The following is a 55991-nucleotide window of genomic DNA, read 5'->3' on the forward strand; positions in this document are numbered from 1 at the left end:
CCATTAACGATATAAACACATCGTTTAGTCGGCTGTTCGTGGCGATCTTCACAATGCATCCATTACCGGCCCGAACGATCGCCGCAGATCGGCCGTTCGGCTGCACGGTCACTGTGAGCGAGTGGGGTCTACTCCGATCGGAGACTTCGTTTGAAAGCAGTCAAAGCGGCCATTCGCCGACCACAGAGCCCGGTGCATGTGGATAACCGCAAAGGCCGAGAAAGAAGCGTTCGTCTTCTCCAACCGTACGGTCCGTTGCAGGACATAGCCAGCGTCTAAACGTTCTCGCACGGCAACGTTGCACTTGCGCTTGTCGAACGTTCCGCAAAGTGTCATTTTCCGGCCCTATTGCTATAACGGAACACTCGAGGTACCACGATGATCGATCACACCGGAATTGGAGTCGCGGACGTCCATCGTTCCGCCACGTTTTACGACGCCGCTTTGAGCGCGCTTGGCATGCGCCGCGTGATGCAAATGCCGGGCAACAGCGGGACCGATGGCATCGGCTACGGCCTCGATTACCCGGTTTTCTGGATTGACCGCTTTCACCCGCATGGCGTGAAACAGCACACTGCCTTTGTAGCGAGGAGTTGCGCCGAGGTAGACGCGTTCTACCAGGCAGCCCTGAAAGCCGGCGGCACCGATAACGGCGCACCCGGCTACCGTGACACCCAGCATGGCTATCCGCCTGGTTACTACGCTGCTTTCGTGCTCGATCCGGACGGCAACAACATCGAGGCTGTCTTTCGTGGTGGGTAGCGAGACAAGCACACGCCCCGGCGGCATTGCGTCATATATCGGTCTGCGGACCGCGTCGGGCAGTAGGCGGCCAGAACCAGTCGTTCGGTTTTGCCGTCATGTGGTCATTCCGGCGGCGGCTCCGAACCAATCTGCGGACCTTCGAACGCGGACCATACTCTCGTGAGATAGCTTGCCATCGAATGTTTCGCAGAGGTAATGCGTGCTGCACACGCTGGACATCGACGGTCAGCGCCTCACTCGACAGAGCCGACCTGAGGTGCTGGTCCTGATCGAGAGAATGCAGCAGGCGTCCGGTATCGAGTCGTTGCAATAAGGCGTCTGTAAATCTCTGCGTATCAGGGCGAACGGACGAATAGAATGGGCAATTTACGGTGGAGAGATTCTCTGCCTGCCCGGTCCCGTTTCGGATCACCTCGGTGTCCCCTTCCATCGCGTGCAACCGATTCACCTGCGTGCCTCAACCCACTGCATCCGCCACTGCGGCGCATCGAACGGCTCCGAAAAATACTGCGTTTCGCGCACGACCTTTCCGTCGGCAAACTCCATGATGCTGACGACGAGCGCAGTCTGCGTCTTGTAGTCGATCGTATATTCCGTCACCCAGAGATTGCCGCTTCCCTGAATTCGTCGCACGCCAAATCCCGAAGGCTTGTCCGGATGGTATCCGCGCAACGCCTGCAGGTTGCTTCGCCCGACGATTCGCTCGCCCGACTGCGGATACTCGCAGACCACGCCATCAGCGTAGATATCATGCTCCGCATCCAGATTACCTGCCGACGAAGCACGCCAGTGCGCATCGAGCACTTCACGCATTTGCCTGTCGTTCACGAATCGCCTCACGCGGTTGACGGCGGAATGAAACCCGGACTGCCCGTCTTCACGACTTCGTTGAACCGCTGTCGCGTCTCTATTGCGTTGATCTCATCGAAGGCTTCGGAAGGAAGCGCGGAAATGTCGAAATTCTCCCGTGCTCGCGCCGCCGTTTTTGGCGTCGTGAGCACCGCCGTGCCGCGCTGCACGGCCCACGCGAGCAGCACTTGCGCCGGCGTTCTTTCCAGACGCGCGGCAATACGCGCAATGACGGGATCTTCGAGCGGCCCCGGCCTGATTCCATGCCCGAGCGGCGCGAACGCAGTGAAGACGATGCCCCCGCTGGTTGCAGTATGCCAGCAACTCCGTTTCAGGCAGATACGGATGCGATTCGACCTGAATCGCCGCAGGCTTGATTTTCGCGGAGTCATACAGCGGCTGAAGCTCGCTCAGCGTGATGTCGGAGAGTCCGATCGCGCGGCATCGTCCACGGTCGACGAGTTCTTCCATCGCGTGCCACGTGTCGAGCAATGTCACGCCTTCGTCGTAAAACACATTTCCGTTTGCGTCACGCGGGTCCTGTTCGTCGCCCGCCTGAAACGCGAAGGGCGTGTGAACCAGATAAAGGTCCAGATAGTCGAGTCCCAGCCTTTCAAGACTCCCGTCGAGAGCGTGGCCGACGCGCTCGGGCCGGTGGTTCGAATTCCACAGTTTAGTCGTCACGAAGATCGCATCCCGCGCGATCCCACGCGCCGATAGTCCCGACTTCAGCGCAGCGCCTACCTCTCGCTCGTTGCGATAGCGCTCGGCGCAATCGAAGTGCCGGTAACCCGCTTCGATCGCGTCGCGCGTGGCACTGACCGTCGTCGCCGGATCGGCGATCAGCGTACCAAAACCGATGACGGGCATGTGTCCGCCGTCACGCAGCGCCACCGTCCCGCTGCGGAAATCATTCGACCCGATCATCGCGAACCCTCCACGCGCACTGCGCCCTCACATGCTAGGACGGTTTGCTCGCGGCGTCATGGCAAGTGCCCGCCCTTGCAATGTTCGTCACATTGAAAACGCAGCAAAACGACAAAACCGTCACATGTCCAGCTACACGGAGGCTTGCGAACTGCCCACAAATAAATGTCAACCGGGAGCCAACAGAGGCTGCCTGGGCGACGCGATTACACTCTGCCCGGGAACGCGGATGCGGATCAGCGTTGCGCCGTCGACTGTGTACTTTCGTTGTCTTGAGGCGTTGCTGGCTTACCATACGTCGATTCCCAGCCGCCCCCGAGCACCTTGCACAGTGTGACGAGGTTCGCATCAGCATCGGCGCCGCTCTGTTCAAGGTTGCTCTGTGCATCGAGCAGCTGCTTCTGGACATTCAGCACGTCCAGATAATCGAGCGCACCAGCTTTATACCGCTGCTGTGCAACCGAAAGCGCACGTAGATTCAGGCTCACGACCTCCTGAAGCTTGTTGTGCCGCTGTTGTTCCGCGTCGTAGGTAATGAGGGCATCGTCCACTTCGCGCCATGCATCGAGAACCGTCTTCTCGTAGACGATGGCGGCCTCCTGCTGTTGTGCCTCGCGCAATTGAAGCGTGCCTTTCAGGCGTCCGCCTTCGAAGATCGGCAGCGTGATCGATGGTCCCACGACGAACTGACCGGATGCCCAATTGGCGAGACTCGAAAGCTGAAGGCTCTGGAATCCGGCACTGCCATTCAACGTGATGCGCGGATAAAAGTCGGCCTTGGCCATGCCGATGGCCGCCGTGGCCGCATGGAGCTGCGCCTCGGCCCGGCGGATGTCGGGCCGGCGCTGTGCAAGTTCGGATGGGAAGCCGATTGGTACCTGCTCAGGCAGAGCGGGGACATCCTGCGGCGCATCGAGCGTCTTGGTCAATGCACCCGGTTCTTCGGCAAGCAACACCCCGATGGCGTTGATGGTCGTTTCCTTGCGCGATTCGAGCGTCGGAATGAGGCTTTCGATGGACGCGGCCTGTGCGGATGCATTCGCCACGTCGAGATCGGTTGTGACGCCTTCGCGCTTGCGCGTTTGTGTGAGTTTTGTCGTATTGTTTGCCAGTTCGAGATTCTGTCGCGCGATCTGCAACAAGGCTTGCGTATCGCGCAGCTGGATATAGTCGCGCGCAAGCTCGGCGCGCGCGGAGAGCAATACCGCATTGCGATCCTCATAAGAGGCATCGGTCAATGCCGAAGCCGCTTCGACACCACGCCGCACACGGCCCCAGATGTCGATTTCCCATGAAGCGTCGAAGCCGAACTGATAGAGGTTGTAGGCGGGCGAGCCTTTCGAGCCAGGCATCGCCGATACGCCCAGCGGCGCGCTGCCCGATGCAGATTGCGGATTCGAACTTGTCGGTGTCACGCCGAGCAACGAAAGAATGCCATTCTCGCTGCCGCGTTCGCGGTTATACGAGGCCGCGCCATCCAGCGTCGGATATTGCGCTGCACCGGCAACGCGCAGCCCGGCGCGGCTTTGCAGCAGGCGCGCAGAAGCCGCAGCGACATCGAGGTTGGCATCGGTCAACTGCTTTTCGAGCGCGTTCAACATCGGGTCGTTGAAAAGCGTCCACCAGTCCGGATTGAAACCGGATTCGACGGGTTTGCTCGGCGACTGCGCAGTCTGAGTGCGGTCGAATATATCCGGCGTGGCAGAGGTCGGCGGTTCGAAATTCGGCCCGACCAGACAGCCGCTCAACGCGAGCGAGAGCAATAACGTCAGCGCCAACGCCGACGCACGGATAAAAAATTCACGCGTGTTCATTTTGCGTCCACTCCTGCTATCGCCATATCGGCGCGCTTGCCGATTGCCACCTCTGCTTCTACCGACAACCCCACGCTGAGCTCGGACGCGGCTCGCTGGTTCGGATCGATCCTGATCTTGACGGGCACCCGCTGGACGATCTTCGTGAAGTTGCCCGTTGCGTTGTCCGGCGCGATCGGCGCGAAGCTCACGCCGGTGGCGGGGGCCAGACTGTCGATATGGCCTTTGATGACGACGCCGGGGAAACTGTCGACTTTGATGCTCACGCTCTCGCCGGGCCGCATGTACGGGATCTGGTTCTCCTGGAAGTTCGCGACGACATAAGCATCCGCGAGCGGCACGATTGCAAGGAGTGGTGCGCCGGGTGTCACGAATGCGCCGACACGCACGGACCGCCGGCCGATCTTTCCGTCGACGGGCGCGTGAATCTCGGTGTATGAGAGATTGAGCTTTGCCTGTTCGAGCACGGCTTCGGCATGCGCCAGCGCGCCCGCCGCCTTGTCGCGCTGCGTGCGCAACACATCGAGGTTCTGTGCGGTTGCGGACAAGGCCGCCTGATCGTGCGCCTGCTGCGCAAGCTGCTCGGCGAGCGCGCTGGCAGCGTGCTGCTGTTCCTGCGTCGTGCCGGCACCCGACTCCGAGAGATTCTGATAACGCGCTGCGTTTTCGCGCGCAAAGGCGATCGACGCTTCATCGGAACGCAGCGTGGCACGTGCCTGGTCGACGAGCGACGGCTGTCGCGCGATCTCGGCATCGTAGTTCGCAACGGCGGCTTTCGCTGCCGTTACGTCGGCCTGTGAGCTGAGCAATGCGGCCTGATAGTCGCGATCGTCGATCCGCACCACCAGCTGTCCGGCTTTCACCTGCTGGTTGTCGTCGACGAAGACCTCCGCGACCTGCCCAGCAACGCGCGGCGCAACCAGCGTGAAATCGGCGGCGACGTAGGCGTCGTTCGTGGATTCGGTGCCGGGGCTGACGAAGAGCTTCGTGCTGCCCCATGCGGCGACGCCGAGCACGACGACAGCTGCGGCAATGCGAACCATTCTGGGCGAGGGACGGGTGACGGATAACATGGCAACCATTAGCGAGGGGTAGGTGGCGTTGTGCTCCACGGCGGATAGATGCGTACCGGTAGCACAGGAATGAGAAGAAGCACGGTGATGGCGATGCAGGCCATCACGCGATAAAGGTCGGCAGAAGTGAGCACCACGGCCTGTTCATGGATGCGTTGCGCAAGCCCGCCATATCCGCGCGCCGCATCGAAGCTCTGAGTGGTGATCAACGCGTTGTTGCCGAGATGATCGACCAGCATGCTCGAATGAAAATGTTCGCGCGCGGTGCCGAGACCCTCGATCAGCGCGGTCGCCACGACGCCCGCGAAGCCTCTGAGCGAGTTGAACATCGCGGAAGCGAAGGGGCCATCGGCGGGCGGCAAGCCGGTGGTCACACCCATCAGGATCGCGAGTATCACCATCGGTTGCGCGACGATCTGCAATGATTGCAACCAGTAGAAGTTGTCGCGGATCCACTCCGACGTCATGAAGCTGCCAAGGAAGCAGGTGAGTCCGATCATCAGTAGTCCGAGCCCCATCACCCAGCGCGAATCCACACGGCGAAGATTCAGCAACGCAGCCGTCAGCGGCAGCGTAACGAGCAGCGGAAGGGCGACCAGCAGAGACAGAGGCGTCGTTTGAAGCGGCCGGTAATCGTGCACTCGTGCGAGAAATTGACCTGGAATCGCGGCCACACCAACGAGCAGCACAACGGCGCCGACAAGTGTCGAAAGACCGTGCGAAAAATTCCCGCGCGACAGCATCTGCAGCTTGAAAAACGGTACCGGGTGATACCACTCGTTGATCAGAAACAACGCGAACAACATGGCGCCGCCACCGAGCATCACGCAGATGAACGAGGAATTCAGCCAGTCGAGGCGATCGCCTTGCAGCAGAGCGGTTACCAGCATCGCGACGGCGGGGAAACCGGTCAACAGACCGAACCAGTCGAACGATCCGAATCGTTCGAGCTTGAGCGGGTCTTGTGGAAGGCCGAACTGGATTGCGATGCCGCTGATCACACCAAGCGGCACGATCTGCCAGAAGGCCATTTTCCAGCTCACGTACTCGGTCCACAGCGCGGCGAGCGGGGTTCCCACCGAAGGGCCGAAGGTCGCAGTGAGCGCATAGCCTGCGAGCCCATAGAGCTTGATCTTCGGTGGCAGATAACGCAGCGCCACGATGATCAGCATCGGAGGAATACATCCTCCGGCAATGCCCTGCAATACGCGCAGCAGATAGAACGCAGGCAGATTAGGCGACAGCGGACACAGAAAGCCGAACAGCATGGAGGCGATGAGCGCGCCGAGCGTGAAGCGCTTCAACGTGAACGTGATGCCGAACCACGGCGCGAAAACCATCGTTGCCACGTTGGTCGCTTCGAAAAGCGCGGTCAGCCAGCTGCCGTCGTCATGCCCGATCGATAGCGCGCCACGAATGTCGTTCATCGCTTGCGCAGTGACCTGCTCATTCAGTATCGCGAGTAGCGACGCGAGCAGCATCCCGATCAGACCGATGGCCAGGCGCAGCGAAAACGCTGGCTGCGCTTGCGCCTGTGGTGCTGGCGTATGTGCAGCAGGCGCGGGCGCTAACGGCGCGACCGGTTCAACCGTCGCGACCGCTTCAATCGTCAGGGAAACGACAGTCGTCTTCATAAAAGCACACTCGGCTAAAAGTCCTTAACAAGGCATCAAATCCGGGCAATGACGTATCTGCTTCACCCGGAATTTTGCGGCTTCCTTACCGCGTGATGATGTGATGGATTCTAGGAGCGACGCCGTCTTTCTTGAAGTCGACGGACGAATCGTTTCAGGCCAATTCATTCAGGAATCTGGCCATTGCCGGAACTTTTATGGTTTTGATTGCGCGCGTGGAAAAGGTCTTTTTACACGGGGTAAATCATCCAGATTTTGAAAAAGATTGTTGCTCGGCACGCGTCGTCATTCGACAAGCTCGTAGATAGAATCAATTCCAGCGACGGCGCTTTAGAGCGCCTGCCGGTCGAGTGAATTGAACTGTTATTGGATGGAGATGGCGATGAAATTCTCAGTGAATGAAGCGATCGGTTCTGACGACATATCCAGAATCGAACGTGCGATGAAGAGTGTCGATGTCGATGCGAAGGTCGATATCGATGTCGACGCGAATAGTGTTAGTGTCGATTCGTGGCTGATGCCGGAGGAGTTCTTCGTCGCGTTTCAGGACGAAGACTATAGCGTCAGGATTATCGAGGGATAGGTAGATAAATTCGGCCGGTTTCTTGCCATAGCAGTTGAAACCGGCCGCAGCTTTACGCCTTACGCTGTGCCGCGGCAAAGTATTGCGGCGCTTCCCGGCGATCGTACATGCCGTACTCGCGGATCACACGAATATGCCGCAGACGTGCACCCTCGGGTACCGTCATGCTCTGCGCGAACGCCTCAGCGGCAGCGAGGTCGCGCCACGTGACTGCGGCGATTACATCGCCCGGCGCCAACAACGCATCGAACACATCCCACGCGATCAGACCGGAAGCCGTCAGATCAAGACTGAGCGACTTCGCGACGGCTTCCGCGCCCGATTGCTTCATCCAGTCCGCCGGGCGTTGAGCGTCGATCAACATGACCGCCTTGCCGGCGCCCGTTTCAGTTTCGTCGAGGCGTTGTTCAGTCAACGCGTAGCCTGCGGGAACGTGGGTATCCGCAACCGTCTGGCCGATACGCAGCCGGTAGTCTGCAAACACGCGATCGCGGGCGGCCTGTTGAACCTTGAAGTGTTTCGATTCGACGCGCCAGCGAATCAGCGACTTTTCATCGCGCCAGCTGGAAAGTGACAGGAGCCAGCCGGCGCGCGTGAGACTTGCGTAGCGATTGTTATCGATGAAGCCATCGATTTTCTCCAGTTCTGGACGCAGCATTTTCGCCATGCCCAGATAGGCATCGAACTGCTCGGGAATCGGATTAACTTCAAGCATTGCGGAGAACATGACAGATCCTTTCGACAGATAAAGTGGGCGCTCCCACCTGGTGGGAATTTCATTGTCGAAGATGACGCCGAATTCTTGAAGCATGTGGGAATAAGGTCTTGGGCCATTCAGTATTCGAATTGCGCCACACCGCCAGCGGGTCGTATTGATTGAGTCAGTTGCAGGCCAGATGACATGTTTCATCGGCCAATCGAAAGAAAGTCGGAACGCAGCGCAAGAAGGACTCGTAGAATCGGACCACAGCAGAAGTCGCAAGTCAGGAATCGAGATGGACAAATATCGTGAGATGGAGGTGTTCGTCGCCATCGTTGATCGTGGCAGTTTTACGGCCGCGTCGGAGAAGCTCGGCATGTCGGCGCCTGCCGTTTCGCGGGCGCTGAACTCGCTGGAAGCGCGTGTCGGAGTACAACTGCTATCGCGTACGACACGCTCCATCCGTCCGACCGATGCCGGTATGTTTTATCTTGATGCCTGCCGCAATGCGCTGGGTACGATTGCCAACGCAGAGGCAAATATCTTCGCCGATCAAAGCAAGCCTGTCGGCACGTTGACGGTCTCTGCGCCGGTCCTGTTTGGTCAGCGCTTTATCGCGCCGCTGGTCAACGCCTATGCGAACCTATACCCGGACGTCAGCGTGAATGTCGTTTATATCGACAGGCCGACGCGGCTGATCGACGAAGGCGTCGATATAGCGATACGTATTGGCCTCCTTGGCGATTCTTCGATCTTCGCGGTTCCGCTCGGCTTCGTGCGCCGTCGAACCTATGCAGCGCCGAGTTATCTCGACGCATGGGGTGAACCTCTGCATCCGAAAGATCTCGCCGGGCATCATTGCGTGTCCTACACGGGCGTGAGCCATCCGCTGGAGTGGATGTACTACGAGAACGGTTCGAGACTGGCCGTGCGGGTGCGGCCGCGGATGACCGTCGATCTCGCGCCTGCTGCAGTGATGGCTGCGGTGGATCGCGTGGGTATCACACAACTGCTTTCGTATCAGGCGGCGCCTGAAGTGTTGAGCGGAAGTCTTCAGCCAGTATTGACGCCCTTCGAGCCGCAATCGATTCCCGTCAATCTGCTGCACGTCGAGCGGCGCGGCAAGAGCATCAAGGTGCGTTCTTTTGTCGAGTTCGTCACGGAGACGTTGCGCAGGAACGCGCAGCTTCAGTTTCCCAAAGCGCGGCAACATAAAGCGCCCGATAGGCGTCAACCAGTGCATCAAGACTGAAACTGCGATTCAGCCCGCTGGGATTCGGAAGCACCCAGACTTGTGCGCCACCGAATGCTGCTGTTTGAAGGCCCCATTGAATATTGCGTGATCCGGTTATTCCGGCTATCGCCATTTTGCCGAGGAACGCGATGTTGCGCGGCGCATGGCATTCGATCTTTTTCTCGAACCCGGCCGCTGCGTCTCTGATCTCTGATCGCGACAATTCATCAGCTCGCGCTGTCGGACGCGCGACCACTGCCGTTAGACCGCAGCCGTATTGCAGCAGCATGCGGTCATTGTCGGGAGATAGTTCATCGGGTGTAAAGCCTGCCAGATGAAGCACACGCCAGAACCGGTTGCCTCGGCCCGCGAAGTGATGGCCCGTCGCCGCGGCACGAAGACCGGGATTGATCCCGCAAAACACCACCGATAAACCGGCTTCCAGAATGTCAGGAAGACCTCGATGAGATTCAGAGGGACTGATCGGCTTCATTCGGTCAACGTGTCGAGAGTCAGTTGTGCTTCGCCTGCGTTGCCGCGAAACCGCAGACGATATTGTTTCGGGGTGACGTTGAGGCGTCGCGCAAACGTGGTCCGCATGTGCGTCGCGCTATGAAATCCGCAGTTGAATGCGACGGTCTTGAGTGGTGCGTCCGATTCTTCGAGTAGTTTTCGTGCTGTATCCACTCGCACCTGTTCGACGAACGCTGATGGCGTCACCTTCGCATACTTCGCGAACAGCCTCGAGAAGGTACGCCGGCTGACTGACACTGCGCCGGCAAGTTGTTCGATCGAAAGAACGTCGGTGATGTGGTCGACCACGTAGCGATGCACCTTGCCGATGATCGGATCATCATCCTTGCGCACGCCGATATAGGGACTGTACTGCGATTGGCCGCCTTCGCGCTGGATATAAACGACCAGTCGTTTCGCCACACGTACGGCGAGTTCGTGTCCCCAGTCTTCGGCAACAAGCGACAGGCACAGATCGATGCCCGCCGTCACGCCTGCCGACGTGAACAATCGGCCATCGCGAATGAAGATGCGGTCGGATTGCACGCAAACTTGCGGAAAGGCGTCGGCGAGGCGAGGGGCGTCTTCCCAGTGCGTGGTGACTTCCCTGTTATCGAGCAGTCCGGCATGCGCGAGCACAAATGCGCCATTGCACACGGATCCGAAGCGGGACGCGCCGTTTGTTTGACGTTTTAGCCATGCGAGAAATCCGGCTGGCGGCTGAAACTCGGGCAAGCGCGGACCGCCCGCGATCAGCAACAGGTCGTACTGCGTGTCGACGTCGTCGTAGGCGAAAGGCACGGCGAGTTGCATTCCGTTCGAGCAGGTGACCGTACCCCGCTGAAATCCGACGAGGGATACCTCGTAGCGCTGATGTTCAGCGAGCGACGCATTGGCCTCGGCAAACACATCCAGAGGACCCGCGACATCCAGGGCTTGCACACCATCAAAGATAACAATGGCGACTTTCATCTCATGACCTTGACCGATTGTAAGCAACAGTCCTCGACAATTCCGAGGGCGCGCAGCCGACCAGAATAGCGCAAGTACAGTACTGCAACTGTGGCATGGCGGGCAAATATCGGGCGCATTTGTGCCGGTATCGCCAGCCTCCGATATGGCTCATGCGATGACCCGAATCGCGCATCGATTGGCCCAGGAACGTGCTACCTGGTTGTTCCCGCTTGCCGGTCCACTCAATAGACTTTGTCATATGGACGCGCCTGGGATGAACCATGCGCCTCCGACCGAAAACGGAACCATTTTGACGAAGGCCGGCTATGGCACAAAACGCACTTGCTGCATCGATACCGCGGCTTGAACCTGAGAGCAACGATAAAACGATGTCCGGCGCAGACATCATCCTGCGCGTTCTGAGCGAGCAGGGCGTCGATACTATCTTCGGGTATAGCGGTGGCGCGAACCTGCCGACCTACGATGCCGTGTTTCGCTTCAATGAAATGCACGAAGCAAACCCGCAACGCCAGATCAGGCTGGTCGTGCCAGCCAACGAGCAGGCGGCGGGATTCATGGCCGCGGGTTATGCGCGAGCCAGCGGAAAAGTTGGCGTATTCACGGTGACGTCGGGGCCGGGCGCAACCAATGCACTCACGCCAATTGCCGATTGCAATGGCGATTCGATTCCCGTCGTGCTGATATGTGGCCAGGTGCCACGCGCGGCGATTGGCAGCGACGCGTTTCAGGAAGCGCCCGTCTTCAACATCATGTCGGCGTGTGCCAAGCAGGTGTTTCTCGTCACCGATCCGGAGAAGCTCGAAGAGACCTTACGCAGCGCGTTCGAGATCGCCCGCACAGGTCGCCCAGGTCCCGTGGTGGTCGATGTGCCAAAAGATATCCAGAACTGGAAAGGCTTCTACAAAGGACAAGGCACGCTGAAGTTTCGCGGCTATTCCGACCGGCTTCGAATGGTCGCGAAAGGCGCAAGCCTCGATGCGGGGAAGCGCAGTGCGTTCTTCAGTCTTCTTGAAGAGAGCCGGCGTCCGCTGCTCTATGTGGGCGGGGGTGTGATTGCATCAGGTGCAACGGCTGAACTGAGGCAGTTTTCCGAGCGCTACCGGATACCCATCGTCACGACACTGATGGGCCTCGGCGCGATACCCGCGACTCACGAGTTGCACCTTGGTTTGCTTGGCATGCACGGCACCGCATGTGCAAACTACGCCGTGCAGGATTGCGATTTTCTGATTGCGGTTGGTGCGCGTTTCGACGATCGTGTCGCGGGCGGCCGTCCCGAGCAATTTGCGCCGGGCGCGCGTTACGTTGCGCACATCGATATTGATGAAGCCGAGATCAACAAGGTTAAACGTGCGCATTGGTCGCATGTGAGCGACGCGAAAAGTGCGTTGCTGTCGCTTATGGAATATGGCCCCTGTGATCTGCCTCATTCCGGCTGGCTGGCTCATGTAATGAACCTGAAACACGCGCATGGGATGAACTACGACAGGGCGAGCCCAAAGATCCAGCCGCAATTCGTGATCGAAAAGCTCAGCGAACTGACAGGTGGGCGCGCGATCGTTTGTACAGGCGTCGGTCAGCATCAGATGTGGGCCGCGCAGTTTTTCGACTTCATCGAGCCTCGAAGCTTTCTCACATCAGGCAGCATGGGGACGATGGGCTTCGGGCTTCCAGCAGCAATCGGCGCCCAGATTGCACGGCCAGATTCCCTTGTGATCGATATCGATGGCGATGGCAGCATCCGTATGAACGTCGGCGAACTGGAGACGGCAACGACATATGGCGTCCCCGTCAAGGTGCTGTTGCTCAACAATCTCGGCGACGGAATGATCCGCCAATGGCAGCGCCTCTTCTACGAAGGGCGGCTGGTCGTCAGCGACAAGGCGCTGCATCGGAAGAACTTCGTGATGGCGGCAAAAGCGGACGGCTTCGAATTTGCACGTCGTGTCGATGCGAAAGACGAACTCGCGGGGCAATTGAAGGCGTTTCTGGAATTCGACGGACCTGCGTTTCTCGAAGTGATGATCGACGAGAACGCCGACGTGTTTCCGATGGTGGGACCGGGGCAGACCTACGCAGACATGATCACGGGACCGTTTATCCCTTCCCGTCCAGGCGGAAGCACGAAGCGGACTCAGGAAGCCGCGGATATGTTCTAGAGGATAAGTCACACGATGAACGACTTCGATGCGATGGTTCGCGCGCTGGCCCATCCGTTCCGGCGAAAGGTGCTGCAATGGCTGGCCGATCCTGCCAGCCATTTGTTCGACGCAGAGTACGCGCTATTGCGCGGGGTGTCGGCGGGAATGATTCACTCGAAAAGCGGACTGTCACAGTCCACGGTATCGGGGCACCTGTCGCAGCTGGAACGAGCGGGCCTCGTCAATGCGAAACGCGTCGGGCAGTGGGTTATTTTTTCGCGAAACGAAGCCGCGATTCGTGAGTTTGCCGGATGGCTGCACGACGACATCGCCCGCTCAGTGAGCGCGAGAACACTGGCTGGTCGCGAAGCAGACTTGAGTGCTCCTGGTGCTTGATCGCCGGGTCAGCCTTCCACGAGCACGTGAAGACGGGCGGTAAATAGGTGTTGCGGCGACTGCCACCGGTGGCACCGAGACATGGCATGATGACTTGAAAACGGATGACCCGCGATGGGGCGATAGTGCGTGTGCCGCTGGAACCGGGGTAGTGCAACATCAATCGCGAGTTCACGGTCAAACCATCTTGTTCCGCAGACGCTATGTCGTGTCGCGCGTTCATTGCAGGAGCGCTCGATAAGCGAACGATTCGCTGAAAAGTCGCGGGACAAGTGGTGACCTGATGTCCAGATGGCTGTTTTGCCTCGGTAAGCGGCCATAAAACTTGCTATGGCGCAATGTCTGTAACGGGTCGGTTTGGTGCGTTCGCGGTTGGACGGATTCGGCCAACTTGAGACATTCAACTAAGCCTTCACGCGGCCGCTCGAACGTCTCGTCCGCCTTTGACAACGGCCGTTCGCGGATGGAACGCGGTTCGCCGAATTTCTTGCCGAATGCGTGGCGTCGGGCGATTGCCGCATCGCCTTGGCCGGGAAGATGGCCTGCTTTCACAAGCACATTGGACGCTGCGTTCGCGACAGCGCAGAGGCCGCGATCCGGTGTGCATTCGATATGACGATGCGGGTGATCCGGATTCTTCTTCGCCACAGCAGCTTGCACGTAGGCGCATAAACGGCATGGCCGACGATACGGCCGATGGTCGCACGTAGTGGTGACTGGCGAACGGCGACGAACAGCGATTGTGGTCGATACGGTCCTCATCACATGAACTGCCCATGGGCATCCGACGGTTCGCAGCTGAGAGAGAACTGAAAATCGGGCTGCGCCATTATGATCAAGTTGGCGCATCAATTCCCTGCGGTTACACATGCTGACACCGCAGTTCTGTCTCCGCGTGAACAGACCATCCTCGTTATAGGTGGTCTAACAACGCTTTTATCGGTATCGGACGATAGCGATCTCCGCGCGCTCGATGGTCGACACGTAGACGTGTCGATTCGTACTGGTCGAGTCCCGATACGTGCGCGTGTCGTAGACGATAGCGGCATCGCCACCTGCTTGCCGGACTGCATCGACGATTTTTGATCTCATGCCATGCCCGCCGGGGAGCGGCAGCCAGTTGGTTACCGTCGTCTGCGTGACCACGTCGTACGGGCGCGTAGGTGTGCCGCGCATCCACACATCAATACCGTCGACAACTTCCGGTCCATGACCGGATGTGGAGACTGCATAGGGCCCGCTCGGCGAGCTGTCCATAGGTTGCGGCAACGAGCAACCGGCGATGAAGAGCATGAAGGAGCATGAGACAGCCCAGCGTGAGGATAGAGGAAAGCGCATGTGAGAGTTTCATTTCAGGACGCACACAAACAGGGTGCCAAAGTTATCCATTGCGTTTCGGTAGCTGCAGAACAACCTCAGACTCGCAATGGCGGGCAACGCGAAAGTGCGATGCTCAAGCTCATTCTGGACGCGCAGGAGCGCGACGGAAAGCACGACGCCGCCGCAAAAGCGGCCATGTTAATAGGCTCGACGGCCATGCATCGGGAGCACTCGCGACGGTGGCCAAAACTGGTGCCGTTCTGACCGTCAGCCGCATTTCCAACGCGTCATAATTTTTCTGACCGCTTCTGCTTCGCATGGAGCAAGCGGACGTTGGAACCGGCTGGAAATGGAAAGGAGTTTTGAATGGCATTAATCGAACTGCATGCGGATACGCTTGAATCGATCATCGCGCCGGACAGCATCGTGGTTATTGATTTCTGGGCACCGTGGTGCGGACCGTGCCGGCAGTTTGCGCCCGTATTCGAGGCCGTCGCCTCGGCGTTGGCGGACATCGACTTCGTCAAGGTCAACGCGGAAGAACGCTGGGATCTCGCAGCTTCGGCGGGTATCCGTTCCGTGCCGACGCTGATGATATTTCGCGAGGGCATTCTGGTCTATCGGCAGCCCGGCACGCTTTCGGCGCAGCAATTGACTTCGGTAATCGCGACGACGAGGTCACTGAACATGGACGAAGTCCGCGCCCATGCGGAGCATTCGCTCAGCCATCAGGAATAGTAGTTGGGAGACGGCGTGTGCCGCCGTCTCCTTTCGACTGCCATCAGTGAGGACGTGACGTCTACGTGACGTCTACGTGACGGCAATCGCCTGCCGCACGGTTTCGAGCAGCGCCGGCACCTCGCCGCGAAAGCGCTGACGATATTCGATCGGTGTCACGCCGAGACGCCGCACGAACGCGCGGCGCATGCCGTTCTGGTCGCTGAACCCGCATAGGTACGCCACTTTCTTAAGGGGCGTGTCACTCTCCTCGAGTATTCGCCTCGCAGCCTGCACACGCGCTATTTCGACGAAATCGCCCGGCGTCGTGCCCGTCTCGCGTTTGAACATCCGCGAAAAGTTTCTGACGCTCATGCCCGCACGCCCAGCGAGAACTTCGACGGAGAGTTCCGCCGACAGGTCGTTGAGAATCGATTCCTGAATATCGCGCAACGGGCTGCGTTCGGTGACCTGCGCCGCGAGATGCAGGCTGTATTGCGATTGTCCTCCCGGGCGTTTGACGAACATGACGAGTTCGCGTGCAACGCGCAACGCCACGCCACGGCCGTGATCTTCTTCCACCAGTGCAAGCGCGAGATCCATTCCAGCCGTTACGCCCGCAGACGTATACACCGGGCCATCCTTGACGAAGATATGGTCAGGTTCGACACGCACGTTCGGATAGTTCTGCGCGAGCCGCGCCGCTGAATTCCAGTGCGTGGTCGCGCGTCTGCCCGTGAGCAAGCCCGCGCGAGCGAGCACGAAGGCACCCGAGCACACCGAGCCGAGTCGGCGCACATAGCGCGACTGTCCGACGAGCCACGCAATCAACCCAGCATTCTCTTCATACTCGCTGATACGCGGGCTTCCTGCTACCAGCAGCGTGTCGATGTCGTGTGGCGCGTCGGCTATCGACGCATCGGGAAGAAACCGCATGCCGTTCGATGCGGTGATGGTTTCAAGCGTGGGCGCGACGGTGACCAGCCTGTAGGCATTCGAATCGCCGAGCTGACAATTCGCCTCGCTAAACACGTCCATTGGCCCGGCAAGATCGAGCATCTGAACGCCGGGAAACACCAAAAGAGCGATTCGCATCATGACTCCGGACGCTGATCGGTTGAAGCTTCCTGCATTGTAAGCGCGATGGCGTCGTCACCACGACGCATGGCAGGAAATGGACCGACTGTGGCCGTTATTTCATGTCAAGCGCTCGGGCCATGAGCCAGTAAGCCGCCCACCGACGCATGGCCTGACTTCATTCGAACTTGACCGTTTCTGACGGCTCCCGAAGGCGCATTTCGACCGTGTTCATTGGCAGAATGGGGCGGCCATGACTGGCAATTGAGTTTCCGTCTTTACTAGAGAGAGGTGCATAGGGTGGCTTGGTTTTGTGTGTTCCTGGCAGGTGTTTTTGAGATTCTCTTTGCCACGGGCCTGAAGTATTGCGCGGGGTTCACACGCTTTTGGCCCACGGTTGGCACTGCGTTGTCGCTGCTGGCCAGCATGACACTTCTGGCCGCTTCCGTCCGTAGTCTGCCCATCGGCAGCGCGTATGCGGTATGGACGGGTATTGGCGCAGCGGGTACTGCGATTCTCGGCGTCTATCTGTTCGGCGATTCCGCGTCGCCAGCCCGCATGATGTTTCTCGGGTGCATCGTCGTCGGTGTGATCGGTCTGAAGATGGCCTCGTAGTACTGACTGCACAGTGCCGCCTCGGCGGTTCGGTTTATTCTTTTTTTTTGCAGGTTCTAAATGCTTGATAAGGTTCTCGACGCAAAGCTCCAAACCTGGATGCAGCGCGTTCGAAGCGAACTCGATCTTCCGGTTCGCCTAACTCTCTGGAATGGTACCCACTACGACCTTGGATCGTTTGAGCGGCCTCGCGTGTCGCTGCGTATCAATGACGTCGGCGCTATCGGCGCGTTTCTCGACCCAAGCCTCGATACGCTCGGCGAAGCTTACGTTCGGGAGCAAATCGATATCGACGGCAATGTGATCGACATTGTGGATGTGGCTTACAAGCTGGCCTCGTTGTCGGCGCTATCAGCAGGGAGTGCCCGCTTTGCGGGCAAGCTGATGCGCAAGTTCGCGCACACAAAAAGCGAAGACAAGGCAGCGATTCAATACCACTATGACGTATCCAACGATTTCTATCGACTCTGGCTCGACAGCCGCATGGTCTACTCGTGCGGCTACTTCGAATACGGGCTGGAAACACTCGACGAAGCGCAAGAAAAGAAGATCGACCTGATACTGTCGAAAATAAGGCTGAGGCGCGGGCACACGTTGCTCGATATCGGTTGCGGGTGGGGCGCGCTGGTCATCAGGGCGGCGCAGCGCTTCCGTACCCATTGCGTGGGCATTACGCTGTCTGAACGACAGTACGATCTCGCACTCGAACGGGTTCGCGAGGCGCAGGTAGCGGATCGTGTCGAGATCCGTCTTCAGGACTACCGGGACGTGACGGGCAAATTCGACCGGATCACGAGTGTCGGCATGTTCGAGCATGTGGGGCGAGACAATCTCGAGGCGTACTTTGCCCGCATTCAGTCCTTGTTGACCGACAACGGCGTTGCAATGAATCACGGCATCACGTCGACTGATGCTGATAGCGATGATTCTCCGCTCGGCGGCGGCAGTTTTATCGACAAGTACGTGTTCCCGGCGGGAGAACTGCCGCATCTTTCACTGGCCGTCAAGGCAATGCAGTCAGGCGGACTCGAGCCGCTCGATGTCGAGAACCTCCGCCGACACTACGTGAGAACGCTGGAGCACTGGACCGGGCGTTTCGAGGCGCACGCGCAGCGCATCCGCGAAATGGTCGGCGAGACGAAGTACAGGATCTGGCGCGTCTATCTCGCAGGTTGCGCGCACGCCTTTGCGGTAGACAACGTGTCAATCTTCCAGATCGTATGCCAGAAGTCGCGCCAACCGGCGTCCGTGATTCCCTGGTCACGCCGTTATATGTGCCGCTGATCCGGGTTGCCGGGCGTGGTGCCCACATCGCACTGTGTGCGCCACGCAGTTCGCGATTCACCGCAGCATGCATGGCTCATTCAGGGAGATGCGACTTGTCGTCCGCCTTCATCCCACTCCTGATGCATTCGCGAAGTTCGACGGAATGCAAGATCAGCTTCCTGCTACCCGCGTCACCCACTGATCGATCCGTCATCGCAGCACTGGAACTTGTCGCTGACTCGTTCGGTGTCGACGTGATGTGGTCTGGACTCGAAGGACGTCGTGCGATATGCGTTGTTTCGTATGAGATCGTTGAAGCGTTCGTCAATGCGCTGATCGACGCGTTGCACTTCGCTTGCCGGCCAGGGCGTCAGGAGCCCGGTCTCTTCTGCGCAGACGAAACAAAGCCTCCGCGCCCGCGTCGATAGCCGTGCGTGGAGGTTAGCGTGACGCAAAACATGTGGCGGCATGAATTTCACGCCGCCGCATTCGCGCTTACGCACCGAGAAGCTTGCCGTTGAAGAGGAAGTGAAGCGTCCGGACAAACAGTACCGCGATCGCAATGGTAAGTAGCGTGAGTAGCGCGATCGCAATGAACGTCACGGGCCAGGCATCCACGAACATCGAGTACTTCAGCGACGCACTGGTCAGCGCGGCCATCGGAAAGCTGATCGCCCACCAGCCGGCGGCAAACGGGGTGCCCTTGCGGAACACCTTGAACGCCAGCGTCACGAACACGAACAGACCGAAATAGAACAGCAGGCCCGCAAACGTGTCGACATGCTGCGTGAAGTTCGTGTACGCAAGGAAGCCGACTTCGAACGGCGCAATCAGGATCACCATCGACGGAACCATGCCAACGGGGAGCGGTTCATGATGGATCAGGCGCGACATGATCATCGTGAAGAACAGCAGCGCGATCATTGCGCCAACCGCGAGGCCGAACAGATTGACTTCATGTGCCCAGGCCATCGGCATCGTGCCGCCGGCGACCGTGATGTCGAGCGTCGCCACGCCGGGAATGAGCCACGCCGGCACAGCATGAGCCGCGTCAATCTTGCCCTGCAGCAGACGGCTCGCAATCACGAACGACAGTATCACCGTGCTGATGGTGCCGATCGTCCACACGGTTTCGGACAGCAGCGCGCTGATGGGCGCGATGACGGACGACAGCAGCAGGATCGCAATCGTGATCGTGCCGAAAAAATTGCCCGCAATCGGGTGCATGAATTCGCCGCGCACGGCCGCGGGGTGCCTGATCCACTTGACAAGGTAACCGACGCCGAGCGCGACGAAGACGAGGACGGCGATCGTGCCGATCGTGGCCGAGATATACGGGCTCGCGCCGAACTCGTGGCTCGCGAGCCGCCACGCGAGGGAGAGGCCAGCAATTCCCATTACGGAGCCAAACAGGTTCACTGGCAGATTTTTGATGGACGGGCTATTTAGGACAGCCTGCGGGCTGTGGGTTGAAAGCGTAGACATGGTCAATCTCCTGAATTTGGTGAATCTGCTCGGGCAAGGCCCGATGTCTTGAGACGAATTCTGGTTCATCAAACGCATGGCCGAAAGCTGCGCGATAGTCAAATTGCGGCCATCGAAGGGCAGGGGACGGACACTCGGCCACGAGGCGTTTTTGAAGCGCGTGTTTCAAAGCCAGCTTGCGGTGAGCGATCGCTCAGTGTTCGAGCGGCATCGTGCCCAGGACGGCCGCGACGTTGCGCCTGAGCGCATGCGTTCCGCTAAAGCCGCACAAGCGCGCAACCCGCGCAATGGAGTGGGTGGGTTGCGCGAGCAATTGCATCGCTCGCGTGACCCGCTGAACGCGCACGAATTCCAGCGGCGTCGTGCCCGTTTCCCGCACGAACACGCGTGCGAAGTGACGTTCACTCATGCCCGCGCGGGCAGCGAGACGGGACACGCACAGGTCGGCCGAGAGGTGCGTGAGGATGTAGTGCTGGAGGTCGCGGATGCAGGCGCGCGTACCCATGCGAAGACAGGGGTGTGCAGTCTGCCTCGTTGCCGTCCGGCAGCAGTTGTCCAGGCGTTGCGCGAGCTGCGATGCGACGAATGGCCCGAAGTCGTCTCTGACCAGTTCAAGCGCAAGTTCGACGCTGGATTCCGGGCCGAAGGCCGTCAAGACCTTGCCGTCACGTATGACGGACTGATCGGATCTCGCGATGACGGCCGGCCATCGGCGCGAGAACCGCCGAAGCGCGGCAGGGTGAAGCGCGACTGTGCATCCGTCGAGCAGGCCCGCGCTGGCGAGCAAAGATACCGCCTCGCCCACTGCGCCGATGCGGCGCGCGTTGCGCCCCGCAGCAGCGATCCATTCGACGAGTGCCGGATGGGTCCGCGACCGAACCGATTCGCCGCTGCCCGATATCAGCAGTGTGTCGAAATCCGGAGCGGCGGTCGCAACCGTCGAATCGGCCATAAGCGCGAGGCCGCTTTTTCCCGCTACAGATCTGACGTCGAGTCCGATCAACTGGAACCGGTATGGCTCGCCACTGACCGAGCCGCCATCGAGCAGGCTGAGTGTGTCCATTGCCGCAACAATATCCGACGCCCTGTGACCTGGCAGGACAAGGATTCCGATGTGCATCGTTGGCCCCGATTCGTTGAATGCGATCGAGTGTATGTCTGCACTGTGATCAGGATTGCGGGATGGCGCTTCGTTGACGCGTTGTGTCCAGAAATGAAACCGCGCGCGCAGCGCATGTGATTCGGCATCGGCACACCAGCGCGGAGATGGCCGTCCGATGCTCTTCTTTGGCTGGCGTTCGACCCTCGCGCACATGGACCACGCGGTGCGGCCGGCCGACAATGTTCGCCAGATTGCCGTGTGTCGCCGGCATGCCGATATCCGAACCATACTTCTGGAGAAGCAGGTGATTCCCGTAACGCTCTATCACGATGGTTGTTCAATATGTGTCGCAGTGGTTGAAAACATTGATACGTTGATCGACAAGACCCGCTTTGCGCTGCGCGTCGTCAATCTGTCGGAACAGCGCGATGCGGTCGCGGAAGCAGAAGCGCTGCACGTATCGCGGTTGCCCTCGCTCGAGTTCGACACACGGGTGATCGAGATCGAGCCGCATGCATCGATTGCGGAGTTCAGGAAGCCTGAGCTGCATGTCGGCCCTTCGCCGGCAAACCGTTGACGCTGACGGTCGAATGTTGGCGGCGTCGTTTTTCAGTCTCTGTCACGGTCTGGGGCAGGAGCATGTCGAACACACAGCTAATCAATGTCATATCGAATATCGAGCGCGTCGGTAAGGACGCGCATGCGCAGATGTCCGTGCCGCAACTGCGCGTCGGATGGAAGGCGCCGCATGGACCTCTGTCAGGCAATCCGCGGGCGAGCTTCAGAACCGTCGATGCCTCCCTGACACGCAGGCGACGCCCGTCGACGTTCCAGCGACTGCCTGACAGGGTGCTCAAGATATGCCGATATTGACCGTGAATGGTGTCGACCTGAGTGTCGCGATAGAAGGGAAGGGACGGCCGCTGTTGTTTCTTCATGGACTCGGCGCGAGCGGGCGTGTGTGGTCGAAGGAAGTCGAGTCGTTCAAGCCATACTTCAAGACGGTTGCCATCGACGCGCGTGGTCATGGCGAGTCGGCGCGTCCCGCGCGCTATACGCTCGACGATCATATCGACGATGCCGCGGGCGTCCTCGACGCGCTCGGAATGAGGGATGTGCGTGTCGTTGGATCGTCGATGGGCAGCTATATCGCGCAGGGTCTCGCTACGAGAGATCCTGCGCGCGTTCATAGCCTGATTCTCGTCGTGCCGAAATGTCATGGCGAAACGTCGTCGTCAGCGCGGCTGATCGCCAAGCGTGCAGACGAATTCAACGGCATGACGCATGACGAGCAGCAGGAGTATCTGCTGAAGCTCTCCTACGGTCCTTATGCAAGCGAGCCGGTAAAGGCGGCGTGGATCAGCGAAGAGCGGCGCTTCCCTCTGACTTCGACGGAATGGGCCTCCGCAGCGGCGGCGTTGACCGGCTTCGATCTCAGGGCGGCGCTACCGCGCATCAAGGCCAATACGCTCGTGATCTCCGGACGATACGACAGACTCAACTCAGTGCAGGATGGTCAGAAGTGCGCGAGCCTGATTGCCGATGTGGAATTCGTCGAGATGAAGCGTTCAGGGCATTTTCCGAATGCCGAAGAGCCGAAGTTGTACATCACATTGCTGCATGAGTTTCTTGCAGGCTGGTGATGAGGCGCGCGTCTTTGCATGACGGACGTCGAACTTCAAGAGAGGTATGAGTGAAAGATTTTCAGATTCACGATCCCGAGGAAGTCGGGAGCGAGTTCTCAATCCTGGGGATGCTCGAAACGCGCGCAAAGACACGCGCGGTAATTCATGAAGTCGCAGATCATATCGAACCGGGCATGAGAGAAAACGAGGCCGTTCATCTGACGAAGGGTGTGCTCGCTGATGCCGGGATGGCGCGAACGTGGCATCCGGTCGTCGTGCGCTTTGGCGCCAACACGGCGAAGACGTTGGCCGTGCAGCCCGCGTCCGATGTTGCGCTCGGCGAGAACGACATCTTCTTCATCGATATTGGACCGCGCTTCGGACCTTGGGAAGGCGACGCAGGCGAGACGTTCGTTGTCGGCGATCACGCGGAGCATGTGCGTTGCGCGCGCGATGTCAAGGCGTTGTTTCATGAGATCCGTGCACTGTGGATCAGTGAAGGGTTCACCGGCGCGGATTTGTACCGGCACGCGCGTGAGGCTGCGTCCAACGCGGGTTGGCTACTCGATCTTGATGTTGCGGGCCACCGCATTTCGGACTATCCGCACACGGCGATTCATGCCGGCACATTGGCGCAATTCGATCGCCGGCCCGCAGCGATGCGTTGGGTCGCCGAATGCCATATCCGCGATCCGGAGGGACGATTTGGCGCATTCTTCGAGGATCTGCTGCTGCCAGACGAGTACTATGCGTAGCGCGGGGAGAGGACCTTGGCGACGTAGAAAACGAAACCAACGTGTACAGTCGGCCACGAAGAGACATTCATCGTCGCCCTTTTGTGCGAACTCCAGCGGCCGTTCCAGGCTTTGCAAGCGGTCTTTCAGCTGGTTGGAGCCGATAGCGCCGACGACCAGCGACCAGCGCCGCTGGCCGTTGCACTCGCGAGCTCGCCTGGTTCAGTTTTGCGTCGAGCCGCGTGAACTTGTCACCGTGCTCACCGGCTGGAATTTGCCGCCTTTCGCCTCATACAACGTAACAGCGGCTGCACGAAGGTCGCCTTTGGCATCGAAAGCTATTTTGCCGGTCACACCATCGAACTCGACCTTCTTCATCGCAGGCAGATAGTCAGCCGGTGCGATCGAATCGGCCAGTTTCATCGAGTTGATCAGCGCCCAGGTGGCATCGTACGCATACGGGGCGAATAGCACGACCGAGCCGAATTTCTTGTACTTCGCGGCAAAGGCGGGGCCATTTTTCATCTTCTCGAGCGGCTGACCGGACTCGGCTGAGACCGTGCCTTCGGCGGCGGCCGGACCAGCCAGTTCGACGAACTTGTCGGTTTCGATCGCCGACCCAACGAGCGGAACCTTCATCGCAAGGCCCGTCATCTGCTTGCGAAGCGGACCCGCCTGAGCATCGACGCCACCATAAAACACAGCCTGCGCATCTTTCGACTTGATCGACGTGAGAATGCCGCGGAAGTCCACAGTCTTGTCGGAAACGAATTCACGGTCGACCACGTCCACGCCCGCAGCCTTCAGTTCCTTGACGACGACGTCCGCGAGACCCTGCCCGTAGGAAGACCGGTCGTCGACCACGGCAACGCGCCTGTATCCCTTCGTTTTTCCCATGTACTGGGCGATGACGCGTCCGACTTCACTGTCGTCGCCAATCACACGGTACGCGGTAGCGAAGCCCTGTCTCGTCAGTTCAGGGTTCGTCGCAGATGGTGAGACCTGCGGTATCCCCGCAGTCGAATACACTTTCGATGCCGGAATCGTCGCGCCCGATGTGATGTGGCCGACCACGCCATTCACTTTCTGGTCGACGAATTTCTGCGCGACCGTGACGGCCGTTTTCGGATCAGCCGCATCGTCTTCCGATACGAGCTGGAAATGGACCGGTTGCCCCTTGATCTTGATACCCGCCGCGTTGGCATCCTCGATGGCGAGCCGCACGCCGTTTTCCGCATCCTTGCCCACATGCGCAACTTGCCCCGTGAGCGGGCCGCCATATCCGATGACGACCGCCTGATCAGCGTGCGCAACACCCGTGAGCAGCACAGCGCAACCGACGAGCAGCGTGCGTTGAATTTTCGATTGCATGTTGATCACCTTGCATCCGATGTCTGGAGAACGCCGCGCCTGATCTGGTCGCGCTCCATCGACTGGAACAGTGCCTTGAAGTTGCCTTCGCCGAAACCGTCGTCGCCCTTGCGCTGGATGAACTCGAAAAACACCGGACCGAGGAGCGCCTGCGAGAAGATCTGCACCAGCAGGCGCCCTTGACCGTCTTTGGTCGAGCCATCGAGCAGTAGTCCGCGTGCCTGCAACTCGCCGACATTCTCGCCATGACCGGGCAGACGTTCTTCCAGCATTTCGTAGTAGATGTCGTTGGGGCCTGTCATCAGCGGGATGCCGGCCATCTGCAAGGAGTCCACGCTCCCGAAGATGTCATCCGTGAGCAGCGCGACGTGCTGGATGCCTTCGCCGTTGAACTGCATCAGGAACTCTTCGATCTGTCCGGAACCCTGTTTGGATTCTTCATTGAGCGGGATGCGAATCTTGCCGTCGGGTGCGGTCAGCGCTTTGGAAGTCAGTCCCGTGTATTCGCCCTGGATGTCGAAATAGCGGATCTCGCGGAAGTTGAAAAACTTCTCGTAGAACGAGGCCCAATGCGCCATGCGTCCGCGATAGACGTTGTGCGTCAGATGATCGACAACCTTGAAGCCATGGCCGACCGGATGGCGGTCCACACCGGGCAGGTACTCGAAGTCGATGTCGTAGATGCTCTTGCCGTCTTCGAAGCGGTCGATCAGATAGAGCGGTGCGCCGCCGATGCCTTTGATCGCCGGCAGGCGCAGTTCCATCGGGCCTGTCGGAATATCGACAGGCTGTGCGCCGAGTTCGATCGCCCGGGCGTAGGCCTGGTGCGCATCCTTCACGCGGAATGCCAGGCCACATGCCGAGGGGCCATGTTCCGCGCCGAAGTACGACGCGACGCTTTGCGGCTCGTTATTGACGATGAAGTTGATGTCGCCCTGGCGGAGCAGCACAACCTGCTTGCTGCGATGCCGTGCGACCATCGTGAAGCCGAGCTTCTCGAATAGCGGTTCCAGCACGCCGGGCGTGGGCGATACAAACTCGACGAATTCGAAGCCCATCAGGCCCATCGGGTTTTCAAAGAGATCAGACATGACGATATTCCAGAAGTAACGTGAATCAGGACGAGGCCATGACGGCTTCGGAGTGACGGCCCCGCACGCAGCGGTATGCGAAGTACACGACGCCGATCCACACCGGGATCGCAAACGCGGAAGCGCGGATGCCCGGTGTCAGCAGCATGACGCCGACGATCAGCGCCATGAAGGCAAGGCACAGATAGTTGGTAACGGGAGCAAAGGGAGCAGGAAATCCCGACTTCATGCCGCGCGCCATGCGCGACTTGCGAAAGCGCAGATGCGTCGCGATGATGGTGACCCACGTGATGACGAGTGCGGCCACGATCAGTGACATCAGGATTTCGATCACGCTCGCCGGCGCAACGTAATTCAGCACGATGCACAGCGCGGTGAAGATCGCCGGATAGACGATGGCCCGAACGGGCACGCCACGGCTGTTCACCTGCATCAGCGATTTCGGCGCATTGCCTTCGCTTGCCATGCCGTAGAGCAGCCGGCTGTTGCAATACACCATGCTGTTGTAGACGGAGAGCGTCGCCGTCAGAATCACGAAGTTCAGAGCATTTGCCGCCAGGGTTTCGCCGATACCCGAGAAGACGAGCACGAACGGGCTGTTGCTGTACGTGCCGCCACCCGTCTTGAGCTGGGCGAGCAGATGGTCCCACGGTGACAGCATCAGCAGCACCGCCATTGAGCCGATGTAGAACACCAGTACACGGAAGATCAGCTGGTTGATGGCCTTCGGAATGACCTGACGCGGCTTGTCCGCTTCTGCGGCGGTAAAGCCGAGCATCTCGACGCCGCCGAACGAGAACATGATGAACGCCATCGCCATCACGAGACCGGAAACGCCGTGCGGGAAGAACCCGCCGTGCGACCACAGATTGCTGACCGATTGTCCGGGTCGATCGGCGCTGATGATCAGGTAGGCACCCACCGCGATCATCGCGATGACCGCGACGATCTTGATCAGCGCAAACCAGAACTCAACCTCACCGTAGATCTTCACGTTAATGAAGTTCACACCGTTGACGATCACGAAGAAGACAAGCGCGGTGACCCATGTCGGGATGCCCGGCCACCAGAACTGCACGAACTTGCCGACAGCCGTCAGTTCGAGCATGCCGACGAGCACATACAGCGCGACACAATTCCAGCCCGACAGGAAACCAGCGAAGCGCGAGCCATAGCGATTCGCAAAATGGCTGAACGACCCGGCGATCGGTTCCTCGACCAGCATCTCGCCGAGAAAGCGCATGATGAGAAACGCGACCAGGCCGCCGATGGCGTAACCCAGCAGCATCGAAGGTCCGGCAAGTTCAAGAACGCCGGCGGAGCCAAGAAAGAGGCCGGTGCCGATCGTGCCGCCGAGCGCGATCAACTGGATGTGGCGGTTCCGGAGCTTGCGCTCCAGGTGTCCGTGAGCGGAGCTGGTTTGCATGCCGTTCTCCCGACGTATCAGTTGGTCACGAAGAACAGCTTCGCGTGAGTGCCGAAATATTTGACCGTGGCTCCTTTGCAGAGCTCGATCACGTCGCCGGGACGGCCTTCCACGCGCGTGCCGTCGCTGGCTTCGACGCCGAACACACCTTCAAGCACGAGAATCACCTCGTCATAGGTGAGCGTCTTGGGCTCGCACAGTGCTTCGTGCCAGCGGCCAAAGCCGCAAGGCAGGACCGCGCACTCCTTGTCCGAAATGGCCCACGAGATTTCTGCCGTGCCATCGGTGGCCCCACCACGATCCTCGGTCCGGATCGAGTCGCCCTTGATCAGTCGGATGCTCCGCATTGCTACGTCTCCTTGATTGAATAAAAGTGGTGCGCGACGCGCGTGCGCGCCTGCGCTAGATTTCATGCCGGCCCGAAGCCCGCTCGCGCATCAGCGTCAGATGCACGCCGATGTCGCGGATGGGCCGGGGCGGGATATAGCTGGCCGTGCCCTGAACCAGAAAGTCATCGGTCAACTCGCTGCGCTGACCGTTCGCGAGTTCTGCGATCAGGATTCCTGCCGCGGTGTGACGCACGATGCCCGCACCGTTGCAGCAGGCGGCGGCATAGATGTTGTCGCTGACCTGGCCGAAGGCGGGCGCGTGGTTGTGCGAAACGGCGAGCCAGCCCATCCAGAAGTGTTCGATGTCGAGCGAACCGCCGAGGTGTCCAAAACGGCGCGCGAGCAGGTCCATGTGCTTCGCGCGGGCGGCATCGCGACGCGCGTCGTTGGTGGTCAGCGACGGGGAATAGTCGAAGCCCTGGCGGATCAGCAGCCGCTTGTCTGCGGTGAGCCGAAGCGTCGAGCCAGCCACGCCATGCGCAGGCGTGATGCCCCAGCTAGCATCCGTGCCGAGTCTTGCCTGCTGTTCCGGCGTCAGCGGCTTCGTCAGGCTCGCGAAGAGCAGAACCGGGATCTGCCTGTCCTGAAAGACACCGAACGAAGCCGAGAACGCGTTGACGGCGAGAATGAGCTTGCCGAATCGAATGCGACCGGTGGTGGTGCGTACGAACGGCGAAGGTCCATTGAATTCGACCTCGACAACCGGCGAGTTTTCGAAGAGTTCGACTTCGGGCGGCAGGCTGTCCGCAAGACCACGCACGAGCGCCGCGGGATTCATCAGGCAGGTGCCCGGCGTGTAGATCGCCGCATGGTAATAGCGCGTGCCGAGCCGGCCTTCGAGTTCGTCGCGCGTGAGCGGTTCGTAGGATTCGCCCCACGCGCGCAGGTTCGACGCATACGTATCGAGCACCTTGCTGGCGACCTCACTCGTCACGGCAGCGTGATAGCGGCCACGTCGCTCCCAGTCGCATTCGATGCGATGGTCCCGGACGAGTCGTTCGAGCTCGGCGAGCGCGAAGCGTCCGACGCGAATCGCGCGGTGACCCTGTTCAACGGACGCAGCGGACGTGGAGGGCGCGTGCGGCAGATCGATCGCGAAGCCGGAATTGCGTCCCGACGCGTTTTCTCCCGCGACACCACTCTCCACCACGGCGATCGACTTACCCGGTTGTAGCGCGGCCAGCCTGCGGGCCGCGGCCAGTCCCGCATATCCGGCCCCAATGACCACCCAGTCGAAATCCCGCTCACCGACAAGCGACGGTCGCGGCGTGCGCGCGGGCAGCAGGGCGCTCCAGCCATTGGTATGGTCGTCGTTCGGGAGGCGGTCAATCAGGCGGGGCATGTCAGATCCGGTTGAGGTTGCAGGAGGCCCGCGAGGGCGGCGGACACCTCAACTATATAAAAACAATAAATTATTATTATTAGTGTTTCTACCTATCCCACCGGAGAAGGCCGCTGCGGGCAAGACCGATTAAAAAGGGTGTTACCACGCATGCGAACGGCGGGATCGGCAGCAGGTCCGTGCGGAATGGGATTGTGAATGACCGAGAATTATTTATTATTGTTTTCGTGTGACTGAACAGGCGAGAACCATGGAATCACCATCACAACCGGCGCGTGCGCGAACCCCGCAAAGCGAACGCATCGAGGCGACGCAGCGGAAAATCATCGAATCAGCGCAGCGGCTGCTTCGCGAGGAGGGCTTCAAAAGCGCGACGTTGCAGAAGATCGCACGAGGGGCCAACGTCTCGCTTGGCGCTCTGCAACACCACTTTGAAAGTCGGGATGCGCTGATGGAGCGACTGGTCGACGAAGCCATGGCGCCATTGAGTGACCACGGTGGGGTGTGGCCTGATCCCGCGCTTCCGCTGCGCGAGCGCGCGGAAGCGTTTGTCCTGCAGGCATGGAAGCAGATCTTCGGCGCTCCCAGTTATCTCACGGCGTGGAGTCTGTTCTTCGGCTGCAAGGCCACCCCATCGATCTTCACCCGTATCGACGCCAAGCGCGCGAGTGAGGACAAGAAATTTTTTTCGCTGTTCCGGGCGGCGTTTCCCGAGCTCGACGAACACCATCCGCATCCGAAAGGATTTACGACCTCGGTGTTTTCCACGCTCCGCGGCCTGGGTGTATTCGAACTGTTCGACGTATCGTCGAGCGAGAAGCGCGAGGAGCTTCAGGCCCTCGTAGAGACCATCGTCAGGGCATGTTCGCCGAACGTTGCGAATCTGCCCGCTGTGAGGTCAAAAGGGCGCCAGCCACGCAAAGTCGCCGCACTGGACTAAAGCGGGTCAGCGCTGCTGGCCGCGCAATGTTCCCAGCGCCGCGCCAAGGCAAGTCGAATTACCAGAGAGCGGTGGTCGACTGGAAGGCCGCGAGCTCTCGTTGGAAATGACGTGGTCACTCCAACGGCCGCTTCAAGCTCGTGACCCGACGTAGCAGGCAAAATAGGTCGAAGGTCGGAAATGGGTCGCTATGCAAATCTCTGCATAGCGACCCCTATGCGCAGGTCGCAACTATGCGCAGATGGTCATCGCGAGCGCGGCCAGCCCCTTAAGGGGTGCGGTAGGAGCTGGCGAAACCTACGCATAGTTACAGCGTCCGCAGGAATCGAATCAACGCGTCCGGTGCTTGATACCGGCGAATCTTGGCATCGGGCGCCTCGAGCCGACCGAGTGCTTTCTCCTTCATCGCGAGGTCAGCTTCGACGTAGCGATGGGTTGTCATCGGGCTCTCGTGACCGAGCCACAAGGCGATCACGTTGAACGGAACGCCCGCCTGCAACAGGTGCATCGCGGTCGTATGACGCAAGATGTGCGGTGAGACGCGCTTCTTGAGGAGGCTGGGCTGCTCCACACTCGCGCGGCTCACCGCAAGATCCAGGCGTTGCGCGACGTTGGAACGCGACATCGCCTGTCCATCCCGGTTGGGTAGCAAGGCGGCTTCGCCGCGCAGCGCTGGATTTGATCGCAACCAACTGCGGATCTCGGCGACAGCGGCGTCCCACAGTGGGATCGATCGCAGCTTGCGCCCCTTGCCGCGCAGGTGCACGCACGCTGCGCCGTCGAGGACTACATCGACGATCCGTACTCCGATGATCTCGGAGACGCGCGCGCCCGTGTTGTAGAGCATCGTCAGCAGCAGGTGATCGCGCTGCGAGGACCAGCTCTCGCCCGGCTGGCCGAGTACGGCCACCATCTCTGCACGCGTGAGGTAGTTCAGCATCGGCCGCTCGAAGCGCTTCATCGGCACCGCCAGTGCGCGCTCAACGTCGTGCAACGAAGCCACGTCGCGGCGGCCGGCAAACTTCAGGAACGCGCGCAGCGCGGTGAGCCGCAAATTGCGGCTGCGAACCGAGTTCTTCCGATCCTGCTCCAGATGGTCAAGGAAGGCCAGAATCAGATCGGGTTGGATGTCGGCCAGCCGCATCGTTGTCGGCATCTTGTTGAGCTGGCGGCTGGCGAAGTCCAGAAACAGCAGCAAGGCGTCCCGGTAACAGGCCACGGTACGCGGACTGAGCGCCCGCTGCGCGACCAGGTACTCGGTAAAGAATTGCTGGACCAGCGCAGCGAACGAAGGCGGCTTCGGGGCAAGGGTCTTACGCATCTTGCACCTCTCTGCGGGCCGTGAACGACTCGAAACGTCCGGCGGCCAGCGCCATCAACTCGGGCACCGCCGAGAGGTACCAGTAGGTGTTGGTCACCATCGTGTGCCCGACGTAGGTCGACAGCGACAGCATGGTCTGATCGATGTCCACGCCCTGGGCCTGCCACTGCACGATGCGCCGCACGACGAAGGTATGTCGAAGGTCATGGATGCGTGGGGCACGGTGCGCTCCGCGGTTGCCCCAGCCCAACTGCTGGTGTAAGTCGCGGAAGACGCGATGCACCTGACGCTCGCCGAGCGGCAGACCTCGTCGTCGACCGCGGGTGCCGACGAAGAATGGGCCATCCTCCTCCGGCGGCCCCTCGGCCAAGTCACGCAGCCGGCGATAGCGGCGCAAGGCATCCACGGTGCTCGGGTGCATGGGGATCTGCCGAGACTTGCCAAACTTGGTCCGGCGGATGGTCAGCATCCCGTCCTTGAGATCGATGTCGCCGTTGCGCAGCGACAGCGCCTCGCCGATCCGCAGCCCGGTGGCGGCGATCAGTCCAAACAGCGTTTCGTAGACAGCGCCGCGTAGCCCCGGCGATGGCCCGAGTCGGCGCGCGCGAGCAAGTAGGTCGACGATCTCTTCCTCGCTGAAGATGTGTGGCGCTTGCCGCTCGGGCAACCGTCCGAAGATCGAATCATCGGGCACCTCAGTGCGCGGCTCGAATTGCTGTAGCCAGCGCAGGAACGTGCGCAGCCTCTTCAGCCGTCGCGCCCAGGTCCGCGGGTCATTGCTCTCGTGGCGGTCGCTTCGGGCCCAGGCGGCCATGAGTTCCACCGTCAAGGCGCCGCGATGCCCGGCAGCGTGGACATGGCGCGCGAAGCTGCGTAGGACGTAACCATCATCGGAGAACCCCAGTTGGCGACGCTCGACCAGAAACTGTTCGACGCGTGCTTGCACAGAAGTCGGCGTGCTCATGCTGCACTCCCTGGCCATGGCAGCGCGACCTCGACCAACTTGCGGCTATCGAGCTTGGCGTAGATCAGGGTCGTGTTCAGCGAGCGGTGACGCAGGACGTCGGCTACTTCCTTCAGGGAGGATCCGCCGGCTAGCAAGCGGTTGGCCATCGTGTGGCGAAGCAGATGCGCGCGGGTATAGGGAAGGCCGGCGCGCGTAAAGGCTTGGCGGATGATCTTGCGGACGAGATCGGAACCGGCGGGCTGGTCGCGGGGCGCGACATGGCGGACGAAGACGGCTCGATTGGAAGTCTTAGGACGCTCATGCTCGAGGTAGGCCGCGATGGCTTCGCCGGTCGCGACCGGTAGCGGCAGCACGTCCTCCCGGCGCCCCTTGGTGTGGCGCAAGATGAGCGTGCCGGCTCGCCAGTCGATATCGTCTAGGCTGAGACGGGCGATCTCGCCGCTGCGCAGTCCGAGGTCGAGCGCACAGCGCACGATGGCGTCGGCTCGCCGCATCGAGCGGCCCCGTTGGCCGAGCGATCCGATCAACCGCTCGACCTCTTCTGCCGTCAGCGACTTGGGCAACGAGGACAGCGACCAGTTGGCAGGATAGGACACCGCGCCGATCAGTCCGTGGACCAGATCGCCGAGCGAGGCGCGGTAGCGGAAGTAGCCGCGCAGCGATGCCACGACCGACCCAGCATTCGCCGGTTTGCTATAGAGCTTCGCTTGCCCGGCGAAGAAACGCCGAACGTGCTCGGGCTTGATCGCGGCGACGTTGACGGCGCCCTCGCCGAAACGAACCGTCAGCAACCGCCCGACAATGCGCAGCGCCATGCTCCGCGTCTTCGGCGCCAGGCCCCGCACGTGCTTCATATACTCGTCGTAGCGTCGCAGTTCCTCGTCTACCGGTGTTGCGCTGTTCGCGGGCACCGCGATGACGCCCTGAGCGCGCAAGACCACGAGCAGGTGTCGTAGCGCCGCGCTATGGTCACCCCGATCGTGACGGATTGCGCTAGCGCACTCGCACCGCGGGAAATGCTCGTCGAGGAACTCCGCGATCAACCCTTCATCGATCCGTTGCCGCCGACGGTGCCCGAAGTCGGCCCATCGGGCGAAATGGGCGATGCAGCGCAGATAGGTAGCGAACGTCTTTGCAGCGTACCGGCGTTGGCTCAGGTACTGCTTGAACGCACCAACGTATGGCCCGATCGGCCCGTCGGTGAAACCGTCTATGTCAGTGCGGTGGGAGCGGCGAACGATGCCCATGGTGATCTCCAGAAGTGGGACCACCACTGCATCTACAGATGACAACTATGTCCAGATCCTCACTCGCCCGCCTTGCCGGCACTGTGCCATGCTTGGGTCGACGCCGTCAGCGACCGACCATCTGCGCATAGTTGCGACCTGCGCATAGGGGTCGATATTTGCCTTTCGCCCGCGCCGCGTGGTGGTGACCAGCGGGAACACGCGGCGGACATCGCCATTGTCGTTGCCGGGTGGCTTGCTGTGTCTCGCGCGCTTGAAGGGCATCAACGTCGCGCCGAATCTGATCGGCGCGACGCGCGAGTTAAATCATGGACTAACCGAACTCCGCCGGGTCACGATTCCGGGACCTCTTCGGTGCGTGCAAACTACGGGAACCAATTGGCGAACGTCCGCTTCGGAGCAATCCCAAGCTGGTACGCCGACATCCGTTCTTGGCCGGTCGCACCCGCTGAGCCCAACGCCACAAGGTAGCCACTGGCTCAGATCGGATCTTCTTGAACGACACCGTTCGGCGAAGTTGGCGAACGCGTACAGTCGGCGACGAACGGTCTTTCGACCGTGCCGGCGTTCGGCCATTGAAACGGCTGATTGACACCGAACTGAGAAAACGGGGCCAACCATTTTCATTGCTGCTTTCTCCTCGACGCTAACCGGTCTGCACGCACCACGACGAATGCGGTGATGTCGTCTGCCGCCGGTGGTCACGCGCCACCCACGGAAGGGGGCTCGTGTTTAACTGTCACGCAGTCCATCCACGTCAAGCCGACAACCCGATTGCGGGCGTTGACGATGGCGGTTGGGCGGCCATCAGCAGGTGGTGCATGACGGCTATCGCAGTCGAAAAAGGTGATCCTTCTCTCCTTTTTTGATCTCGACGACAGCATCTAATGCCTTGAGCATCTCACTGAAGCTCGTGTAGCCATGGTCCTTGGGATCAAAGGTTGGATCCAGGCGTTTGACCATAGGCAAAACGTTAGCTTGTGAACCCAAGCGTCTCCCTTTGACTCTGCCAGCAAGCGAATCGCGCGCCGGAGTATGTCTGCTGCAGGATCTCGCGGTACCAGGTCTGCATTTTCCACCACAGCCGGTTCCGCTTCTTCTGCGGAGGCCGCCTCTATCAGGCTGTCGTAATACCGGAACTCGTGGCAGCTCTTTGCCCAGTGCTTGTTGGTGTTCTTGCGATTGCCGATGCCGATGAGGGTGCGACCGGCGGCCTTGATCTTTTGGGCTACTGGCATAAAATCGCTGTCGCCGCCAATGATGATGACCGTGCCAATATGGTTGAAGCGGCTGATGTCCTCCGTAGCGTCTAAGCACAATTTGATGTCGGCACCGTTCTTGGCGGAGGCGCCGGGAGGGAAGAGCTGAATGAGTTCTACGGCACTTTGCAGCAGCGCATCCCGGTATCGGCCGAAGAACTGCCAGTTGCCGTATGCCCGGTTGATCGCGACCGGCCCAAAGGATGAGCCGAGCTCTACCAAAGCCTGGACATCAACCAGCGGCTCTTGCGGCTTGAAACGATTGTCCTGTCTAGCATAGGCACCTTCCCCATACTTGCCTTCGACGAGCCCGGCATGGAGATTCTCGAAGTCCCAGTAGATAGCCACTGAGCGGCCATCTGCGCTGTCATCGGCGTCCAAGTTGTTTCCTCGGTGTTTGTATATTAGGCATGCAACTGCTGCCGGATTCAATTTACGGAGGTCAAATATTAGCTCAGGATCAGTCTTACAATGCGCCGCGTAGCAGCTCGCGGTACTGGCAGGCCGCTCGCCCTCACTGCCGTCAGCCTCCAAGCCCACGCCCACGTCGACATCGACATCTGCGCCATGAAGCGTTCGCAGTCCGAAGCCCAGCAGTGCTACGAATATGGCGCCGACGGTGGGATGCTCCGTATGAAGGAGAACTTCTCGCTGTCAACAGCTTTTTCCCATTTTTTTCTGGTTATCCCGCAGCGCCTCCGGTTGGTAACAGGCGGTGACCATACAGGCTTCCCATAATAGGTAACCCATGAGCCAGACCGTGAGCGGCGCGCCCCGTAAGTCGTTCTGACCTGTGCAGACGGGCGGCATTGGCCGCACGCCGTTCGCGGGCGAAGCGTATTCGCGGATCGTGACGCCGTCGGCCGTTTGCGATTCGTGGACGGACCAGGCCGAAGCGACGGCCGGGGCAGGCAGCGGCGTTGCGCGCAAGCTCCGGGACGCCTGATGCGCGTCCGCCGATGGCGCAGCGCCGAGCGTTGCATGACAAACGATGGGTAACAGCAAGGTTGCCGTCGACGCGATCCTGATCAGGTTCATTCAGGCCTCCGCTTTCGAAAAGGAAACGAGGCATGTTGAACGATCGATGATCAGGATGACGTACGAAGCTTCCGAATCGTCGAAGGGAAACGGCCCGATCTGCAATCGACAGGGTCGAAGCGACAAAGAAAAAACGCGCCGGAGAATTCCGGCGCGTTTCGACTACATCAACGACAAGAGGCCAGGCGGACAGCGATCGCCCGGCTCAATACGTGGGAACGGACGGGTCGACCTGGCGCGACCACGCGTCGATGCCGCCTTGCAGATTGAACACGTCCTTATAGCCGCGCGATTCGAGGAACATCGCGACTTGCGCGCTGCGCGCGCCGTGATGGCACACGCAGACGATCTGCACATCGTCGTCCAGTTCTTCGCTACGCGCGGGGATTTCGCGCATCGGAATCGACAGGCTGCCGGCGATTTTCGCCGTTTTGATTTCCCATGGCTCGCGCACGTCCAGCAGCACGGGCGCAGGGCGCGACATATCGGCGAGCCACTCGGCGAGGGCGGGAGCGGTCAGGTTTTGCATCATCAAATCTCGCTACGGTGTCGGTGTCGTGCCGGTGCTCAGAACCGGAAGCGCGGTGCGTGCACCGCGTTCTGCAGCGGCTCGACGTAGGTTTCGAACACGTCGGCGATACGGAACTGCTTTTCGTCGACGCGCGTGATGAGCTGCGCCTTCATCACAGGAGCGGTGCCGACGAAGGCGGCGAGACGTCCGCCGACCTTCAGCTGCTCCAGCATTTCCTGCGGCAGCACGGGCAGGCCGCCCGATACGCAGATCACGTCGTACGGCGCGGCGGCGTTCCAGCCGCGCGAGGCGTCGCCTGTCGCGACTTCCGCGTTCAGCACGCCGTTCGCGACGAGGTTCGCCTTCGCGAGTTCGGCCAGCTCCGGCTCGATATCGACCGTCAGCACGTGCTGTGCACGGTGCGCGAGAAGCGCGGCCATGTAGCCCGAGCCCGCGCCGATTTCCAGCACGGTTTCATGCTTCTTCACCGCCAGTTCTTGCAACACGCGTGCCTCGATGCGCGGCGCGAGCATGTGCTGGCCGGCGGGCAGCGGAATTTCGAAATCGACGAACGCCAGCTCGCGATAGGCGGCGGGCACGAAGTTCTCACGCTTGACGATCGACAGCAGATTCAGCACGTCCTGGTCGAGAACTTCCCAGGGACGGATCTGCTGTTCAATCATGTTGAAACGCGCTTGTTCGATGTTCATGATCAATTCGGCGGTGTGGGTTGGGATGCGGGCAGGGCGACGACAGCGGGATGTATCGGAGAGCCCCTCCCGCTGTTCCGCTGTTCTGTTCCGCTGTTCTGTTCGTTAACTGCGAAATTGTACCAAACCGCGCGCCGATGCCGCCCGGTAACGGGCAGGTGCGCCGCAGGACGCGCGTTCTCCTGGAGCCGTCTGGCCTCCGTGTAAATCCCTACGCGATGGGACTTGCGATTCGCCGTCCCGTCGACCAAGAATGTAATCGATTACATTCTTGGAGCCAGATGGTGGACAAACCCGTGGACAAACCGTCCCGGCCTGACCCGTCATCGCCGCCGCCCGGCGCGGCCGAGCCCGATGCGCGCGGTGGTTCGCGTGGCGCGGCGGAGGGCCTGTCGATCGCGGGCGTCGCGGAGCAGGCGGGCGTTTCCGTGGCGACGGTTTCGCGGGTGCTCAACGGCCACGCGAACGTGCGCCCGGCCACGCGCGACAAGGTGCTGGCCGCCGTCGCGACGAGCGGCTACCGGGTGAACGAACTGGCGCGCAATCTGCGCACGGCCGAAAGCCGCCTGCTGCTGACGATGGTGCCCGACGTCGGCAACCCGTTCTATGCGGAGGTGATCCGCGGCATCGATTCCGTCGCGCGCCAGCACGGCTATTTCATGCTGTTGTGCGACACGGGCGCCGACCCGGGCCGCGAGCGCAGCTATTTCGACCTGCTGCGCCGCCGACGCGCGGACGGCGCGATCTGCCTCGATCCCGCGACGGTGCAGCAGGCGCTCGCCGAAGAATCGAATGCGCTGCCGTGGGTCGCGTGCTGTGAGTTCGACTCGTCGGTGGGCGTGCCGTATGTCGGCATCGACAACTACCGCGCGGCGGGCGACGCCGTGCGCCACTTGCTCGCGCGCGGCCACCGGCGCATCGCGCTGATCAACTCCGACGATCACTACCTGTACGCGCAGCAGCGTCAGCGCGGCTATCTCGACGCATTGCGCGACGCGGGCATCGCGCCCGACGAACGCTGGCGCGTGAACGTGAACAGCCTCGACTACGAAGCGGGCGCGCAGGCCGCCGCGCGCCTGATGACGCACGCCGATGCGCCGACAGCCGTGTTCGCCGTGTCGGACACGCTCGCGATCGGCGTCATCGCCGGTTTGCGCAGTGTCGGCAAGCGCGTGCCGGACGATGTCGCCGTCGTGGGCTTCGACGATATCTCGCTTGCCGCGCAAATCGAGCCGCCCCTCACGACGATCGCGCAGCCGATGCGCGAACTGGGCGAAACGGCCGCGCGTCTGCTGCTGCGCAGGCTCGCGAATCCGACCGAAAACGTGCCGGGCGTGCTGTTGCCGCATCGGCTCGTCGTCAGAAAGAGCGCATGAGAGGGCCGCCGCGATGAGTCTCGCCGTCCGCTTCGACGACATCCGCAAAGACTTCGGCCCCGTGCGCGTGCTGCACGGCGTGAGCTTCGACATCGCGCCAGGCCGTATCTACGGACTGCTCGGCGAGAACGGCGCGGGCAAGTCGACGCTGATGAAGATACTCGCGGGCTACGAGATGGCGACGGAAGGCACCGTGCTGGTCGACGGCCACGCGCGGCGCTTCGCTGGCTCGCGCGATGCGGAGGCGGCGGGCATCGTGCTGATCCATCAGGAGTTCAATCTCGCCGAGCATCTGACGATCGCGCAGAACATGTATCTCGGCCACGAGAAGCGCAAGGGCCTGTTCGTCGACAATACGGCGATGCGCAACGAGGCGAAGCGCTATCTGGAGCAGGTCGGCTTGCACAAGCATCCGGATACGAAGGTGCGCGATTTGATCGTCGCGGAAAAGCAGATGGTGGAGATCGCGAAGGCGCTGTCGCGGCGCGCGCGCCTTCTGATCATGGACGAGCCCACGGCGACGCTCACACCTTCCGAAACCGAGCGCCTCTTTGCGCTGATGACGAAGCTCAAGGCCGATGGCGTGACGATCGTCTACATCTCGCACAAGCTCGACGAGGTCGAGCACATCACCGACGAAGTGATCGTGATGCGCGACGGCCGCTTCGTCGCGCGCAGCGAGACGGCATTGCTCGGGCGTCAGCAGATGGCGAACCTGATGGTCGGGCGCGAGCTGTCCGACATGTTCCCCGCGAAGAAGCCGCCCCCCGATGACGCGCCCATTGCGCTGAAAGTCGAAAAGCTGAGCGTGCCCGACTGGGTCGACGATCTGAGCTTCGCAGTGCGCGCCGGCGAAGTGTTCGGCTTCGCGGGACTCGTCGGCGCGGGCCGCACGGAAGCGTTCGAGGCGATCATCGGCTTGCGCAGGCGCACGGCGGGCACGATCGAAATCGCGGGCCGCAAAGCGGATCTGCACAGCCCGCGCGATGCGATGCGCCGCGGCCTCACGTATCTGAGCGAGGACCGCAAGGGCAAGGGCCTGCACGTGAACCTCAGCCTGCAGGACAACGTGACGCTGATGACGCTCGAACACTTCGCGCATCCGCTGCTCGACCTGAAAGCGGGACGCGATGCGCTGACGCAGGCCGTCCGCGAGTTCGGCATTCGCACGGGCAATCTGTCGAGCCGTGCGCGGATGCTCTCGGGCGGCAACCAGCAGAAGCTCGCGCTCGCCAAGTTCCTGCAGCCCAATCCCGATGTGATCGTGCTCGACGAGCCGACGCGCGGCGTCGACATCGGCGCGAAGCGCGACATCTATTTCCTGATTCACCGGCTCGCCGCCGAAGGGCGCGCCGTGATCGTCATCTCATCCGAACTGATCGAGCTGATCGGGTTGTGCCATCGCGTCGCCGTGATGCGCGCGGGCCGCCTGCAGGCGACGCTCGGTCTCGACCATCTGACCGAAGAGGAGTTGATCGCTCATGCGACCGGCACACACTGACACCGCGCCGACCGGGCGCGCGATGCGCATCGCGCATCGTCTGCATGGTCTTGGGCCGCTCGCCGGCCTGATCGTGCTGTGCATCGCGGGCACGCTGCTCAATCGCGATTTCGCCACCGTCGACAACATGATGAACGTGCTCACGCGCACGTCGTTCATCGGCATCATCGCGGTCGGCATGACGTTCGTGATCATCTCGGGCGGCATCGACCTGTCCGTCGGCTCGATGGCCGCGCTGATCGCGGGCAGCATGATCTGGCTGATGAACGCGCTCGCCTTGTCGCCCGGCGGCCATGCGTTTGCGCCGCTGACCATCGTGATCATCGGCATTCTCTGCGCGTTCGTGCTGGGCGGCGTGTTCGGCTGTGCGCATGGCCTGCTCATCACGAAAGGACGGATCGAGCCGTTCATCGTGACGCTGGGCACGCTCGGCATCTTTCGCGCGGTGCTCACCTGGCTCGCCGATGGCGGCGCGCTCACGCTCGACAACAATCTCTCCGATCTGTACGGCCCCGTCTATTACGCGAGCCTCTTCGGCGTGCCCGTGCCGATCTGGGTGTTTCTCGTCGTCGCGGCGGGCGGCGCGCTGATCCTCAATCGCACCGCGTTCGGGCGCCATGTGCAGGCGATCGGCTCGAATGAACAGGTCGCGCGCTACGCGGCGATTCGCGTCGATACCGTGAAGATCGTCACGTATGTGCTGCTCGGCATCTGCGTCGGCGTGGCGACGGTGCTGTACGTGCCGCGCCTGGGTTCCGCGACGCCGACGACGGGTCTTCTGTGGGAACTCGAAGCGATCGCAGCGGTGGTGGTCGGCGGCACGGCGCTCAAGGGCGGCGAGGGGCGCGTCGCGGGCACGGTGATCGGCGCGATCCTGCTGTCCGTCATCGCGAACATCCTCAATCTCACCAGCATCATCAGCGTGTATCTGAATGCGGCCGTGCAGGGCGTCGTGATCATCGTCGTCGCGTTTCTTCAGCGAGGGCGGCGGTAGCGAGGCGGTGCGTGTACGTGGGACATCCGAAGTTACAGGCAGCAACGCAACGCAAGCGGCAAAGGAGAGCAGCACAGAAGCGGTTCATCGACGAAGAAACCAGTCAAAGGAACGTCAAAGGAGACACAGCCATGAAGCAGATCATTCGAGCGGTCGGCGCCGGGGTGCTGGCACTGGGGATATTGGGGCTCACGAGCGCCGCGCGCGCCGACGACAAGGTCACGCTGGGCGTCGCGATACCGACGGCCGATCACGGCTTTACGGGCGGCATCGTCTGGTGGGCGAACAAGGCGAAGGCGGATCTGGAGAAAGCGCATCCCGATCTGAAGGTGATCGTGAAGACGGCAGCCAACGCGCCCGAGCAGGCAAACCAGTTGCAAGATCTCGTGACGGTGAACAAGATCAACGCGCTCGTGATCTTCCCGTATGAATCGGCGTCGCTCACGCAGCCCGTCGCGCAGGTGAAGAAGAAAGGCGTCTATGTGACAGTCGTCGATCGCGGCCTGACGGACACCAGCGCGCAGGACGCGTATGTGGCGGGCGACAACACCGCATTCGGCAAGATTCCCGCCGAGTATCTCGCGAAGGCGCTCGACGGCAAGGGCGACGTCGTCGCGCTGCGCGGCATTCCGACGACGCTCGACAACGAACGCTGGACGGCCTTCACGGGCGTGCTGAAGAACTATCCGAACATCAAGATTCTCGATGCGAAGTACGCGAACTGGAATCGCGACGACGCGTTCAAGGTGATGCAGGACTACTTGACGCGCTTCAAGCACATCGACGCCGTCTGGGCCGCCGACGACGACATGGCCGTCGGCGTGCTGAAGGCGATCGATCAGGCGAAGCGCAGCGACATCAAGATCGTATTCGGCGGCGCGGGCTCGAAGGGCATGGTCAAGAACGTGATCGACGGCGCGCCGCTCATCAAGGCCGATGTGTCGTATTCGCCGAAGTTCATCTACGACGCGATCAAGCTGACGGCGGAAGCGCGCCTCAAAGGCGACAAGTTGCCGCCAACGACGATCATTCCGTCGGTGCTCATCACAAAGGAAAACGCGAAGGACTTCTACTTCCCCGATTCGCCGTTCTGATCGCAGGCATGCTTGAGCGGGGCGCTGTCCTTCGTCATCGGATGCGAAGGGCGGCGCCTTTTCAATCCATCGAAGGGAGCAGCACGATGAAAACGATCAAAGGTCCGGCGATCTTTCTCGCGCAGTTCATGGGTGCGCAGTTGGATCGTCAGGCGCCGTTCGACAATCTCGCGCATCTCGCCGAATGGGCCGCGAATCTCGGCTACAAGGGCATCCAGGTCCCCGCCGATCCGCGCCTCGTCGATCTCGAGCAGGCGGCGTCGAGCCAGGCGTATTGCGACGACCTGCTTGGCATCGTCACCGATGCGGGTGTCGAAATCACGGAGCTTTCGACGCATCTGCAAGGCCAGCTCGTCGCGGTGCATCCGGCGTATGACGTGCTGTTCGACGGCTTCGCCGCGCCGCATGTGCGAGGCAATCCGGCGGCGCGCACCGAATGGGCGATCCAGCAGATGAAGTGGGCCGCGAAGGCATCGCAACGTCTCGGGCTCACGTCGCATGTGTCGTTTTCGGGCGCGCTCGCGTGGCCGTATTTCTACCCGTGGCCGCAGCGTCCCGTTGGTCTTGTCGAAGCTGCGTTCGACGAGCTCGCGCGCCGCTGGACGCCGATTCTCGATGCGTTCGACGAAGCGGGCGTCGACGTCTGCTACGAACTGCATCCGGGCGAGGACCTGCACGACGGCGTGACGTTCGAGCGCTTTCTGGCGGCCGTGAAGAATCACCGGCGCGCGAACATCCTGTTCGATCCGAGCCACTTCGTGTTGCAGCAGCTCGACTATCTCGCGTTCATCGATATCTATCACGAGCGCATCAAGGCCTTTCACGTGAAGGACGCCGAGTTTCGTCCGAACGGACGGCAAGGCGTGTATGGCGGCTATAGCGGCTGGGTCGAACGCGCGGGGCGTTTCCGTTCGCTTGGCGACGGGCAGATCGACTTCGGCGCGATCTTCTCGAAGATGGCGCAATACGATTTTCCCGGCTGGGCGGTGCTCGAATGGGAGTGCGCATTGAAGCATCCCGAGGACGGCGCGCGCGAAGGCGCGGAGTTCATCAAGCGGCACATCATCCGCGTGGCCGAGCATGCATTCGACGACTTCGCGGGCAGCGGCGCGGACGCCGCGCAACTGAAGCGCGTGCTGGGCCTTTAAACCCAGGATGGCCCGCGCGATGGGGCTCGCAATGGTCCCGCATCGAACAGGAGCGGAAGACGATGGCACGAAGACTCAGGCTGGGCATGGTCGGCGGCGGGCAGGGCGCGTTTATCGGCGCGGTGCATCGGATCGCCGCGCGCATCGACGATCGCTTCGAGCTGGTGGCGGGCGCGCTGTCGTCGGACCCGCAACGCGCGCAGGCAAGCGCCGACGAAGCGGGCATCGCGCGCAGCTACCCGAGCTGGCAAGAGATGGCGCGCGCCGAGGCCGCGCGCGACGACGGCATCGATGCCGTCGCGATCGTCACGCCGAACCATCTGCATGCGCCCGTTGCGGCCGCGTTTCTGAACGCGGGCATCCACGTGATCTGCGACAAGCCGCTCGCGATGACGCTCGAAGAAGGCGAAGCGCTCGCGCAACTGGCGCGCGAGAAGAACCGTCTGTTCGCGCTGACGCACACGTACTCCGGTTATCCGATGGTGCGCCACGCGCGCGAACTGGTGGAGGCGGGCGAGATCGGCGAGGTGCGCGTCGTTCAGGTCGAATATGCGCAAGATTGGCTCGCGAAGCCGGTCGAGCTCACGGGCGAGAACCGCCAGGCCATCTGGCGCACCGACCCGAAGCAGGCGGGTCGCGCGGGTTGTCTCGGCGACATCGGCACGCATGCGTATCACCTCGCGGCGTTCGCGACGGGCATGCTGCCGAAGCAGATCGTCGCGGAGCTGCATACGTTTGTCGAAGGCCGCCAGGTCGACGACCATATCGAGGCGCTGCTGCGCTACGAGAACGGCGCGCGCGGCATGTTGTGGGCAAGCCAGGTGGCGAGCGGCGCGGAAAACGCACTGCGTCTGCGCGTGTACGGCTCGAAGGCCCATATCGCGTTCGATCAGGAGAATCCGAACGAGCTGCTGTTCACGCCGCTGGGCGGTGCGATGCAAAAGCTCACGCGCGGACGGGTCGACAGTGCGATCGCGCGGCATGCGACGCGCGTGCCGCCCGGCCATCCCGAAGGCTATCTGGAAGCGTTCGCGCAACTGTACAAGGATGCAGCGCTGCAGATCGAAGCGATCGACGCGGGCCTGCCGCTACCCGAAGAAAGCCGTCTGCTGACGACCGTCGACGATGGGGTTGCGGGCTTGCGCTTCATCGATGCCGTATTCGAAAGCCACGCGAAGTTGCTGTGGCAGGACGTGCGGAACGGCGGCTGATGTTCAGCTCTTGCTGCGCTTGATCTGTTCTTCGAAAGCGAGATCGAGCTTGCTGACCTTGCGCGGTTTCTTGGGACCGTACGCGTCGACGAACTTCACGAACTCGTCGAGCGGAAGCGGATCGGAGACTTTCTGGTCCGTGCCGCCCGATTTGTCGACAAGATAGAAGAGTCCGCCCGACAGGCTGATTGCCGCGAAACGCGGATTGCCGCTGCGGGTCTTCAGCCGTTCGACGGCATGGATGGCTCGGGTCGTGCGCATGATCGGACGATGCTGTGAAGTTTTGAGATTGCAGTGCGATTCTACGACGTATACTCGCCCGCCGTCGGCGGTGCTGCCGATACGTCAGTCCTGCCGAACAAACGAAGAAGCGACCCACGCCATGTCGAACCTTCAGGATGCGCTCGATGCGCTCGCCCATGCCCCCGACGAAATCGAAAAGCTGCGCGCCGTCTGTATCGCGCTGATCGAAGAAAAGCGCGACGACGAGCTGCTGCCGTACGCCGACCGCGCGCTCGCGATCGAGCCGCGCGACGTGCATTTCGTCAACTGGCGCGCGTATGCATTGACGCTGATGGGCCGGCATTTCGATGCCGTCGCGACCTGGCGCAACCATGCGGCGCTAGCGTGGCGATCCGCTTACTACGAGATGAGCCTCGGGCAGAGCCTCGTGGTGTCGGGCGACGCCGAGCGCGGCATTCCGATGCTGGAGCACGCGTGGCGCACGGCCGCAGCAGAAGGCGAGTGGTTCGCGCGGCAAGCGGAGCATCTGTACGGCGAGGCACTGCTGCGCACGGCGCGTCCGGCGGGCTTCGAGCCGTGGCTCGCGCGCAATCACAGCGACACCGGCAACTACCGGCCCGCCGACATTCCTTCGTGGTCGGGCGAACACGATCTGCGCGGCAAGCGCGTGCTGATCACGCATCAGATGGGTTACGGCGACCAGTTCCTGCTGTTCGCCAACGTGGCGCAATGGCAGGCTGCGGGCGCGCAACTGATGATCACCTGCGATCCGCCGTTGCATGCGCTGTTGCAGGCTTCGTTGCCGGAATGCGTCGTCGTGGGCGCGCCGCGTCCGCTGCATCAGCAGGAGAGCTTGCCCGAAGCGCTGGCTGACGCGGTGCGCAAGTTCGCGCCCGATCTGCACGCGACGCTGCTTCATCTGCCGTTGCTGGCTGCGCGGCAGACGCCGCTGCCGTCGCCGTTTTTCCCCGCGTATCTGCGCGCGCCCGACGCGGAGCGCGCCGCTGCCGCCGAATGGGCGCGCGAAATGCGCGCTGCGCATCCGGGCAAGTCGCTGATCGGCATCTTCTGGGACTGAAATCAGCGGCACGCGCATGAAGTCGGCGCGGTGATGCGCTGCTCGGCGATCCGGCGCAGCCTGCCGCTGACGGAAGTCGAACATCTCGTCACGCATCCGTCCGTCGCGGCGAAGCGGCACTTCGTGAGCCTGCATCATCCCGATGCGCAGAGCTTCGCGGGCATGCCGCCGGCGAACATCGGCGTGTACGGGCCGGGTATCGCGACGTTCGCGGAGACGGCCGCGTGCATCGAGCAACTGGACGCCGTCGTCGCCGTCGATTCGGGCGTCGCGAATCTGAGCGCGATGCTCGGCAAGACCACCATCGTGCCGCTCAATCTGGCAAGCGAATGGCGCTGGGGCGTGGAAGGCGATACGTCGCCGTGGATGGCGAATCTGAAGCCGCTGCGCCAGACGTTGATGGGCGACTGGCGCAGCGTGATCGATGAGGCGGTGGTGTTTCTGTCGTAGCGGTCAGTGCTTATGCGGCAGCGGCCGGGTCGCTTCGGGCGATGGCCGCTGCATCGAGCGCGGGCACTTCAAAAAGCTCACTGGCTCACTCACTGACGCAAATACGTAAACTTCCCACCCTTGACGATCCCCATCACGCTCGCCCGCTGATCGAGGCCGACGTGATCTTTCGCGCTCGTGTTCACGACACCGTTCGGCACCACCAGCTCATGCGCGTGTTCGAGTTCCGTGCGCAGCGCAACGCGAAACTCCGTCGTGCCCGGCTGCGCCGTCTTCAACGCACGCGCAACGGCATCCTGCATACGCGGATAGACACCCGCCGCATCGCCCGCGAACTGCGTGACCGTGTTCGGGCCATATTGCGCTTCGTATGCGCTGACGAACGCGAGCGCGGCCTTCTTCGCCGGATGATCGGCGGGCAGCGAGCGCGCGACGACGACGGGCTGCGTCGGAAAGAGCGTGCCCTCGACATCCTTGCCGCCGAGCTTGATGAACTCCGGCGTCGCAATGCCGTGCGTCTGATAGATCGCGCCCTTGTAGCCGCGCTCGACGAGCGTGCGCTGCGGCAGCACCGTCGGCGTGCCGGCGCCCGCGATCAGAACGGCGTCGGGCTTCGCGGCCATCAGCTTCAGCACCTGGCCCGTGACGCTCGCATCGGTGCGGTTGAAGCGCTCGGTCGCGACGACCTGGATATGGCGCAGCGCCGCGAATTTCGTGAATTCGTTGAGCCAGCTGTCGCCATAGCTGTCCGCAAAGCCGATGAAGCCTACCGTCTTCACGTTGTGATTCGACATGTAGCGCGTCATCACGTCGGCCATCGCGCCGTCCGTCTGCGCCATCTTGAACGCCCAGACTTTCTTGCCTTCCTGCGGCTCGACCACGCTCGCCGAGCCGATCAGCGTGATCATCGGCGTCTGGCTCTCGGCGACGGGATCGAGCGCGGCCATCGCGGCGGGCGTGACGTTCGGCCCGACGATCACGTCGACGTGGTCCTCGTTGATCAGCTTGCGAATATTGCGCACGGCCGCGCCCGGATCGGAGCCGTCGTCGAGCACGATGTACTGCGCGGGCTGGCCGGCAATCGTCTTCGGCCACATCAGCATCGCATTCTTGCTCGTGATGCCGATGGCAGCGGCGGGCCCCGTGCTCGACAGATCGATGCCGACCTTGACGTCCGCGTGCGCGGCGGCGGCGGCGAAGAGCAATGCGCCGAGCGCGGCGGCGCGTGTCAGATGGCGCAAGGTGTTTTTCGGCTTGTTTTTTTGCGGCGTCATGCGAAAGGGTCTCCGTTGCAGATAGGTGTGGCAGCCGTCAGTCGTGTCAGTCGTTATGGGGGAACAAAAAAATCAAAGCTCGTACGTTTCGTGATCGCCCTTGAGCGCCTGCTCGATCAGCTTGCGGTTCAGGTTCGGCGACAGCAGCTCGACGAGCGTATAGACATAGGTGCGCAGATACGCGCCCTGCTTGAGCGCGACACGCGTCACGTTGCTGCCGAACAGATGGCCGACGGGCAACGCGCGCAGATGGCGGTCGCGCTCGGCGTTGAACGCGATATCGGCCATGATGCCGACGCCGAGCCCCAGCTCGACGTAAGTCTTGATGACGTCCGCGTCGATTGCCTCGAGCACGATGTCGGGATGCAGGCCGCGCAGGCGGAACGCGTCGTTGATCTTCGTGCGGCCCGCGAACGCGTTGTCGTAGGTGATCAGCGGGTACTGCGTCAGGTCGTCGAGCGAAAGCTGCTTGCGTTCGAGGAGGGGATGATCGGCGGGCATCACGGCCACGTGATGCCACGAGAAGCACGGCAGCGACACCAGTTCCTTGTAGCTGGACACGGCTTCCGTCGCGATCGCGACATCCGCCTGGTCGTGGATCACCATTTCCGCAACCTGCGTCGGGCTGCCTTGCAGGATCGAAAGGTGCACCTTCGGGAAGCGCTTCTTGAATTCGGCGATTGCGGCGGGCAGCGAGTAGCGCGCCTGGGTGTGCGTCGCGGCGATCACGAGATTGCCCTGGTCCTGCGCCGCGTAATCTTTACCGACGCGCTTCAGGCTCTCGACCTCCTGCAAAATCCGCTCGACGGAGGCCAGAATGATCCGCCCCGGCTCGGTCAGCGAGCGCACGCGCTTGCCGTGCCGCGTGAAGATTTCGACGCCCAGTTCATCTTCCAGCTCGATGATCGCCTTCGACACGCCAGGCTGGCTCGTATACAGCGCCTTGGCGGCTTCCGTCAGGTTGAAGTTCTGCCGGACGGCCTCCCGTACGAAGCGGAACTGATGCAGGTTCATATATAACCTCGCCGCATATCAAAAGAATTTTTTAGTCGTTTGAAATATAAGGCGAGTTTATTACGATTTCCCAGACTTTTCCAATATGGATATCTGTTTTTGTCATTAGCAAATGAGCGATCCGTCTGAACAGGCGGTTGGCGGGGCGCTCAAAGCTGGTTCGCAAGACGGATATTCACGGCGCGGCGTAACCGGAACGCCGTGTTGTGCGAGACGAACACAAACCCTGGGGTCCCCGAATGTACCAATACGATCAGTACGACCAGACCATCGTCGATGAACGCGTCGCGCAGTACGCCGATCAGGTTCGTCGCCGTCTGTCGGGCGAATTGAGCGAAGAAGAGTTCCGTCCGCTGCGCCTGCAAAACGGCCTCTACATGCAGCGCCACGCGTACATGCACCGCATCGCGATTCCGTACGGCAATCTGCGCAGCGACCAGCTGCGCATGCTCGCAACGATCGCGCGCGAGCACGATCGCGGCTACGGCCACTTCTCGACGCGCACAAACATCCAGTACAACTGGATCAAGCTCGAAGAGACGCCGGAAATCCTGCGCAAGCTCGCGTCCGTGCAGATGCACGCGATCCAGACGTCGGGCAACTGCATCCGCAACATCACGGCCGACCAGTTCGCGGGCGTCGCGTCCGATGAAATCATCGATCCGCGTCCGTGGGCCGAAATTCTGCGCCAGTGGTCGACGTTCCACCCGGAATTCGCGTGGCTGCCGCGCAAGTTCAAGATCGCCGTGTCGGGCTCGAAGGAAGACCGCGCGGCCGTGCAGATTCACGACCTTGGCGTCTATCTGAAGAAGAATGCCGCGGGCGAAGTCGTCGCGAGCATCCTCGCGGGCGGCGGTCTGGGTCGCACGCCGATCATCGGCGCGATCATCAAGGAAGACCTGCCTTGGCAGCATCTGCTCACGTATTGCGAAGCCGTGCTGCGCGTGTACAACCGCTACGGCCGCCGCGACAACCTGTTCAAGGCGCGCATCAAGATTCTGGTGAAGTCGCTGTCGGCGGCGAAATTCTCGCAACAGGTCGAGGAAGAGTGGCAGCACCTGAAGGACGGTCCGTCGACGCTCACGCAAGCCGAGCTGGACCGCGTGTCGCAATTCTTCCAGCCGCCCGTCTACGAGAAGCTGCCGGACACGGACACGTCGTTCGAAAAGCATCTGCTGGAAAGCCGTGCGTTTGCGCGCTGGGTCGAGCGCAATGTGCGTCCGCATCGCGTGTCGGGCTATGCGTCCGTCACGATGTCGCTGAAGAAGACGGGCGTTGCGCCCGGCGACGCCACCGACAAGCAGATGGAAGCCGTCGCCGACTGGGCCGACGAATACTCGTTCGGCAAGATCCGCGTGTCGCATGAGCAGAACCTGATCCTCGCCGACGTGAAGAAGCGCGACCTGTACGCGCTGTGGGAAAAGGCGAAGGCGCAAGGCTTCGCAACGCCGAACATCGGCCTCTTGACCGACATCATCGCGTGCCCGGGCGGCGACTTCTGCTCGCTCGCGAACGCGAAGTCGATTCCGATTGCGCAAGCGATCCAGGAGCGCTTCGACGACCTCGACTTCGTGTACGACCTCGGCGACGTGTCGCTGAACATCTCGGGCTGCATGAACTCGTGCGGTCACCATCACGTCGGCAATATCGGCGTGCTGGGCGTCGACAAGGACGGCTCCGAGTGGTACCAGGTGTCGCTCGGCGGCGAGCAGGGCATGGGCCAGGACGGCGCGAAGCTCGGCCGCGTAATCGGCCCGTCGTTCTCGGCGGAAGAAATGCCGGACGTGGTGTCGAAGGTGATCGATACGTTCGTCGAGAACCGCATCGACGGCGAACGCTTCATCGACACCTACAACCGCATCGGGATCGCACCGTTCAAGGAACGCGTGTATGCATCGCGTCAACCGGCTCACGCGTAACAAGGACTAGCAGATGGCATCGATTATCAAGGACCGCACGATCGTCAACGACGACTTCACGGTTGTCCGTGCAGCCGAGGACGGCACGCTGCCCGCAGTGAGCGCATTGCCCGCCGGCAAGGTGATCGTTCCCCTCGCGTTGTGGCAGAGCTCGCGCGACGAGCTGACGGCTTCGCGCAGCGCTGACCAGATTGGCGTGTGGCTCGCGCCCGACAGCGAGCCCGCCGACATCGCCGGCGACTTCGACAAGCTCGGCTTGATCGCCGTCGACTTCCCGGTGTTCCGCGACGGTCGTGGCTACAGCATCGCGCGTCTGTTGCGCGAGCGCTATGGCTACAAGGGCGAGATCCGCGCGATCGGCGACGTGCTGCGCGACCAGCTGCGCTTTTACGAGCGCTGCGGCTTCAACGCGTATGCGCTGCGCGCGGACAAGGATATCCACGACGCGCTGAAGGCGTTCACCGAGTTTACCGTCCAGTATCAAGGCGCATTCGACGAGCCTTCGCCGCTCTTTCGCCGTCGCGAAGCGGCTGCTACGCAAAAGGTTTCCGTATGACGAGCGCAACGGACCTCACGCCCGAACTTGAGGCGAAGATCGAACGTCTCGATGCGCTGCTCGACTCGATCGGCAAGCGCCACGAAAAGGTGAAGCTCGCGAGCAGCCTCGCTGCGGAAGACATGCTGCTCACGCACGCGATCCTGTCGCGCGGCGTGAAGATCGGCATCTTCTCGCTGAACACGGGCCGCCTGCATGCGGAAACGCTCGGCATGATCGACCGCGTGCGCGAGCGCTATGGCTACGACATCGAGCAGTTTCATCCGCAAGCGGCTGCTGTCGACGAGTATGTCGCGCAGCACGGCCTGAACGCGTTCTACGAAAGCATCGATCTGCGCAAGCGCTGCTGCGAGATCCGCAAGGTCGAGCCGCTCAATCGCGCACTGGCCGAGGTCGGCGCATGGGTGACGGGCCAGCGTCGCGAGCAGTCGGTCACGCGCGCGGAGCTGCACGAGGAAGAGCACGACGGCGCGCGCAATATCGCGAAGTACAACCCGCTCGCAGACTGGACGGAAGCCGATGTGTGGGCTTATCTGAAGGCCTTCGACGTTCCCGTGAACCCGCTGCATGCGCGCGGCTATCCGAGCATCGGCTGCGAGCCGTGTACGCGGGCCGTGCGTCCCGGCGAAGACAGCCGGGCAGGGCGCTGGTGGTGGGAGTCGCGCGATACGAAGGAATGCGGGCTGCACATCACGACGATCCCTGTCACGGTCGTCTCGGAGAACGCCTCGGCCTGATGTGAGCCACGCAGGCGCCGGCGGAAGATGTCCCAAACGCCGTGCGCCGCCGATTGCCGATTTCGATTGAATCCCTACGTGCCGCACGCATCTGGTGAGCACCCGAACATGCGACACGAACGAATGAAGGACCAGAAAATGAGCACGACGCTCGATTCCACTGTCAACGTACCGCTGCCCGTTACGGCGAACCGGATGGATCACCTCGACTGGCTCGAGGCCGAATCGATTCACATCCTGCGCGAACTGGTCGCCGAATGCAGCAAGCCTGCGCTGCTGTTCTCGGGCGGCAAGGATTCCGTCGTCGTGCTGGCGCTCGCGCTGAAGGCGTTCGGCCTCGGCGCGAACCGCAAGACGCAGCTGCCGTTCCCGCTCGTGCACATCGACACGGGTCACAACTACGACGAAGTGATCGACTTCCGCGACCGCCGCGCGAAAGAGATCGGCGCGGAGCTCGTGGTCGGCCACGTCGAAGACTCGATCAAGCGCGGCACCGTGCGCCTGCGCCGCGAGACGGATTCGCGCAACGCGGCGCAAGCCGTCACGCTGCTCGAAACCATCGAGCAATACGGCTACACGGCGATGATCGGCGGCGCGCGCCGCGACGAAGAAAAGGCGCGCGCGAAAGAGCGCATCTTCTCGTTCCGCGACGAGTTCGGCCAATGGGACCCGAAGGCGCAGCGCCCCGAGCTGTGGAGCCTGTACAACGCGCGCCTGCATCAGGGCGAGCACCTGCGCGTGTTCCCGATCTCGAACTGGACGGAGCTCGACGTGTGGCAATACATCGCCCGCGAAAACCTCGAACTGCCGTCGATCTACTACGCGCACAAGCGCGAGATCGTGCGCCGCAACGGGCTGCTCGTGCCCGTGACGCCGCTCACGCCGATCCGCGAAGGCGAGTCGAGCGAAGAAGCGCTGGTGCGCTTCCGCACGGTGGGCGATATCAGCTGCACGTGCCCCGTCGAAAGCGATGCCGACGATGTCGAGAAGATCATCGCCGAAACGGCCGTGACGGAAATCACGGAACGCGGCGCGACGCGGATGGACGACCAGACGTCGGAAGCCGCGATGGAGCAGCGCAAGAAGCAAGGTTATTTCTAAGCACACGAGAGCGACACAACCATGAGCATTCATCAACCTGAAGACCTCGGCGTGCTTCGTTTCATCACGGCAGGCAGCGTCGACGACGGCAAGAGCACGCTGATCGGGCGCCTGCTTTACGACAGCAAGGCTGTGCTGTCGGATCAGCTGTCCGCGCTGTCGCGCGCGAAGAACAAGCGCACGGTCGGCGACGAAATCGATCTGTCGCTGCTGACGGACGGCCTCGAAGCCGAGCGCGAGCAGGGCATCACGATCGACGTCGCGTATCGCTACTTCGCGACCGCGAAGCGCAAGTTCATCATCGCCGACACGCCGGGCCACGAGCAGTACACGCGCAACATGGTGACGGGCGCATCGACCGCGCACGCCTCGATCATTCTCGTCGACGCGACGCGCGTCACGTTCGAGAACGGCGTCGCGCAACTGCTGCCGCAGACCAAGCGCCACAGCGCGATCGTCAAGCTGTTGGGCCTGCAGCACGTGATCGTCGCGATCAACAAGATGGACCTCGTCGACTACAGCGAAACGCGTTTCAACGAGATCCGCGACGCGTATGTCGCGCTCGCGCGCCAGCTCGGCTTGAGCGATGTGCGCTTCGTGCCCGTGTCGGCGCTGAAGGGCGACAACATCGTGACGGCGAGCGAGCGCATGCCGTGGTACGCGGGCGAGCCGCTGCTCGACGTGCTCGAAGCGCTGCCCGTCGATACGGCGACGCACGACGCGCTGCGTTTCCCGGTGCAATGGGTCGCGCGCCAGGACGGCAGCCAGGCCGACGACTTCCGCGGCTATATGGGGCGTGTCGAATCGGGCGAAGTGAAGCTCGGCGATTCGATCGTCGTATTGCCGGCGAACCGTCAGGCAACTGTGGCTGAAATCATCGCGCCCGTGCCGGGCGGCACCGCGCAAGTGGACCGCGCATTCGCGGGCCAGACGGTGACGATCCGTCTCACGGAAGACGTCGACGTGTCGCGCGGCGATACGTTCGTGCACGCGTCCGCGACGGTTCAGCCGGCGAAGAAGCTCGAAGCGGACCTGTGCTGGTTCGACGAGGCGCCGCTGTCGACGGCGCGCAAGTATCTGCTGAAGCAGACGACCAACACGGTGTTCGCGCGCGTCGGCGGCATCAAGCAGGTGCTGGACGTGCACACGCTGTCGCACGCGACGGACCGTCACGAGCTGACGATGAACGACATCGGCCGCGTGTCGCTGACGCTGCAAAAGCCGATCGTCGCCGACGAGTACGATGCGCATCCGGGCACGGGCGCATTCGTGCTGATCGACGAAGCGACGCATCACACGGTCGCGGCCGGCATGATTCGTTCTGTCTCTGCATAATGGAACAGAGCAGGTAACGAAGCGGAACGGAGCAGCAAATGGGCAAGGTTTATCTGATCGGCGCGGGGCCTGGCGCGGCGGACCTGATCACGGTTCGCGGCGCGCGGCTGCTGGCCGTTGCCGATGTCGTGCTGCACGATGCGCTCATCGAGCCGGCGATGCTCGACTACGCGCCGAAAGCACGCAAGATCGCGGTGGGCAAGCGCTGCGGCAAGCGCTCGACGGCGCAGCACTTCATCAACAAGCAGATCGTCGATGCGGCGCGCGAGCATGGCGTCGTCGTGCGGTTGAAGGGCGGCGATCCGATGCTCTTCGGCCGCGCCGATGAAGAGATGCGCGCGCTCGAAGCAGCGGGCATCGAATACGAAATCGTGCCGGGCATCACGGCGGCGCTGGCGAGCGCGGCGTCACTGCGCCGTTCGTTGACGCTGCGTGGCGTGTCGCGCAGCGTCGCGCTGGCGACGCACAGCCGCGCGGCGGATTCCGCCGAGATTCGCGAGCAGGTGAACGCCGATTCGCTGGTGTTCTACATGGGCCGCGACAGCGCGCCCGAGATCGCGCAACAGCTAATGGACGCGGGCCGCGCGGGCTCGACGCCCGTGGCGATCGTCGAGGCATGTTCGACGCCGCGCGAGCGGACGTTGACGCTGACACTCGAAGGACTCGCGGCAGGCGATGCGCAACTGTGGCTCGATCCCGCGCAGCCTTCGCTGCTGATGATCGGCGATGCATTCGCCGAGCGCGTGCTGATGAGCGAGCCGCGCGCGGACGATTCGTCTTCGGCTGCGTCAGGCGAGCGTGCGTTGCGGGTCGCGTAGCGCGAGAGTTTTTGCTGGTATCTGTCTTCGGCCGCATTCGCGCGAGTGAATGCGGCCGATTGTCTTTGGGTTCGTCGCCTTGAGTTCGTCGTTATCGGACAGTCGATCGGACACGCAAGAGCGGGCACGTGCGTTGCGATAACATTCGCTTTCGCTCTGCATTCACCACTGCCTCATGTCCCATTCTTCGTTGCGTCGTGCATTGCTGATTGCGCTTGCGGCTAGTCCTGTGATGGGCGTGCGTGCGCAGCCCGCTTCGTCCGTAGCGATCAACCTGGCCGCGCATAAGCGCTTCGAGCAACTCGAAGCGCGGAGCGGCGGACGTCTCGGTGTCGCCGCGCTCAATACGGCCGATGGGGCGTACGTCGGTTATCGCGAGTCGGAGCGCTTTCCAATGTGCAGCACGTTCAAGCTGCTGGCCGTCGCCGCGATCCTGAAGCGCAGCATCGCCGAGCGCGCTCTGCTCGACACGCACATTCGTTATGGCGAGACGGATCTCGTCGCGAATTCGCCCGTGACTAAGCGGCACGTGAGCGAGGGCATGTCGATGGGCGACATCTGCGCCGCGGCGCTCCAGTACAGCGACAACACGGCGGCCAACCTGCTGTTGACCGCGCTGGGCGGGCCGGAAGTGTTGAACGAGTTTGCACGCTCGATCGGCGATACGTGGTTCAATCTCGTGCGACGGGAGCCGGAGCTGAATGACGCCGTGCCGGGCGACATGCGCGATACCACGACGCCGCGCGCGATGATGCACGATATGCAGAAGATCCTGCTGTCGAACGATGTGCTCGAACCGCCGCAGCGTGAAAAGCTGAAGACGTGGCTGCTGGGCAATACGACGGGCGAAAGGCGCATCCGGGCGGCCGTCCGTTCTACGGGCTGGCCCGTGGCCGACAAGACGGGGAGCGGCGATTACGGCACGGCCAATGATGTCGCCGTCGTGTATTCGCCTGCGGCCGCTTTCGTCGTCGCCGTCTATTGC

At 61.7% G+C, this 55991-nt stretch carries 56 protein-coding genes and 1 pseudogene (1 of these 57 running past the window's edge); 28 read left to right on the forward strand and 29 right to left on the reverse strand.

Annotation, left to right across the window (positions count from 1 at the left end):
* The first annotated feature begins 378 nt into the window (after positions 1-378).
* Positions 379-762 (forward strand): VOC family protein, encoded by a 384-nt coding sequence (locus tag BN2476_RS11765; RefSeq protein ID WP_087734348.1) that lies wholly within the window; start codon positions 379-381, stop codon positions 760-762.
* 447 nt (positions 763-1209) lie between these two features.
* Here BN2476_RS11765 and BN2476_RS11770 read toward each other — a convergent pair whose 3' ends face one another.
* The 5 genes from BN2476_RS11770 to BN2476_RS11790 all read right to left on the reverse strand — a co-directional run bounded on the left by BN2476_RS11770 (position 1210) and on the right by BN2476_RS11790 (position 7062).
* A complete protein-coding gene (locus BN2476_RS11770) occupies positions 1210-1578 on the reverse strand; it encodes a nuclear transport factor 2 family protein (protein WP_438942875.1) in 369 nt (122 codons plus the stop codon).
* Positions 1579-1686: 108 nt separating this feature from the next.
* Positions 1687-2541 (reverse strand): aldo/keto reductase, encoded by an 855-nt coding sequence (locus BN2476_RS11775; protein WP_328590288.1) that lies wholly within the window; start codon positions 2539-2541, stop codon positions 1687-1689.
* Positions 2542-2777: 236 nt separating this feature from the next.
* Positions 2778-4355: an efflux transporter outer membrane subunit gene (locus BN2476_RS11780; protein WP_087734349.1), complete on the reverse strand. Its 1578-nt coding sequence runs from the start codon at positions 4353-4355 to the stop codon at positions 2778-2780.
* On the reverse strand, positions 4352-5428 hold the full coding sequence (locus BN2476_RS11785) for an HlyD family secretion protein (RefSeq protein ID WP_087734557.1): 1077 nt from the start codon (positions 5426-5428) through the stop codon (positions 4352-4354). The genes BN2476_RS11780 and BN2476_RS11785 overlap by 4 nt, the downstream gene beginning before the upstream one ends.
* Before the next feature lie 8 nt (positions 5429-5436).
* Positions 5437-7062, reverse strand: coding sequence for an MFS transporter (locus BN2476_RS11790; RefSeq protein WP_087734350.1), 1626 nt, complete (start codon positions 7060-7062; stop codon positions 5437-5439).
* Between the two features lie 382 nt (positions 7063-7444).
* On the opposite strand from BN2476_RS11790, the gene BN2476_RS11795 reads away from it, so the two are divergent.
* Positions 7445-7645: a hypothetical protein gene (locus tag BN2476_RS11795; RefSeq protein WP_087734558.1), complete on the forward strand. Its 201-nt coding sequence runs from the start codon at positions 7445-7447 to the stop codon at positions 7643-7645.
* Positions 7646-7697: 52 nt separating this feature from the next.
* Here the strand turns inward: BN2476_RS11795 and BN2476_RS11800 are convergent, their stop codons facing one another.
* Entirely contained in the window at positions 7698-8372 is a 675-nt protein-coding gene (locus BN2476_RS11800) for an antibiotic biosynthesis monooxygenase family protein (RefSeq protein WP_087734559.1), read from the reverse strand.
* 268 nt (positions 8373-8640) lie between these two features.
* Here BN2476_RS11800 and BN2476_RS11805 point away from each other — a divergent pair, with 268 nt between their 5' ends.
* Positions 8641-9597 (forward strand): LysR family transcriptional regulator, encoded by a 957-nt coding sequence (locus BN2476_RS11805; protein WP_087734351.1) that lies wholly within the window; start codon positions 8641-8643, stop codon positions 9595-9597.
* On the opposite strand, the gene mug is transcribed toward BN2476_RS11805, so the two are convergent.
* On the reverse strand, positions 9503-10072 hold the full coding sequence (gene mug / locus BN2476_RS11810; RefSeq protein WP_087734352.1) for a G/U mismatch-specific DNA glycosylase: 570 nt from the start codon (positions 10070-10072) through the stop codon (positions 9503-9505). The two genes, BN2476_RS11805 and mug, sit on opposite strands and share 95 nt — an antisense overlap.
* Positions 10069-11064: a GlxA family transcriptional regulator gene (locus BN2476_RS11815; RefSeq protein WP_087734353.1), complete on the reverse strand. Its 996-nt coding sequence runs from the start codon at positions 11062-11064 to the stop codon at positions 10069-10071. The genes mug and BN2476_RS11815 overlap by 4 nt, the downstream gene beginning before the upstream one ends.
* Before the next feature lie 371 nt (positions 11065-11435).
* Here BN2476_RS11815 and ilvB point away from each other — a divergent pair, with 371 nt between their 5' ends.
* Both ilvB and BN2476_RS11825 read left to right on the forward strand, forming a co-directional pair.
* Positions 11436-13226, forward strand: coding sequence for a biosynthetic-type acetolactate synthase large subunit (ilvB, locus tag BN2476_RS11820; protein ID WP_087734560.1), 1791 nt, complete (start codon positions 11436-11438; stop codon positions 13224-13226).
* 15 nt (positions 13227-13241) lie between these two features.
* Positions 13242-13604, forward strand: a complete 363-nt coding sequence (locus tag BN2476_RS11825; protein WP_087734354.1) for an ArsR/SmtB family transcription factor — start codon at positions 13242-13244, stop codon at positions 13602-13604.
* 219 nt (positions 13605-13823) lie between these two features.
* On the opposite strand, the gene BN2476_RS11830 is transcribed toward BN2476_RS11825, so the two are convergent.
* Together BN2476_RS11830 and BN2476_RS11835 are read right to left on the reverse strand one after the other, a co-directional pair.
* Entirely contained in the window at positions 13824-14252 is a 429-nt protein-coding gene (locus tag BN2476_RS11830) for a hypothetical protein (RefSeq protein ID WP_143810950.1), read from the reverse strand.
* A 288-nt stretch (positions 14253-14540) separates the two neighbouring features.
* Entirely contained in the window at positions 14541-14897 is a 357-nt protein-coding gene (locus BN2476_RS11835) for a hypothetical protein (protein ID WP_143810951.1), read from the reverse strand.
* Positions 14898-15053: 156 nt separating this feature from the next.
* On the opposite strand from BN2476_RS11835, the gene BN2476_RS49315 reads away from it, so the two are divergent.
* Positions 15054-15188, forward strand: a complete 135-nt coding sequence (locus BN2476_RS49315; protein WP_268957895.1) for a hypothetical protein — start codon at positions 15054-15056, stop codon at positions 15186-15188.
* Positions 15189-15290: 102 nt separating this feature from the next.
* On the forward strand, positions 15291-15662 hold the full coding sequence (gene trxA / locus BN2476_RS11840; protein ID WP_087734357.1) for a thioredoxin: 372 nt from the start codon (positions 15291-15293) through the stop codon (positions 15660-15662).
* A 72-nt stretch (positions 15663-15734) separates the two neighbouring features.
* Here trxA and BN2476_RS11845 read toward each other — a convergent pair whose 3' ends face one another.
* Positions 15735-16736 carry a GlxA family transcriptional regulator gene (locus BN2476_RS11845; RefSeq protein WP_087734561.1) on the reverse strand — a complete coding sequence of 334 codons (1002 nt, stop codon included), beginning with the start codon at positions 16734-16736 and terminating at the stop codon, positions 15735-15737.
* Positions 16737-17018: 282 nt separating this feature from the next.
* Between BN2476_RS11845 and BN2476_RS11850 the strand changes: the two genes are divergently transcribed.
* Together BN2476_RS11850 and BN2476_RS11855 are read left to right on the forward strand one after the other, a co-directional pair.
* A complete protein-coding gene (locus BN2476_RS11850; RefSeq protein ID WP_087734358.1) occupies positions 17019-17333 on the forward strand; it encodes a DMT family transporter in 315 nt (104 codons plus the stop codon).
* Between the two features lie 60 nt (positions 17334-17393).
* Positions 17394-18617, forward strand: a complete 1224-nt coding sequence (locus BN2476_RS11855; RefSeq protein WP_087734359.1) for a class I SAM-dependent methyltransferase — start codon at positions 17394-17396, stop codon at positions 18615-18617.
* Between the two features lie 477 nt (positions 18618-19094).
* On the opposite strand, the gene BN2476_RS11865 is transcribed toward BN2476_RS11855, so the two are convergent.
* Positions 19095-20084 carry an SLAC1 anion channel family protein gene (locus BN2476_RS11865; protein ID WP_087734361.1) on the reverse strand — a complete coding sequence of 330 codons (990 nt, stop codon included), beginning with the start codon at positions 20082-20084 and terminating at the stop codon, positions 19095-19097.
* 193 nt (positions 20085-20277) lie between these two features.
* Positions 20278-21474: a GlxA family transcriptional regulator gene (locus BN2476_RS11870; RefSeq protein ID WP_087734362.1), complete on the reverse strand. Its 1197-nt coding sequence runs from the start codon at positions 21472-21474 to the stop codon at positions 20278-20280.
* Between BN2476_RS11870 and BN2476_RS46440 the strand changes: the two genes are divergently transcribed.
* The 3 genes from BN2476_RS46440 (at position 21362) to BN2476_RS11885 (ending at position 23566) form a co-directional block, all read left to right on the forward strand.
* Positions 21362-21763 (forward strand): hypothetical protein, encoded by a 402-nt coding sequence (locus BN2476_RS46440; protein ID WP_160111700.1) that lies wholly within the window; start codon positions 21362-21364, stop codon positions 21761-21763. The genes BN2476_RS11870 and BN2476_RS46440 overlap by 113 nt on opposite strands.
* A gap of 298 nt (positions 21764-22061) precedes the next feature.
* On the forward strand, positions 22062-22829 hold the full coding sequence (locus BN2476_RS11880; RefSeq protein ID WP_218274517.1) for an alpha/beta fold hydrolase: 768 nt from the start codon (positions 22062-22064) through the stop codon (positions 22827-22829).
* Positions 22830-22879: 50 nt separating this feature from the next.
* The gene (locus tag BN2476_RS11885) at positions 22880-23566 is read left to right on the forward strand and encodes a M24 family metallopeptidase (protein WP_087734365.1); all 687 of its coding nucleotides are present in this window, start codon (positions 22880-22882) and stop codon (positions 23564-23566) included.
* Between the two features lie 201 nt (positions 23567-23767).
* On the opposite strand, the gene BN2476_RS11890 is transcribed toward BN2476_RS11885, so the two are convergent.
* Genes BN2476_RS11890 through BN2476_RS11910 form a run of 5 tightly spaced genes read right to left on the reverse strand, consistent with a single transcriptional unit; the run spans position 23768 to position 29164 of the window.
* Complete coding sequence (locus BN2476_RS11890) at positions 23768-24916, reverse strand: branched-chain amino acid ABC transporter substrate-binding protein (RefSeq protein ID WP_087734562.1); 1149 nt, start codon at positions 24914-24916, stop codon at positions 23768-23770.
* 5 nt (positions 24917-24921) lie between these two features.
* Complete coding sequence (gene hppD, locus BN2476_RS11895; protein WP_087734366.1) at positions 24922-26007, reverse strand: 4-hydroxyphenylpyruvate dioxygenase; 1086 nt, start codon at positions 26005-26007, stop codon at positions 24922-24924.
* A 25-nt stretch (positions 26008-26032) separates the two neighbouring features.
* Entirely contained in the window at positions 26033-27433 is a 1401-nt protein-coding gene (locus tag BN2476_RS11900) for an amino acid permease (RefSeq protein WP_087734367.1), read from the reverse strand.
* A gap of 17 nt (positions 27434-27450) precedes the next feature.
* Positions 27451-27780 (reverse strand): EutQ-related cupin domain-containing protein, encoded by a 330-nt coding sequence (locus tag BN2476_RS11905; RefSeq protein ID WP_160111701.1) that lies wholly within the window; start codon positions 27778-27780, stop codon positions 27451-27453.
* 55 nt (positions 27781-27835) lie between these two features.
* Complete coding sequence (locus BN2476_RS11910; RefSeq protein WP_087734369.1) at positions 27836-29164, reverse strand: NAD(P)/FAD-dependent oxidoreductase; 1329 nt, start codon at positions 29162-29164, stop codon at positions 27836-27838.
* 250 nt (positions 29165-29414) lie between these two features.
* On the opposite strand from BN2476_RS11910, the gene BN2476_RS11915 reads away from it, so the two are divergent.
* Entirely contained in the window at positions 29415-30104 is a 690-nt protein-coding gene (locus tag BN2476_RS11915; RefSeq protein ID WP_087734370.1) for a TetR/AcrR family transcriptional regulator, read from the forward strand.
* A 307-nt stretch (positions 30105-30411) separates the two neighbouring features.
* Here the strand turns inward: BN2476_RS11915 and BN2476_RS11920 are convergent, their stop codons facing one another.
* From BN2476_RS11920 to BN2476_RS11950, 8 genes and pseudogenes are all read right to left on the reverse strand, one after another.
* Positions 30412-31425, reverse strand: a complete 1014-nt coding sequence (locus BN2476_RS11920; RefSeq protein ID WP_087734371.1) for a tyrosine-type recombinase/integrase — start codon at positions 31423-31425, stop codon at positions 30412-30414.
* Complete coding sequence (locus BN2476_RS11925; RefSeq protein WP_087734372.1) at positions 31418-32389, reverse strand: tyrosine-type recombinase/integrase; 972 nt, start codon at positions 32387-32389, stop codon at positions 31418-31420. The genes BN2476_RS11920 and BN2476_RS11925 overlap by 8 nt, the downstream gene beginning before the upstream one ends.
* On the reverse strand, positions 32386-33639 hold the full coding sequence (locus BN2476_RS11930; RefSeq protein WP_087734373.1) for a site-specific integrase: 1254 nt from the start codon (positions 33637-33639) through the stop codon (positions 32386-32388). Before BN2476_RS11930 ends, BN2476_RS11925 begins: the two co-directional genes overlap by 4 nt.
* A gap of 828 nt (positions 33640-34467) precedes the next feature.
* Positions 34468-34602: an OST-HTH/LOTUS domain-containing protein gene (locus BN2476_RS48110; RefSeq protein ID WP_235850797.1), complete on the reverse strand. Its 135-nt coding sequence runs from the start codon at positions 34600-34602 to the stop codon at positions 34468-34470.
* A 227-nt stretch (positions 34603-34829) separates the two neighbouring features.
* Positions 34830-35444, reverse strand: a pseudogene (locus tag BN2476_RS48115) (NYN domain-containing protein); the annotation flags it as partial.
* Positions 35445-35552: 108 nt separating this feature from the next.
* Positions 35553-35936: a DUF2844 domain-containing protein gene (locus BN2476_RS45465; protein WP_143810952.1), complete on the reverse strand. Its 384-nt coding sequence runs from the start codon at positions 35934-35936 to the stop codon at positions 35553-35555.
* 205 nt (positions 35937-36141) lie between these two features.
* Positions 36142-36465 (reverse strand): rhodanese-like domain-containing protein, encoded by a 324-nt coding sequence (locus BN2476_RS11945; protein WP_087734375.1) that lies wholly within the window; start codon positions 36463-36465, stop codon positions 36142-36144.
* 38 nt (positions 36466-36503) lie between these two features.
* Complete coding sequence (locus BN2476_RS11950) at positions 36504-37157, reverse strand: protein-L-isoaspartate O-methyltransferase family protein (protein WP_087734376.1); 654 nt, start codon at positions 37155-37157, stop codon at positions 36504-36506.
* Between the two features lie 296 nt (positions 37158-37453).
* Between BN2476_RS11950 and BN2476_RS11955 the strand changes: the two genes are divergently transcribed.
* The 6 genes from BN2476_RS11955 (at position 37454) to BN2476_RS11980 (ending at position 44481) form a co-directional block, all read left to right on the forward strand.
* A complete protein-coding gene (locus tag BN2476_RS11955; protein WP_087734563.1) occupies positions 37454-38533 on the forward strand; it encodes a LacI family DNA-binding transcriptional regulator in 1080 nt (359 codons plus the stop codon).
* A gap of 13 nt (positions 38534-38546) precedes the next feature.
* The gene (locus BN2476_RS11960; protein ID WP_087734377.1) at positions 38547-40034 is read left to right on the forward strand and encodes a sugar ABC transporter ATP-binding protein; all 1488 of its coding nucleotides are present in this window, start codon (positions 38547-38549) and stop codon (positions 40032-40034) included.
* Positions 40015-41028, forward strand: a complete 1014-nt coding sequence (locus tag BN2476_RS11965) for an ABC transporter permease (RefSeq protein ID WP_087734378.1) — start codon at positions 40015-40017, stop codon at positions 41026-41028. Before BN2476_RS11960 ends, BN2476_RS11965 begins: the two co-directional genes overlap by 20 nt.
* A gap of 131 nt (positions 41029-41159) precedes the next feature.
* Positions 41160-42122: a substrate-binding domain-containing protein gene (locus tag BN2476_RS11970; RefSeq protein ID WP_087734379.1), complete on the forward strand. Its 963-nt coding sequence runs from the start codon at positions 41160-41162 to the stop codon at positions 42120-42122.
* Between the two features lie 86 nt (positions 42123-42208).
* A complete protein-coding gene (locus BN2476_RS11975) occupies positions 42209-43270 on the forward strand; it encodes a sugar phosphate isomerase/epimerase family protein (RefSeq protein WP_087734380.1) in 1062 nt (353 codons plus the stop codon).
* A 62-nt stretch (positions 43271-43332) separates the two neighbouring features.
* On the forward strand, positions 43333-44481 hold the full coding sequence (locus BN2476_RS11980) for a Gfo/Idh/MocA family protein (protein ID WP_087734381.1): 1149 nt from the start codon (positions 43333-43335) through the stop codon (positions 44479-44481).
* 3 nt (positions 44482-44484) lie between these two features.
* Here BN2476_RS11980 and BN2476_RS11985 read toward each other — a convergent pair whose 3' ends face one another.
* Positions 44485-44742 carry a hypothetical protein gene (locus tag BN2476_RS11985; RefSeq protein WP_087734382.1) on the reverse strand — a complete coding sequence of 86 codons (258 nt, stop codon included), beginning with the start codon at positions 44740-44742 and terminating at the stop codon, positions 44485-44487.
* A gap of 121 nt (positions 44743-44863) precedes the next feature.
* On the opposite strand from BN2476_RS11985, the gene BN2476_RS11990 reads away from it, so the two are divergent.
* The gene (locus BN2476_RS11990) at positions 44864-45802 is read left to right on the forward strand and encodes a hypothetical protein (RefSeq protein ID WP_235850798.1); all 939 of its coding nucleotides are present in this window, start codon (positions 44864-44866) and stop codon (positions 45800-45802) included.
* A gap of 30 nt (positions 45803-45832) precedes the next feature.
* Complete coding sequence (locus tag BN2476_RS48120) at positions 45833-46252, forward strand: glycosyltransferase family protein (RefSeq protein ID WP_235850799.1); 420 nt, start codon at positions 45833-45835, stop codon at positions 46250-46252.
* Positions 46253-46341: 89 nt separating this feature from the next.
* Here BN2476_RS48120 and BN2476_RS11995 read toward each other — a convergent pair whose 3' ends face one another.
* Positions 46342-47526: an ABC transporter substrate-binding protein gene (locus BN2476_RS11995; protein WP_087734383.1), complete on the reverse strand. Its 1185-nt coding sequence runs from the start codon at positions 47524-47526 to the stop codon at positions 46342-46344.
* Positions 47527-47598: 72 nt separating this feature from the next.
* A complete protein-coding gene (locus BN2476_RS12000; RefSeq protein ID WP_087734384.1) occupies positions 47599-48540 on the reverse strand; it encodes a CysB family HTH-type transcriptional regulator in 942 nt (313 codons plus the stop codon).
* Between the two features lie 239 nt (positions 48541-48779).
* On the opposite strand from BN2476_RS12000, the gene BN2476_RS12005 reads away from it, so the two are divergent.
* The 7 genes from BN2476_RS12005 to bla form a co-directional block, all read left to right on the forward strand.
* Positions 48780-50459, forward strand: a complete 1680-nt coding sequence (locus BN2476_RS12005) for a nitrite/sulfite reductase (protein WP_087734385.1) — start codon at positions 48780-48782, stop codon at positions 50457-50459.
* A 13-nt stretch (positions 50460-50472) separates the two neighbouring features.
* Complete coding sequence (locus BN2476_RS12010; RefSeq protein ID WP_087734386.1) at positions 50473-51015, forward strand: DUF934 domain-containing protein; 543 nt, start codon at positions 50473-50475, stop codon at positions 51013-51015.
* A complete protein-coding gene (locus BN2476_RS12015; RefSeq protein ID WP_087734387.1) occupies positions 51012-51752 on the forward strand; it encodes a phosphoadenylyl-sulfate reductase in 741 nt (246 codons plus the stop codon). The genes BN2476_RS12010 and BN2476_RS12015 overlap by 4 nt, the downstream gene beginning before the upstream one ends.
* Before the next feature lie 138 nt (positions 51753-51890).
* The gene (gene cysD, locus BN2476_RS12020; protein WP_087734564.1) at positions 51891-52853 is read left to right on the forward strand and encodes a sulfate adenylyltransferase subunit CysD; all 963 of its coding nucleotides are present in this window, start codon (positions 51891-51893) and stop codon (positions 52851-52853) included.
* Between the two features lie 21 nt (positions 52854-52874).
* A complete protein-coding gene (locus BN2476_RS12025; protein ID WP_087734388.1) occupies positions 52875-54188 on the forward strand; it encodes a sulfate adenylyltransferase subunit 1 in 1314 nt (437 codons plus the stop codon).
* A gap of 38 nt (positions 54189-54226) precedes the next feature.
* Positions 54227-55006, forward strand: a complete 780-nt coding sequence (gene cobA / locus BN2476_RS12030) for a uroporphyrinogen-III C-methyltransferase (protein ID WP_087734389.1) — start codon at positions 54227-54229, stop codon at positions 55004-55006.
* A 175-nt stretch (positions 55007-55181) separates the two neighbouring features.
* Positions 55182-55991: the 5' portion of a class A beta-lactamase gene (gene bla, locus BN2476_RS12035; protein WP_087734390.1), read on the forward strand. 84 nt of this gene lie beyond the right edge of the window; only the first 810 of its 894 coding nucleotides appear in the window; its start codon is at positions 55182-55184; its stop codon lies off the right edge, out of view.

Origin of the sequence: Paraburkholderia piptadeniae, from assembly GCF_900007165.1 — a bacterium.
Taxonomy (GTDB): domain Bacteria; phylum Pseudomonadota; class Gammaproteobacteria; order Burkholderiales; family Burkholderiaceae; genus Paraburkholderia; species Paraburkholderia piptadeniae.

Excerpts from the sequence above, each read along its gene's own strand:
- mug (WP_087734352.1), bottom strand. The coding sequence starts at position 10,072 with ATGAAGCCGATCAGTCCCTCTGAATCTCATCGAGGTCTTCCTGACATT.
- BN2476_RS11950 (WP_087734376.1), bottom strand. The coding sequence starts at position 37,157 with ATGAACATCGAACAAGCGCGTTTCAACATGATTGAACAGCAGATCCGT.
- BN2476_RS11990 (WP_235850798.1), top strand. The coding sequence starts at position 44,864 with ATGTCGAACCTTCAGGATGCGCTCGATGCGCTCGCCCATGCCCCCGAC.
- BN2476_RS49315 (WP_268957895.1), top strand. The coding sequence starts at position 15,054 with ATGCTCAAGCTCATTCTGGACGCGCAGGAGCGCGACGGAAAGCACGAC.
- BN2476_RS11930 (WP_087734373.1), bottom strand. The coding sequence starts at position 33,639 with ATGGGCATCGTTCGCCGCTCCCACCGCACTGACATAGACGGTTTCACC.
- BN2476_RS11975 (WP_087734380.1), top strand. The coding sequence starts at position 42,209 with ATGAAAACGATCAAAGGTCCGGCGATCTTTCTCGCGCAGTTCATGGGT.
- BN2476_RS11960 (WP_087734377.1), top strand. The coding sequence starts at position 38,547 with ATGAGTCTCGCCGTCCGCTTCGACGACATCCGCAAAGACTTCGGCCCC.
- BN2476_RS11915 (WP_087734370.1), top strand. The coding sequence starts at position 29,415 with ATGGAATCACCATCACAACCGGCGCGTGCGCGAACCCCGCAAAGCGAA.
- BN2476_RS45465 (WP_143810952.1), bottom strand. The coding sequence starts at position 35,936 with ATGAACCTGATCAGGATCGCGTCGACGGCAACCTTGCTGTTACCCATC.
- BN2476_RS11805 (WP_087734351.1), top strand. The coding sequence starts at position 8,641 with ATGGACAAATATCGTGAGATGGAGGTGTTCGTCGCCATCGTTGATCGT.
- BN2476_RS11900 (WP_087734367.1), bottom strand. The coding sequence starts at position 27,433 with ATGCAAACCAGCTCCGCTCACGGACACCTGGAGCGCAAGCTCCGGAAC.
- BN2476_RS11835 (WP_143810951.1), bottom strand. The coding sequence starts at position 14,897 with ATGCTCTTCATCGCCGGTTGCTCGTTGCCGCAACCTATGGACAGCTCG.
- BN2476_RS11985 (WP_087734382.1), bottom strand. The coding sequence starts at position 44,742 with ATGCGCACGACCCGAGCCATCCATGCCGTCGAACGGCTGAAGACCCGC.
- hppD (WP_087734366.1), bottom strand. The coding sequence starts at position 26,007 with ATGTCTGATCTCTTTGAAAACCCGATGGGCCTGATGGGCTTCGAATTC.
- BN2476_RS11855 (WP_087734359.1), top strand. The coding sequence starts at position 17,394 with ATGCTTGATAAGGTTCTCGACGCAAAGCTCCAAACCTGGATGCAGCGC.
- BN2476_RS12000 (WP_087734384.1), bottom strand. The coding sequence starts at position 48,540 with ATGAACCTGCATCAGTTCCGCTTCGTACGGGAGGCCGTCCGGCAGAAC.
- BN2476_RS48110 (WP_235850797.1), bottom strand. The coding sequence starts at position 34,602 with ATGGTCAAACGCCTGGATCCAACCTTTGATCCCAAGGACCATGGCTAC.
- BN2476_RS11980 (WP_087734381.1), top strand. The coding sequence starts at position 43,333 with ATGGCACGAAGACTCAGGCTGGGCATGGTCGGCGGCGGGCAGGGCGCG.
- BN2476_RS11865 (WP_087734361.1), bottom strand. The coding sequence starts at position 20,084 with ATGTCTACGCTTTCAACCCACAGCCCGCAGGCTGTCCTAAATAGCCCG.
- BN2476_RS11905 (WP_160111701.1), bottom strand. The coding sequence starts at position 27,780 with ATGCGGAGCATCCGACTGATCAAGGGCGACTCGATCCGGACCGAGGAT.
- BN2476_RS12005 (WP_087734385.1), top strand. The coding sequence starts at position 48,780 with ATGTACCAATACGATCAGTACGACCAGACCATCGTCGATGAACGCGTC.
- BN2476_RS12010 (WP_087734386.1), top strand. The coding sequence starts at position 50,473 with ATGGCATCGATTATCAAGGACCGCACGATCGTCAACGACGACTTCACG.
- BN2476_RS11790 (WP_087734350.1), bottom strand. The coding sequence starts at position 7,062 with ATGAAGACGACTGTCGTTTCCCTGACGATTGAAGCGGTCGCGACGGTT.
- BN2476_RS11925 (WP_087734372.1), bottom strand. The coding sequence starts at position 32,389 with ATGAGCACGCCGACTTCTGTGCAAGCACGCGTCGAACAGTTTCTGGTC.
- trxA (WP_087734357.1), top strand. The coding sequence starts at position 15,291 with ATGGCATTAATCGAACTGCATGCGGATACGCTTGAATCGATCATCGCG.
- BN2476_RS12015 (WP_087734387.1), top strand. The coding sequence starts at position 51,012 with ATGACGAGCGCAACGGACCTCACGCCCGAACTTGAGGCGAAGATCGAA.
- cysD (WP_087734564.1), top strand. The coding sequence starts at position 51,891 with ATGAGCACGACGCTCGATTCCACTGTCAACGTACCGCTGCCCGTTACG.
- ilvB (WP_087734560.1), top strand. The coding sequence starts at position 11,436 with ATGTCCGGCGCAGACATCATCCTGCGCGTTCTGAGCGAGCAGGGCGTC.
- BN2476_RS11795 (WP_087734558.1), top strand. The coding sequence starts at position 7,445 with ATGAAATTCTCAGTGAATGAAGCGATCGGTTCTGACGACATATCCAGA.
- BN2476_RS11945 (WP_087734375.1), bottom strand. The coding sequence starts at position 36,465 with ATGCAAAACCTGACCGCTCCCGCCCTCGCCGAGTGGCTCGCCGATATG.
- BN2476_RS11910 (WP_087734369.1), bottom strand. The coding sequence starts at position 29,164 with ATGCCCCGCCTGATTGACCGCCTCCCGAACGACGACCATACCAATGGC.
- BN2476_RS46440 (WP_160111700.1), top strand. The coding sequence starts at position 21,362 with ATGCTCTTCTTTGGCTGGCGTTCGACCCTCGCGCACATGGACCACGCG.
- BN2476_RS11770 (WP_438942875.1), bottom strand. The coding sequence starts at position 1,578 with ATGCGTGAAGTGCTCGATGCGCACTGGCGTGCTTCGTCGGCAGGTAAT.
- BN2476_RS11970 (WP_087734379.1), top strand. The coding sequence starts at position 41,160 with ATGAAGCAGATCATTCGAGCGGTCGGCGCCGGGGTGCTGGCACTGGGG.
- BN2476_RS11815 (WP_087734353.1), bottom strand. The coding sequence starts at position 11,064 with ATGAAAGTCGCCATTGTTATCTTTGATGGTGTGCAAGCCCTGGATGTC.
- BN2476_RS11995 (WP_087734383.1), bottom strand. The coding sequence starts at position 47,526 with ATGACGCCGCAAAAAAACAAGCCGAAAAACACCTTGCGCCATCTGACA.
- BN2476_RS11845 (WP_087734561.1), bottom strand. The coding sequence starts at position 16,736 with ATGCGAATCGCTCTTTTGGTGTTTCCCGGCGTTCAGATGCTCGATCTT.
- BN2476_RS11800 (WP_087734559.1), bottom strand. The coding sequence starts at position 8,372 with ATGTTCTCCGCAATGCTTGAAGTTAATCCGATTCCCGAGCAGTTCGAT.
- BN2476_RS11965 (WP_087734378.1), top strand. The coding sequence starts at position 40,015 with ATGCGACCGGCACACACTGACACCGCGCCGACCGGGCGCGCGATGCGC.
- BN2476_RS11785 (WP_087734557.1), bottom strand. The coding sequence starts at position 5,428 with ATGTTATCCGTCACCCGTCCCTCGCCCAGAATGGTTCGCATTGCCGCA.
- cobA (WP_087734389.1), top strand. The coding sequence starts at position 54,227 with ATGGGCAAGGTTTATCTGATCGGCGCGGGGCCTGGCGCGGCGGACCTG.
- BN2476_RS12025 (WP_087734388.1), top strand. The coding sequence starts at position 52,875 with ATGAGCATTCATCAACCTGAAGACCTCGGCGTGCTTCGTTTCATCACG.
- BN2476_RS11920 (WP_087734371.1), bottom strand. The coding sequence starts at position 31,425 with ATGCGTAAGACCCTTGCCCCGAAGCCGCCTTCGTTCGCTGCGCTGGTC.
- BN2476_RS11890 (WP_087734562.1), bottom strand. The coding sequence starts at position 24,916 with ATGCAATCGAAAATTCAACGCACGCTGCTCGTCGGTTGCGCTGTGCTG.
- BN2476_RS11775 (WP_328590288.1), bottom strand. The coding sequence starts at position 2,541 with ATGATCGGGTCGAATGATTTCCGCAGCGGGACGGTGGCGCTGCGTGAC.
- BN2476_RS11765 (WP_087734348.1), top strand. The coding sequence starts at position 379 with ATGATCGATCACACCGGAATTGGAGTCGCGGACGTCCATCGTTCCGCC.
- BN2476_RS11870 (WP_087734362.1), bottom strand. The coding sequence starts at position 21,474 with ATGGTTCGGATATCGGCATGCCGGCGACACACGGCAATCTGGCGAACA.
- BN2476_RS11825 (WP_087734354.1), top strand. The coding sequence starts at position 13,242 with ATGAACGACTTCGATGCGATGGTTCGCGCGCTGGCCCATCCGTTCCGG.
- BN2476_RS11780 (WP_087734349.1), bottom strand. The coding sequence starts at position 4,355 with ATGAACACGCGTGAATTTTTTATCCGTGCGTCGGCGTTGGCGCTGACG.